Genomic DNA, 56402 nt, shown 5'->3' on the forward strand with positions numbered 1-56402 from the left:
GCCATGCATTTGGCCAGCGGCATATCGGCCTCGGTCGGCTGATGGGCGCGGCTGATCATGTAGGGGACGTATTTTTCGTCCATCCCCTGAATCTGCTGCGGGTGATACATCTCGCGCCAGCGGTCCAGAGGCGGCTGGACCATGGCTTTCCAGCGGTCTTTTTCCTGCCCCCGGATGAAATCGAAGCTAGAGTATTGCGTGTGATACGTAGCCCCGCCCTCCATCCAGTAATGGGCGTGATCGGTGATCATATGGGTCCAGATGCCCGAGGATTTCAGCTCGCGGATCATCGAATTGTCAAAAGGCTCTAGCGGTCCCCAACTGCGATGCATAAAGTTCAGCCGCCCCGTGTGCAGGTCGCGGCGTGCGGGCATGCAGGGCATCGAGCCGACATAGTGATTGTCAAACCGCACCGATTTTGCCGCGAAGCGGTCGAAATTAGGCGTGGCCATGCGGGTGCCGCCATAGGCCCCCAGCGCATTGCGGTTCAGACTGTCGAACAGGACAAAGAGAACTTTCATAGGACCCTCACTGTTATTTCAGACTGCCAGACAGCAGGCCGCGGATGATGTATTTCTGACCGACCAGAACAAAGACCAGCGCCGGAATGACCGAAAGGACTGAACCCGCCGCCATTTCGCCAAACCGGATGTCATATTCCTGCGCATAGCTTGAGATGGTGACGGGGATGGTTTGCGTTGCGCTTGAGGTAAGGTTCACGGCGACGATGAAATCGTTCCAGATGAAGATGAACACCAGCACCCCGGCCGCAATCATCGCCGGGCGCAACAGCGGCAGCACGATCTGGCGGAACAGGTCCGCATCGCGACACCCGTCCAGACGACCGGATTCCAGCAGTTCCTCGGGTACTTCGTGGATGAAGCTGAACATCAGCCACAGCGCCAGCGGCAGGTGCAGCACGGTTTCAGCCAGGATCAGCCCGGTCAGCGTGTCCAGCAGGCCCACGGACAGAAGCTGCACGAACCAGATGCCAATAAAGGTGATGGGCGGCAGGATGTGAAAGATCATCGCCCAGGTGAACAGGGCAAACCGCACCCAGCGCCCGACCTTCAGACGGAACAGTGTGAACACCGCCATGGTCGAGATCGCCAGCACAAGGGCGGTCGAGATCACCGACACGATGATCGAGTTCTTCAGGCTCGACAAGTATTGCGAGGATTTTCCAAACAGCAATTCATCGAAATTGGTCCAAACCGGGGTAAAGAAAACCTGCCCCAACAGGATCGAGATCTGCGTTTTGAACGCAATGGTGACGATCCAGACAAACGGGATCAGCACCAGAATTCCGTAGATCACCACAAGGGCGAGTGCGGGCAGGCCAGAGGATCGGTGCGATTGCGGCATGGCTCAACCCTCGGTCTTTTGCACGAAACGACGCTGCAGCCACAGCGTTACCAGCGCCAGCGATGCAACGACGACCAGCGTGCACAGCGACATGACCGAGCCCAGCCCGATATCGTCCTGCGTGAAATAGGCGCGCTGGATCGACAGGCTGACCACCTCGGTCGAGGTCCCGGGCCCGCCGGAAGTCAGCAGGTAAATCTCGTCAAACACTTTGAACGACAGGATCATGCGCAGGATCAGAGTTGAAATGATCACCGGCATCATCAGCGGCAGCGTGATATAGCGCAGCACCTGCCAGCGGCTGCGGGCGTCCAGTTCGGCGGCCTCGTAGACCTCTTCGGGCAAGCCCTCGCGCCCGGTCAGCATCAGCAGGAACACAAAAGGTGTCCAATGCCAAATGTCGACGATGATCACCGCCCAGAGCGCCGCCGATTGGCTGGCCAGCCAGTTCTGTTTCGGCAGCCCCAGCGTGGTCAGCGCCAGGTTGATCGCCCCGAAATCGGCATTATAGATCAGGTTCCAGACCGCGCCGATTACGATGGGCGGCGTCACAACCGGCAGCAGCATCACAAAGATCGCCGCGACCCGCACCCAGCCCTTCATCCCCGACACCGCAAGCGCCAGCGACAAGCCGATGGCAAACTGGATCACCACAGCGAAAAAGGCGAAATACAGCGTGTTCCACAGGCCGGGCCAATAGAACAGATCGGCCTGAAACCGGCGAATATTGTCGAGGCCAACAAAGGTGGTCACGGCCTCGCCATCGACCCATTCAAGCTGATGAAACACCATCCAGACGATCTGCAGGATCGGCAGCATGGTAAACACCACCAGCAAGGTTGCCAACGGGCCCAGAGACAGCAGTTTCCAGCTTCGGTCGCCGATCATTTGATCCGTCCTTCAAGGGCATGACCCCGGCACGTGCGCGCCGGGGCCGCGCAGCTTACTGCAGGTCCGGTAGCTTGCCTGTGGCGTAGCCTTCCCGCTCCATCACCGCGTGGATTTCCGCTGCGGCCTTGTTCAGCGCCTCGGCTGCCGTCATGTCGCCGATCACTGCAAGGTTCAGATGCAGGTCGATGATCGAGTTGATCTCGTTCCGTTCGGGCACTGCGGCATAGAACAGCGCGTTACCCGCGTTCTGCGCAGTGGCGTCCAGGAACCGGTACTTCTCGGGGTCATCGAAATCTGCGGCCCCCAACCCGATGGAGACCGGAACCGAGCCGTTCTCGATCATGGCGCGCTGCCCTTCGGGCGTGTTGAGCCACTTCATGAACGCAAGCGCGGCCTGTTTCTTGTCATCGGGAATATTCTTGGGAATGCCGCCAATGAAATGGCCGGTGGAACTATAGTTATCGCCACCTTCGATTGATGGAATCTCGGCCACGCCGACCTTGCCCGCAACGATGGATTTGGCCGGGTCCTCCAACCCTGCCCAGGCCGCGTTGACCATGATCGTATGGGCGGAACGTCCGGTGGCCATGAACTGTATCATCTCGGCCTGACCGGTCGCACCCGGATCGTCGGGGCCCACGTCATGCGCAAAACTCAGAAAGGTTTCCAACGCGGCCAGCGCCTCGGGGCTGTTGAAGGTGACCGAGTAATCGCCACCGGCTTCATCGGCAAAAATCGTGCCGCCGTGGCTGTAGATATAGGGCATCGCGTTCCAGCCCACATTCTGACGCGAACCACGCACGGTGAATCCAACGCGCTCGGGCGGATTGTGCAGCGCCTTGGCATTGGCCATTAGGTCTGCCCAAGTGGTCGGAACCTCCAGCCCGGCTTCCTCATAGAGGTCGGCGCGGTAATAGAGCAGTTGGATCACCCCAGCCATGGGCAGGGCCATCAGCTTGCCGCTGCCAATGGATTTGTTGGCCTCGTCCCAATAGACCGAGCCACCGAAATCCGAGATATCGTCACGCAGCTTGTAATCGGGGTCGATATCCGACACCGCCTCAAGGAACCCACCCTCGTACATTTCGATGATGCCGAGCGCGTTGATGGTCAGCAGATCATAGATACCGTCATCCGCACGAACCGAGTTGCGGGATTTTTCCAGCAGCACCGGGAACGGCACCGCTTCGATATTTACCGTATTGCCGGAGGCTTCTTCATAAGCTTCGACCGTGGCTTCAAAGCCGGGGTACCAAGGTGACTGGTTGATAATCATCTGGATGTCGGCCTCGGCCCATGCCCCTGCGGGCAGCCCGGTCAGAAGCGCGGCGGCAGCCGTGTTTCTTAGTGTCTTCAGCATTGTCATCTCCTCCGCTGTCAGCCGTTCAGGCGCTGTCCTGTCTTGGCGCTGAACAGATGGAATTGCCCCGGTCGGGGCGTAATGGTGACGGGTGTATCCAGTGTCAGCGCCGCGTCTTGCGCGCGGTCGATCAAGGCGGCCACCCGCCCCAAAGCCCCATCACAATGAATGATCGTCTGATGCCCCAGCGACTCGGTCGCCACGACGGTCTCAGATCCGTCGCCGCCGGGCGCAATATCCAGATGCTCGGGGCGGAATCCGCAAATCACGGGGTCCCGGGTCGGCGCGTCCAACGGGCCAAGCGCAACCTGACCGCCATGTTCAGGTTGCAGCATCAGACCTTCAGGCGTTTGCACCAACAGGCCTGGCACAAGGTTCATCTGAGGCGCACCGATGAATTCGGCTACAAACAAGTTCTCGGGTCGGTCATACAGGTCGGTCGGTTTGCCGACCTGCTGGATTATGCCGTCATTCATCAACACGATCCGGTCCGCCATCGTCATCGCTTCAACCTGATCATGGGTGACAAAGACCGAGGTCGCACCAAGGCGGCGGTGCAATTGCTCGATCTCCACCCGCATCCTGGCGCGCAGTTTGGCATCGAGGTTCGACAGCGGCTCATCGAACAGAAAGACTTTGGGATCACGCACAATCGCGCGCCCCATCGCCACGCGTTGCCGCTGACCGCCAGACAATGCGCGGGGTTTTCGCGCGAGCAGATCTTGCAGCCCCAGAATTTCTGCGGCCTCATCCACGCGCCGCGCAATCTCGGCCGCGTCGGTGTCGCGCATCTTCAGGGCAAAGCCCATATTCTCGGCCACACTCATATGCGGGTAGAGAGCATAGTTCTGAAACACCATCGCCACATCCCGGTCCCTCGCCGGGATATCGTTAACCACCGCACCGCCGATCAAGATGTCACCGCCCGAGATTTCTTCGAGTCCGGCAATCATCCGCAGCAACGTGGACTTCCCGCAGCCTGACGGGCCTACTAGCACGATGAATTCACCATCGCGGATTGCCAGCGACAGGTCCGAGATCACTTCGACCGCGCCATAACGTTTCTCGATACTTCTGAATTCCACCGAATTCACTGGGTTGGTCCTGACGTTGTTGGTCTTCCCATCTTGTTTTGTCCCCTGTCTCGCAGCTAGAATCAAATTCATAAAATTCAGCAGGGGATGAATATGAGGAATACACCTGACCTCCTGCCGCGCAAGCTGCGCGTCTTTGCTGCCGTCTACGACACAGCCAGCACCACTGCTGCCGCCGAAGCGATTGGCATCACTCAATCAGCCGTGTCCAAGAGCATTGCGCAGCTCGAGGCGGATTTCGGCGTGCAACTGTTCGACCGAACGCCGCAGGGCCTGCGCCCAATGCCAACTGCTGATGCACTGCGTAAACGCACCCGATGGCTGACCCGCGAAGTTGATTTTGCGAACTCCGAAATCCAGAACACGGCCTCGCTGGCGGATGTCGAGCTGCGCATCGGTTCAGGGCCAGTCTGGAACGTGAAGCTGCTGCCCGAGATTCTACCGGGCTTCTGCGCCGATCATCCACAAATCCGTCTGGATATTGCTACAGGGTCAGGGGACTATCTGGTGCCGCGGATGATCGACGGTCACTTTGACATTTACTTCGGCGTTTTGTCCGAGGATTTCGACGGACCAGGCGTTCACTGCGAACCCCTACTTGAAATGGAGCTGCAAGTCTTTGTACGGCAGGGGCATCCTTTGCTTTCGGCGGGCACACCCCAAGCTGAGCTGTTGGCCGACTATCCCTGGATCGGTTTTTCCAGTGACGATCAACTTGAAGGGAACGTTCAAAACTGGGCGCGGCGCATGGCTGTTCCCTCACGGCAATTCTCGCTCCGGATCATGTCGCTCACGGCGATGATGGCCGTTGCCCGCGCCAGCGACCATGTCGTCTTCGCCGTTGATGCGCTTGACCAGGAGCTTTCGAGAAACGGCCTGATCAAACTGCATTTCTCCAAAAGGCCTGGACGTGTCATCAGCGGATATGCCGTCCGATCAAGTATATTGGAGCTTCCACCAATCAGGGACTTGATCTCACGCGCGCGTTCTTGCTGCGCGGATAAGTAGCTGCGGGTGTGATCCGCCCAACCTTGTTGGTCCAGCTTGAATGCTAGGGTCAGGCTTCGCAAACAGTAGTTGACGGTTGCCGCGAGAGCGATTGCCGAGAAGAAAACCTTTGGGCATCTGTCGAAACATGTCGCCAAATGCCTCCAATCCTTCAGCCGGCCAAACATGATCTCGATGTGATTTCACCGCTTGTATCTTGGCTTGCCGAAGTTGACCCGCGTCTTGCGCTGGTCGGGTTCTACCGCAAAGTCTTAGGTGGCGGAAGAAAACACACCGGACTGATGGGTTAAGAAGCCAGTTCCGCGGATTGGTGAAACGGGCAGAGTCTTGGCCGAGCAAATGCCGGAACTGGCTGTCCCTTCAATCTGAACCCACAGGCAGCGACTTAGCGGCAAGCCGCATCAAGGATGCGGCTCAAATCTGTTTTCTCGTTCGCCTCAAGTAAATCGGTATCTCCTACACACTAAGCGGGCATTCGAAACACGAAATTCTCTTACCGACCCTCGGCTCGGGAAACCGGGGACAAGAAAGCCGGCACCTCAACGCCCCTGTCAATTGCTCAAAGTCTGAGCGACTTCGCCCGACCCGTTCCGACAAAACATGAGTCTCAGGTTCGAAACTATTGACTCGTTGAGTCAAGTTATACATTCTCTATATCAATACAAATGTGCTGATATACAGAACAACAGTGGAGTTGGAAAAATGCAAATCAAAGGTTTGGCGGCAGGTTTGGCTGTGGTGGCAGGGATGGCGCTTCCCGACCTGGCGCTGGCGGAAAGCCCGACGATCAAGGCAATCCAGGAGCGTGGCACCATGTTGTGCTCGGGCCATAACGGGTCGTATTTCGGTTTTGTCGAAGTGAACGACAAAAACGAGTGGAAGGGTCTGGATATCGACCTCTGCCGCGCGATGACCACCGCGCTGCTTGGCGATCCAAGCAAAGCCCAGATTGTTCCTCTAAGCTGGGCGCAGCGGTTCCCGGCGCTGCAATCGGGCGATGTCGATGTAATCATCAAGGCGACCGGCTGGACCATGGGCCGCGACACCGAACTGGGTCTGCAGTTCTCGATCCCCTACTTCTTCGGAGGCGCACAGTTCATGGCGCATGGCGATCTGGGCATCACCGAAGCGAAAGATCTGGAAGGCGGCACCATCTGCGTCGAGGCAGGTACGACTATTGAACGGATTGCCGCGAACTATCTGCAGAGCATTGCCGTCGAACACACCATGGTCAGCTATGAAAAGGCATCCGAACTGCGTGCCGCCTATCTGGCCAACCGGTGTGACAGCTTTGTGGCATGGGGCCCGTTCCTGGCCGTTCTGCGAGCCACTGAAATGGAAAACCCGGAAGCGCATGTCATCCTGAACGACCAACTGTCGAACGAACCGATCTCGGCTGCAATGCGTCAGGGGGATGAGGGCTTTGTCGACTTCACCAACTGGATGCTGGCCGCGCTGCTGATTGCCGAAGAAGAGGGTATCACGTCCGAGAATGTGGAAGACATGGCAGCCAACCCGCCCAACCCGAAAATCGCACGTCTGCTGGGTGCCGAACCCGGCATGGGCGAACGTCTGGGTCTGCGCGACACATGGGCGAAAGAGATGATCGCGGCCATGGGCAACTACGGTGAGATTTACCACCGCAATCTGGGCGACAATAGCCCGTACAAACTGGAACGCGGTTTGAACAACCTCTGGAGCCACGGCGGTGTTCTGTACGCTCCGCAGCTTGACTAAGAGCTAACCTGGACGCGGGGCCGTGTGTTAATGCGGCTCCGCATTCTCCCCGAAAATCAGAAGATTAAAAGCCATGGACGCATCCGAATTGAAGGCGCGCGCCAACAGGCGCAAATTGATCATCCAAAGCGCGCTGATCGTTTTTTCCGCGTTGATCATTATTGGTGCCATCCAAAGTGCCAGGGTCAACCTGAGTGCTTTGGGTCTTGCCAGCGGCTTTGGGTTCCTCGAACGGTCTACCGGCTGGTCCTACTCTTTCTCGCTGATCGACCGGGATATCAACGACAGCTATGCCCGGACCCTGACAATCGGGTTCATGAACACCGTTTTTCTGGGCTTCCTGACCATCGTGCTGTCCACTGTTTTCGGCTTTCTCATCGGGACGTTCCGTGACGCGCGCAACCCGGCTCTGAAAACCGCAGCCACCGTCTATATCCAGACGTTTCGGAACATTCCGCTGATCCTTCAGGGCATCTTCTGGTACGCCATCGTGATCCACCTGCCAGGACCCAGACAGGCGATGTCACTGGGTGAGGCGATCTTTCTTTCCAATCGCGGGCTGATGATCCCGTTGCTGAACGTATCACTGACGGTAGCGCTTATCATGGTGCTGGCCCTGATCGCTGCGGCGTTTTTCATGGTGCGGATGAAAATCAGCGTTTTCAGGATTGCGCTTGCCCTGATCGGTCTGGGGTTCTTCATGGTCCTGATCGCAACCGGCCTGTCGGTTCCCGCGGGCGAGGGCGCGATCTCGTGGCCCGAACTCAAAGGGCTGCGCTTTGTCGGTGGTTTGACCATTTCTCCTGAACTGCTGGTCATGATCATTGCCATCACGCTGTACGGCTCGGCCTATATCGCTGAGGTTGTGCGCGGTGGCCTTGCCGAAGTGCCCAAGGGGCTGATCGAGGCTGGCGAGGCGCTTGGGCTGACCCGGCGCGCGATCTGGGCGCGGATCAAGATGCCAATGGCACTGCGAACGATCATTCCGCCGCTTGGCAACCAGTGGATTTTCATCATGAAAGCCACAACCATCGGCGTCGCCATCGGGTTTTCGGACCTGTTCTACATCGTCTCAACCTCGATCACGCAATCCGGGCAGACGCTGGAGCTGATCGCCATCCTTATGGGCGCGTTTCTACTGGTCAACTTCTCGATTGCTCAATTCGTCAACTGGCTGAACGAAAGCCTCAAACTGAAGGCGCATTGATATGGCTGACGCGGTCCTCTCCGGGAAATTCGACTGGCAGCAATTCCGCCGCCGGTCTTTTGCCACGCCAATGGACTCGGCTATCACCGTTGTCGTCTTTGCCGGTCTCGCATGGTTGGTCTGGCAGGCGTTGAACTGGGGCATCCTCAACGCGGTGTGGAGTGCTGATGACGTAGAGCAATGTGGCCATGGCGGAGCCTGCTGGTCCGTTATCGACGCACGACACCGTCTGATCCTGTTCGGCCTTTACCCTTATGAAGAACACTGGCGATCCACGCTGGCATGCCTGTCGATCATAGGCACCGTAGTGATTTCCTGTTTTCCGTGGACATGGACTGCTAAACGTCTGTCGACCATCTGGATCGCCGGTTTCGCCATCTACTACCTTCTGATGGAAGGCAGCCTGCTGGGTCTGCCGCAGGTCACGACCGACCAGTGGGGCGGGCTGGCGCTGACGCTGTTTTTGTTTTCCAGCGTGGTGCTGATCGGGATGCCGATGGGGCTGGGTCTGGCATTGATGCGCCGCTCGGAAATGCCGGTGGTGCGTGGCTTCGCCTCGCTGGTGATCGACCTGATCCGGTCTTTGCCGCTGCTGACAACCCTGTTCACGGCTGCTGTTGTGATTCCGATTCTGCTGCCCAGCTGGCTGGAAGGGGACAAGATATGGCGGGTGATCATCGCCTTCGGTCTGTTCTTTGCCTGCTATCAGGCCGAGGTTCTGCGCGGCGGGTTTCAGGCCATCCCCAAGGGCCAGTTCGAAGCGGGCAAGGCGCTGGGGCTGACCTATTGGCAAATCCTTGGGCGCATCGTGCTGCCGCAAGTGTTCCGCCACGCGCTACCAGCGACGGTCAACAACGTGGTTGTGACCTTCAAGGAAACCGCCATCGTCATCATCATCGGGTTCTTCGATATCCTCGCCTCGGCTAATGCGGCCTTCGGCACGGGCGAATGGGCACCTTATTACATCGAGGTTCTGGCCTTTGTCGCGGCGATCTACTGGGTCTTCCTGTTCGGGCTTGGCCAGTATGGTGAATACCTCAAACGGCGCATGAAAGTTGCAGAGCGGTAGGCCCCCCACCTTCTCTGGGGGCCCTGCGCAAGCAACCGCGCCGCCAGCAGAGGCGGTGTCGCGCTTGACATAAGTGATCGATTTGGACGCCCGGCCATCCGGCTTTGGGCTCAGGGCGACCGAAGGGACCGGCATGCGGCCCACCTGGTTTAATCCAGCGTTACAGTCCCGCTCGGGCTTTCCAGAACAAATGACAGCGCGACCGGACCCTCGGATATGTCGGCCAGATGCGAGATCTGCAGCTTCGCAAACAGGTCCTTCATGCGGTCGGTATCCGGTGTCTGAATCTGAACTTTGGCCAAAGTGACACCCAGATTCTGCTGACCCGTGGACGGGTGCGGACCCGGAGACCATTCAATGAACGCCGGAAGCAACCCGTTTTCCGGCAGATGCCCGTCTTCGGGAACGGTCAGACGCCAGGTACGATCGCCGCGCTGGAAATTGACGACCTCGCCCAGATCGACAGGGCTTGCTGCAATAACGCCGTCCAGATCATCGGTATTCACAACCCAGCACAAGGCACGCGGGCGGTCGCTCAGGCGGGCCTGTGTGGCAGGATCGTCCAGAGTAAACCACCGGACTCGGCCCGGATCAGGGGCCGTAGGGTCGATTGCGATCAGTTCGAAAAAGCTCTCGTTCCCGGCTTGCATGACACAGTTATGCGTACCCATAGCGCCGTGTTTTGAGCCTTGAGGCACGTCAACGCCCAGGGCCTGCTTCATCGCTGCGACGCCTTGTTCAAGTGTGTCCGCACCGATGGCGAAATGGTCAATTTTGTTGAGCATTCTGGTTCCTTATTCGTCAAGCAAAGGAAGCGCCCGGGCGAGGTCCGATTTCAGGCTCTCAAGGTCCTCAAGACCGATATTGAAGCGGACAAGCTGGCCGGTTTCCGACCAGTCTGTTGCCGTGCGCACGGGCGTCACGGGCAAGGCAAGGCTTTCATATCCTCCCCAGCTGACGCCAATTCCGAAATGGTGCAGTGCATCAACAAAGGCGTGTACGGCGGTTTCGCTGGTTGTGTGGAAGATGACGCCGAACAGACCCGCCGCCCCGGTAAAGTCACGCGCCCAGTTCTCGTGACCCGGGCAGGAGGGCAGCGCGGGGTGCAGAACTGTTTTGACCTGCGGCTGCGCAGCAAACCAAAGCGCCATCTCGCGCCCGGCCTTGTCGAAATACTCTATTCGCAGCTTCAGGGTTCTGAGCCCACGCAGAGCCAGCAGGATCTCCTGGCCCCCGGTTTTGTCACCGATCTGCATTACCGTTTTTCGAATAACCTTCGCATATGCTGCGTTGCTTGCCGTGATCCCCAGCATGCAATCGGAATGGCCCGAGATGTATTTGCTGCCGGAATACACCACAATATCGACACCCCAAGACAGGGGCTGGCTGAAAACAGGCGTCCCCCATGTGTTATCGAGGATGGTCGGCACCTTTGCCGATTTTGCAGCAGCCGCGATGCCCCGGATGTCGGGCATCTCGAACGTTCCCGAGCCGGGGCTTTCAAACATGATTGCCGCAGTTTCCGAACGAATCAGATCGCCGATCTTGCTGCCAATCAGAGGATCGAAGTATTCGACCATTACCCCCTGTTGTGTCAGCAACCCGTCACAAAAGGCCCGTGTATTGCCATATACGTTGTCGGCGACCAGAACATGGCTGCCGGGCCGGGTCAGGGCCATCAGTGCGGTTGTGATAGCCGCCACGCCCGAAGAGGTCAGAGTGATCGCCTCCGCACCTTCCAGCTTTGCCAGCATCAACTCCAGCTTGTGTGTTGCCGCGTTGCCGTAACGCCCATAATAGAGCGTACCGCTCTCGTATCGGGCGTCGCGGGCGGCATCGAACGCTTCAAAGGTGTCAAACACCATTGTTGAGCCAAGCTCGATTGGCATATTCACGTGCCGGCCCTCTTCGCGATCGGGTCGACCATCCTGCACCAGGCAGTCTGCTAAACTGAATGGGGTGTCCTGCACTTTTGCGCCCTCTGAAGCCGTTCGGAATGATGACAGCCCGCTAAATTTGTGTCAATATTCAGAAAGACAGTTTATTATATCGGAACAACAGCGTGACCGAAGAAACCTCCCGGACCCTGACAGGTAACCACTGGGGTGCGGGTATATCTGAAACCAGAGATGGCAAACTGGTGGCGGTGCATGCGCACCCGGATGATCCGAATCCCTCTGAGATCAACCGCAATATCGCTTCGAGTCTGAATGGCAAAGCGCGCGTTCTGCGCCCCGCGGTTCGCCGCGGCTGGCTGGAAGCGAAGGGCGTGCGAGGACGCGACAGCTTTGTCGAAGTCAGTTGGGACGATGCGCTGGATCTGGTTGCCAGCGACCTGAACCGGGTGCGCAGCGAGCATGGCAATCAGGCGATTTTTGCCGGGTCCTATGGCTGGTCAAGCGCGGGGCGGTTTCACCATGCCCAAAGCCAGCTCAAGCGTTTCCTGAACGGGCAGGGCGGCTTTGTTCGCTCTGAGGGCAATTACAGCTACAACGCGGCCCTTGTGCTGATGCCTTATATTGTTGGCCCGTTCAGAGCGCATGTTGCGCAGGCTACCCGATGGCCGGTGATTGCCAAACACTCTGATCTGGTGGTGATGTTTGGCGGTATGGCCACACGCAACACACAGGTCAGCGATGGCGGAGTGGCGCGCCACAGAATGGTGGACAACCTGAAAGCCTGCGCTGCATCCGGCGTGAAATTCGTAAACTTCAGCCCGTTGAAAACGGACGCCGATGCCAAGATCGGGGCAGAGTGGGTGCCGCCCAAGCCCGGCACCGATACCGCCGTTATGATGGGGCTGGCGCACACACTTCTGACAGAAGGTCTGCACGATGCGGAATTCCTTGACCGGTTTACGGTCGGATTCGACAAGTTCGCCGCCTACCTTCTGGGCGATTCCGATGGCATCGCCAAATCCGCCCGGTGGGCGGCGTCGGTCTCGGATGTTCCTGCGGATCGCATCGTTTCGCTGGCGCGGGAAATGGCGGCAGGCCGTACAATGATCACCTGCGCCGCAGCACTTCAGCGGGCCGACTATGGCGAGCAGCCGTTGTGGATGACGGTTACGCTGGCGGCGATGCTTGGACAAATCGGGTTGCCCGGTGGCGGTTACACGATCGGCTACGGTGTAAACGCCAATATCGGCAATATTGAGCGACCGTTCCGCTGGGGGACATTGCCGCAGGGCAAAAACCCGGTATCTGACTTCATCCCGGTGGCAATGATATCGGACATGCTTCTCAACCCCGGCGGCACCTACACGTACAAGGGCGAGGATCGGATTTTCCCGGATATTCGCCTGATCTGGTGGGCCGGAGGGAATCCGTTCCACCATCATCAGGACCTGCGGCGCCTGCACGCGGCTTTTCAGCACCCGGAAACCATCATCGTGAACGAATTGAACTGGACCGCGACGGCGCGTCACGCCGATATCGTTCTGCCTGTTGCAGCCCCGCAAGAACGGACGGATTTTGGTGGGGGCAAGTCGGATAACGCTCTGGTCCCGATGCCCGCCAGCGCCGAACCGCGCGCAGAGGCTCGGATTGAATTTGACATCTACACCGAGCTTACCAAGCGCTTGGGCAACGCCGAGATGTTCTCGGACGGGCTGGACTGCGACGGCTGGTTGCGTCGGATCTGGGCCCAAACGCAGGAATCGGCCTTGGCAAGCGGTGAAAGCTTGCCTGACTGGGATACCTTCATTCAGGGCGACATTGTCGAACTGCGCGATCCGTCTCCGGCGCAGGTGTTCATGGCAGAGTTCCGCCACGACCCCGACGCCCATCCATTGCCGACGCCAAGCGGGCGCATTGAAATTTTCTCGGATCAGATATCGGGGTTTCAGTTGGAGGATTTCCCCGGCCATCCGACATGGTTTGAGCCTCGCGATGCCGCAGCAGGCACACGGCCGTTTTATCTGCTTTCAGGTCAACCGGGCACACGTCTGCATTCGCAACTGGACAATGGCGACTATAGCCTTAGCCACAAAGTGCAGGGGCGGGAACCAGTTCTGATCCACCCCGACGACGCGGCGGCCAAAGGGATCGCGGACGGCGATGTCGTAGAGCTTCTTAGCGATCGCGGGCGGTGTCTGGCCGGGGCCCGTGTGACGCCGGACATTCTGAAAGGCTGCGTCTTCCTGTGGACCGGTGCCTGGTACGACCCAGACTATGATGCCCCCCAGGAACGGGATAGGCACGGCAATCCCAATGCCCTGACTCATGATCTGCGCACATCGAGCCTGACCCAAAGCCCGGCGTCACATTCGACCATGGTGGACATACGCCGTTTCGAAGGGGAAGTGCCTGACCTGACGGTTCATGATCAACCATCATTTGAAGCCGTTTCCCGTTCTGCTATACAGAACAGACTGCGCAGAAAGGACGAACAGTGAGTGAAGTACACAAAGCCCCAAAGGTGGATTCGACCCTATCCAAAGGCCTTGCGATTCTGGAGAATCTCGCCGCGCATCAAGGCAGCAAAGGAGTGACCGAGCTGTCGCGCGAACTGGAATTGACGAAATCGAACACGTTCCGGCTGTTGCAGACCCTGATCACGCTTGGCTATGTGAAACACCTCGATGACAAGACTTATGCCGCCACGCTGAAGACATGGCAGGTCGGGCGCAGTTCGGTCGAAAACCTCAACCTGCGAGCTGCCGCAGCGCCTGAGATGGCCTATCTGAGTCAGGAAACCGGTGAGGCCATTTATCTGGCGGTGCCGGAAGGATTAAGTGTCATCTATATAGACAAGGTTGAAAGCCTGAAGCCGATCAGGTCCTGGAATCCCGTCGGTGGCAGCGCCCCAATTCACTGCGTAGGAACGGGCAAGGCCATTCTGTCGCGAAATTTTGATCAATTGCGCGACAAGCTCGACGGCCAGTTGGCGCGGTATACAGACAAAACCATGACGACACTGGAGCAAGTCGCCGAGGACATGCAGGAAACGCTAAAACGCGGTTATGCGTTTGACCGCGGAGAGTTCCGCGACCGCATCCTGAGCTTCGGAGCCCCCATCCTGTTGCCCGATGGCGAGGCAATCGCCGCGCTTGGCATCTCACTGCCTGATATAAACATGAGCGACGGCGGCGAGGACCGGTTGGGGATGTTGGTGCATCATGCTGCAGAAGGCGTGACCCAGAAACTGCGCCAACTCTGAGGCGCAGCTTCCGATTGGGTTCAATCGGCTTTCTCGATGGGGCCGCCGGATTTTTCCCAGGAACCAAATCCTTCCTTCAAGTGTGCTGCTTCAAAGCCCATGTCTTGCAGGGTTGCGACCGTCAGGGCCGACCTCCAGCCCGAAGCACAGTGAAAGACATACTTTTTGCCTTCCTGCGCAAAAACATCCTTGTGATACGGGCTATCAGGATCGATCCAGAATTCGATCATGCCACGCGGCGCATGGAAGCTGCCCGGGATGAACCCGGTGCGCTGACGCTCGCGCACATCGCGGATGTCAACAATCACCACATTGGGATCATCGACCGCTTTGATCAGGTCTGCTGTCTCGATCTCTTCGATGCGATCGCGCGAGTCCTGCACCATCTGGGCTGCTGTTTTCTTGAGTCTAGTCATAGCTATTGTTCCGATATATAAAACACGTTTTTCATATATTGACACAATGACAAGATCGTTGCAACGTAAGTTAACAGGAATCGCCCGACTGCCCAGCATGATCATAGAAAAATAAAGAGGGTCCGCTCGCATGAATACAGACAGCCCGATCTCTCTTTGGGATATGTCGGCGGAGGAGCCGGATTTTCGCAATCCGTTGGCTGGCGATGCGGAAGCGGATGTCGCAATTGTCGGCGGGGGGTTCACCGGGCTTTCAACGGCGCTTTATTGTGCAGAGCGGGGGCTGAGCGCGCATGTGCTTGAGGCCAGGCATATTGGGTTTGGTGGCTCGGGCCGCAATGTGGGACTGGTCAACGCCGGTGTCTGGCATCCGCCCGCCGCCGTTCGGAAAAAGCTGGGTGAAACCTATGGGCCGCGTTTTGTAAAGCGGTTTGGTGAAGGTCCTTCGCAGGTTTTCGACCTGATCGAAAAACATCAGATCCGTTGTGAAGTTACCAAAACGGGAACCATTCACGCCGCCCACGCTCCTTCAGGTTTCGAGGATCTAAAGGCGCGCCATGCAGAGTGGACACGCCTGGGCGAACCGGTCGATCTTCTGTCGGCCGAAGAAATGGTGGAAAAAACCGGAACAGGCGCTTTTCACGGGGGCTTGTTGGATCACCGGGCCGGAACCATCAATCCGATGGGCTATTGCCGGGGTCTGGCGCGCGCAGCAAGGGGGGCAGGTGCCGAGATCAGCACGGGTGTGTGCGCAACCAATCTGCGGCGCGACGCCGGGAAATGGGTCGTGGAAACCGACAAGGGTACGGTCCGGGCCAAGTATGTTGTGCTGGGCACAAATGCCTACAGCGACACCCTGTGGCCAAACCTGAACCGCGTGTTCACCATGATCAACTACTTCCAGCTGGCCACACAGCCGCTACAGGCAGACATGTCGCATATTCTTCCGGGCCGCCAGGGTATCTGGGACACGGGGCAGATCATGTTCAGCATCCGGCGCGATGCCCATGATCGCCTTGTAATCGGCTCTATGGGAACAGTTGTCGGGTCCGTCGGTCGCGGGTTGTCGCATCGTTGGGCTAGGAAACAGCTTGCCCGGCTCTATCCGGAACTTGGTCCGGTTGAATTCGAAGAGGCATGGCATGGTCAAATTGCCATGACACCGGACCATCTGCCGCGCATCTACCAATTGGCCCCCAATCTGCTGACCCCGATCGGCTATAACGGGCGCGGCATCACAACCGGCACGATCTTTGGCGAGTGCATGGCCCAACTGATCTCAGGCATGGATCCGGCTGATCTGCCGTTGCCAATGACTGAACTGTCAACTGTCCCGTCGGCCCCGATAATGTCCCGCTTGTATCAGACGGCCTTCACCGCCAACCAAGTCCTCAGGAGCCTTTGATATCCTCATGAGCAAGATTGATGTTCGCGTCGGCGTCGATATCGGTGGAACCTTTACGGATGTGGCGTTGCAGCACCCGGGCGGCTTGTCCACCTGCAAGGTACTGACCAACTATAGCCAGCCGGAACAGGCCATTCTGGACGGAATAACCAAAGCCGCAGAACAGGCCGGGCTTGCCTTGGGCGATATTGGTCAGGTCATTCATGGCACGACGCTGGTCACCAACGCGCTGATCGAACGTCGCGGTGCAAGGATCGCCTTCATCACCACCGAAGGGTTTCGGGACGTGATCGAGATGCGCTCGGAAAACCGGTTTGAGCAGTACGATCTGAACCTGAACTTGCCCAAGCCGTTGGTGCCGCGTCAGGACCGGTTCACCCTGAACGAACGCATGGGCCCTGACGGAGAGGTCCTGCTGGCGCTGGACCTGTCCGAGGTCAACGCGATGGTGGACACGATCAAGGCGGGCGGGTTCGAGGCCGTTGCCATCGGTCTGATGCACGCCTATGCCAATGACGCGCATGAGGTCGCGATGGGCGAGGCGTTGCGCAAGGCAATGCCGGAACTGTCGATTTCGCTGTCTTCGGTAATCTCGCCGCAGATGCGTGAACTGCCCCGTTTTAACACCGTGATCGCCAACGCTTATGTCCAGCCGCAAGTCGCCGACTACCTTGGCCGTTTGGTGGGTCGCCTGCGTGAGATGGGAGTGGCCGCGCCGGTTTTCATGTTGCATTCCGGCGGCGGTCTGATTTCGGTTGAAACTGCGGCAGAACAGCCGGTGCGTCTGCTGGAATCCGGTCCGGCCGGTGGCGCGATTTTTGCAGCTGATTTTGCACGGGCATATGGGCTGGACAAAGTGCTCAGCTTTGACATGGGCGGAACCACCGCCAAGATTTGCCTGATTGAAGACGGCGCGCCGAAGACGGCCAACACCTTCGAGGTTGCCCGGACTTATCGGTTCAAAAAAGGCTCGGGCATGACCGTGTCGACGCCCGTTGTCGAGATGGTTGAGATCGGAGCAGGGGGCGGTTCGATTGCCTCGGTCGATAGTATGGGACGGCTTCAGGTCGGGCCACGGTCGGCGGCATCGGAACCCGGACCTGCCTGCTACGGGCGAGGCGGCACCGAGCCAACCGTGACCGATGCCAACCTGTTGCTGGGGCGTCTTGACCCTGACAATTTCGCTGGCGGTGCGATCCCGCTGCATACGGCAGAATCCGAAAAAGCGGTAACCAGGCTGAACCTGTCTGCCGGCGATGCCGCCTTTGGCATCACCGAACTGGTGGATGAGAATATGGCGAATGCGGCGCGGGTGCATACGGTCGAGAACGGGCGCGATATCGAACATTTCACCATGATCGCCTTTGGCGGGGGTGCGCCGCTGCACGCCTGTCGTCAGTGCGAAAAGCTTGGCATCAAGGCGCTGATCATTCCACCGGGTGCAGGTGTCGGTTCGGCCATCGGCTTCCTCAAGGCGCCGTTCAGCTTTGAAGCCACGCGAGGGCTGTTCCAGCGCATGGACGATTTTGATGCCGGGGCCGTGAATGCTGCCCTGATCGACATGGAGGCCGAGGCCCGCGCCTTTGTCGAAGAAGGGGCCAAAGGGGCAGATACCGAGATTCGCCTGACCGCGCAGATGCGCTATTCTGGGCAGGGTTGGGAAATCCCGGTGTCGCTGCCGCACAAACAGTTTGAGGACTGCGATGTGTCGCTGATCCTCACAGCGTTTGAACAGGCCTATCGCACGCTGTTTGGCCGGGTGATCGACGGGTTGGCCGTTGAGATCACGAACTGGCTTCTGACCGTATCGACCGTGCTGCCGGACACCGATCCGGTGATCGGTCATAGCAGCGGCACGGACGCGACCGTCGCGCGGACGCGGCGGTTTTTCGATGCCGCGCTGCGCAAATCGGTCGAAGCGCATGAGGTTGAACGGTCCGGCATGACCCCCGGCAAGGCCGTCGAAGGCCCTGCGATCATCGTGGAATCCGAGACCTCGACCGTCGTTACCTCGGGCTATCGCGCGGTGGGGCAGGGCGATGGAAGTTTGCTGTTGCTGGCGAAGGAGGCATAGGCCATGGCCACGTCAGATATTGATCATCAGATCATGTGGAACCGCCTGATCGCGGTTGTCGAGGAACAGGCCACGACGCTGATCCGCACGGCCTTTTCAACCTCGGTCCGCGAAGCGGGCGACCTGTCGGCGGGTCTTTTTGACCGCGAGGGGCGGATGATCGCCCAAGCCGTGACCGGCACCCCGGGTCACGTCAACGCGATGGCCGAAAGCGTCACCCATTTCGCCGCCCAGATCGGGCCGCAGAACACGTTCGACGGAGATGTGTTCATCACCAACGATCCCTGGCTGGGCACAGGGCACCTGCACGACATCACCGTCGTCACGCCCGTGTTCCGCAAGGGCGCGCATATCGGCTATTTCGCCTGCACCGCGCATGTGGTGGATATCGGCGGGCGCGGCTTTGGCCCGGATGGCAATGAGGTTTACGAAGAGGGTCTGCTGATCCCCATCACCAAATTCGCTGAGCGCGGTCAGGTACAGCCCCTGCTGATCCAGATGATCCGCGCCAATGTACGGACCCCGGATCAGACTGTGGGCGACATGTACTCGCTGGCCGCCTGTAACGAGGCGGGCAACCGTCGCCTTCAGGCGATGATGGATGAATTCGGCATCGACGACCTGCAATCCCTGTCGGATTTCGTCATCGAGACCAGCCGCAAGGCGACGTTGGAGGCCATCGCCAAAATGCCCTCGGGCACCTATCACGAGACCATGCAGGTCGACGGCTATGACGCCCCTGTGCACATGGAGGTGACCCTAAGCGTCGATGGCGATCAACTGCTGGCGGATTTCGCGGGCACATCCGGTATGAGCCGGTTCGGCGTGAACTGCCCCGAGGTCTATACGCGCGCCTATGCCTGCTATGCGCTGAAATGCGCGATTGCGCCGGACGTCCCAAACAACACCGGATCGCTTGAACCGTTCCGGATCACCGCGCCCGAGGGCTGCATCCTCGCGGCCAAACGCCCGGCACCGGTGTCGGTGCGCCATGTGATGGGTCATTTGGTGCCAGACGTGGTGCTGGGTGCGCTGCACAAGGCGTTGCCGGATACTGTTCCGGCCGAGGGGGCAAGTGCGCTCTGGAACATTCAGATTTCAGCGCGGGCATCCGACCCCGAAAGCGGCCTGCCGAACCGTGAGGTGTTGATGTTCAACTCGGGCGGCACCGGTGCGCGCCCCGCCTTCGACGGGCTAAGCGCCACGGCCTTCCCCTCGGGCGTGTCGACCATGAGCGTTGAGGCGACCGAGCATGTCGGGCCAATCACCGTCTGGCGCAAGGACCTGCGCGAAGGCTCTGGCGGGGCTGGTGCCCTGCGGGGCGGTCTGGGCCAGACCATCGAGATCGAACCGCGTGCGGGATATGATTTCTACTTCAACGCCATGTTCGACCGGGTGGAAAACCCCGCGCGCGGGCGCAATGGCGGGCTGGCCGGTGGCGCGGGTGCTGTCGAGTTGTCTGACGGGACAAAACTTCGCGCCAAGGGTCGCCAACTGGTCAGGAACGGCCAGCGGCTGAGGCTCAGCCTGCCGGGCGGCGGTGGTTATGGCGCGCCGGAACACAGGGATCGTGACGCCGTGGCCGGTGATCTGGCCGCCGGGTTCATCACCGCCGAACAGGCAAAGCAAGATTATGGGTTCGAAGGGTAAACGCAGATGGCTGACACTCCGATTGCAGTTGTGACAGGTGCTGCGCAGGGCATTGGACTGGCCTGCGCCGAGGCGCTGAGCGAGGATGGCTACAAGGTCATTCTGGTCGACATTCAAGACAGCGTGCACAAGGCCGCCGCCACCGTTGGGGGGGTCGGAATGGTTTGTGACATGGGCGACGTGGATGCCATTGGCGCGATGTTTGATAGCATTGAGGCTGATCACGGCCCGGTCTCGGCATTGGTAAACAATGCGGGCGTCGCGATGCCGGGAAACTTTCTGGACTATGATCTCGCCGCCTTTGACCGTGTCATGGACATCAATCTGCGGGGTGTCTTTGTGGCAATGCAGCGGGTGGCGGCCAGCATGGTCGACAACGGCATCGAAGGCGCGATCGTAAACATGTCTTCGGTTAACGCGCAGGTCGCAATCCCAGCGATCCCGGCTTATTGCGCCTCGAAAGGTGGGGTCATGCAACTGACCAAGGTTGCGGCACTGGCGCTGGCTCCAAAAAACATCCGTGTGAACGCGGTCGGCCCCGGCTCGATTGATACCGAGATGATGGCTGGTGTGAATGCCAACCCCGAAGCCTACAAGATGGCGATGTCACGCACTCCGATGGGCCGCGCAGGCACCGCGCGGGAAATCGGGGACGTGGTGGCGTTCCTGTGCTCGAAAAAGGCCAGCTATGTCACCGGTGAAACGATCTATGTCGATGGCGGCCGCCTTGGCCTGAACTACGTGATGTCATGAGCTACGCAGAGGCATATGAAAGCTGGCAAGCGGAGCCCGAGGCGTTCTGGGGCAAGGCCGCTGAACAGATAGACTGGTTCAAACCAGCCGATAAGGTGTTCGATCCCGACATGGGCGTTTATGGCCGCTGGTTCGCGGGCGCGACATGCAACACCTGCTGGAACTGCGTCGATCGCCATGTCGAGGCCGGGCATGGCGACCGCACCGCGCTGATCTATGACAGCCCGGTCACCGAAACGGCCCAGACCTTCAGCTTTGCAGAGTTACAGGCCGAAGTCGGCGCGCTTGCATCCGTCATGCGCGCGCATGGCGTTGGCAAGGGCGACCGCGTTGTCATCTACATGCCAATGGTGCCACAGGCGGTGTTCGCGATGCTGGCCTGCGCTCGTCTGGGGGCGATCCATTCGGTTGTGTTTGGCGGTTTTGCACCACATGAATTGGCAACTCGGATCAATGATGCCGAACCCCGGATGATCATCTCGGCCTCCTGCGGGATCGAACCGGCACGGATCGTGCATTACAAACCCCTGTTGGACGCTGCCATCGAGGAAGCCACGTCCAAGCCCGAGCATTGCCTGATCCTGCAGCGCGACATGGAACTGGCCGAACTGATCCCGGGCCGCGATCTGGACTATGCCGAACTGATCGGTGCGGCAAAGGCGGCAGGAGAGACGACAGACTGCGTGCCGGTTGCGGCGACCGATCCGCTCTATATCCTCTACACCTCGGGCACCACCGGCCAGCCGAAAGGTGTTGTGCGCGACAATGGCGGGCACATGGTGGCGCTGAAATGGACGATGGAACACCATTACGGAATGAACCCCGGTGAGGTGTTCTGGGCCGCCTCCGATGTGGGCTGGGTCGTCGGGCATTCCTACATCTGCTACGGGCCGCTGCTGCACGGTTGCGCCACCTTGGTCTACGAGGGGAAACCGGTGGGCACCCCCGATGCAGGCGCTTTCTGGCGGGTTATTCAGGACCATCAGGTCGCGGCTTTGTTCACGGCCCCCACGGCGTTTCGCGCGATCAAGAAAGAAGACCCCAAAGGCCGATTGATCGAACAGTATGACCTGTCGAAATTCCGCACGCTGTTTCTGGCCGGCGAACGCTCGGACCCGGCAACGATCCAATGGGCTGAGGAAAAGCTGCAGCGCCCGGTGATCGACCACTGGTGGCAAACCGAAACCGGTTGGGCCATGTCCGGCAACCCGGTCGGGCTGGGACAGTTCCCGGTCAAATACGGCTCGCCGGGCAAACCGATGCCGGGATACGACATCCGCGTGTTGGACGACGAAGGGCATGAGGTTGAACCCGGCACGCTGGGCAACATCGTTTGCAAGCTTCCGCTGCCACCCTCGGGTTTCCCGACGCTCTGGAACGCGCCAGAGCGGTTCCTGACCTCTTATATGAATGAATTCCCCGGCTACTACGCCACCTCGGATGCCGGGATCATTGATGAGGACGGCTATGTCTTCATCATGGCCCGCACGGATGACATTATCAACGTGGCCGGTCACCGCCTGTCCACCGGCGCGATGGAGGAGGTGATCGGGGCGCATCCCGACATCGCCGAATGTGCCGTGGTCGGCGCGGCGGATGCGGTGAAAGGTCAAATGCCGCTGGGGTTTTACGTGACCAACGATGGTGCGAACCGCGAGGCGTCAGAGCTGGAAAAAGAGCTTGTCGCGCTGATGCGAGAGCAAATCGGAGCCGTAGCCGCGTTCAAAACAGCCATCCCGGTCAAACGCCTGCCCAAGACACGTTCGGGCAAGGTACTGCGCGGCACGATGCAGAAGATCGCCGATCGCGCCGAATTCAAGATGCCCGCTGCCATCGACGATCCGGCCATTTTGGACGAGATATACGATGCGCTGAAGGGCAGGGGGCTCCTGTCATGATCGAACGCCTGCATACCGGCGCAAGGATGTCGAAGATCGTCAAACATAACGGTGTTGTTTACCTGTGTGGTCAGGTCGGAGCCGGGGACAGCGTCACCGCGCAGACGCAAGACTGTCTGTCGCGCATTGATGCCCTGCTGACCGAGGCGGGTTCTGACCGTGAGCATATTTTGCAAGCCATTGTCTGGCTGCGCGATATGGCGGATTTCGCCGAAATGAACGCCGTCTGGGATGCCTGGGTCCCCGAGGGCCACGCACCCGCCCGCGCCTGTGGCGAAGCCCGGTTGGCGCGGGATGTACTGAAAGTCGAGATCATCGTAACAGCCGCCATAAAAACCTGAAGGGGAGATCGCCCATGTCCGAAGTTCCGGCCGTCAGACTCAGCCACGTGGAAAAATACTACGGCAGTTTTCACGCTCTCAAGAACGTCAATCTGACCGTAGGCAAGGGTGAAAAGATCGTTGTCTGCGGCCCTTCGGGCTCTGGCAAGTCGACCATGATCCGCACGATCAACCAGCTCGAGGAACATCAATCCGGTCTGATTGAGATCAATGGCCACGCCATCAGCGCCGACGATCCCAATATCGACAAGCTGCGGCAGGATGTTGGCATGGTGTTTCAGCACTTCAATCTGTTTCCCCACATGACGATCCTTGAGAACTGCACCCTGGCCCCGATGCTGGCGCGCAAAATCTCTCAGGCTGAGGCGGAAGAGACCGCGATGACGTATCTGGAAAAGGTGCAGATCGCCAATCAGGCGCCGAAATACCCCGGTCAGCTTTCAGGCGGTCAACAACAGCGTGTCGCCATCGCGCGGGCGCTGTGCATGAAGCCCGATATTCTGCTGTTCGACGAGCCGACCTCGGCGCTGGACCCCGAAATGATCGGCGAGGTTCTGGACGTTATGGTGACGCTGGCCGAGGAAGGCATGACCATGATTTGCGTCACCCATGAGATGGGATTTGCCCGCAAAGTGGCGGATCGGGTGATCTTCATGGACGCTGGTGAGATCATCGAAGAGGATGACCCGGAAAGCTTCTTTGACAGCCCCAAGAGTGAGCGGACGCGGAATTTCCTGGAACAGGTTCTAACGCACTGAAAAGATTGGCCACCGCATGTTTGCCCCAAAGAAGTGAGAGAAACGTGCCCAGAACTTTTGAGAACCTTTTTTCAAAAGGAAGGCCACTCTCGGCGAACAAGTCCGGGCTTTCCAAACATAGATGTTGCGGGCGGCCCACGATAGTCGTCTGGATTAGAAATGGTTGCTTCTTATTCAACCACTGCAGGGCTTCTTATTCCGTCTTACAGCGTGATGGATTTGGTCCCTTTTGTTTACAAACTGAGTCCTCGCCGCATGTGAATTGCTTGTAAATTTCGGATCAGTTTGTGTCGTTTGCCGCAGTCGGTAGGTCTGACAGTCTATAGGTTCTGGCGTGAATTTTTCTGCCGGTAACATCATTGGAGTGGGTTGGCCGTTTTGTCCCGCCAGTCAGCCGAACGGTTGAAACGGCAAGGGTCCAAGCGTGAATTGGCCTTTGCTGATCACGAAGGCTTCTGAAAATCTACTCGGCTCCATTGAACTTTGATGCAAACCCAAAATGGCAGATCGAAGCACGCGCAGGCGTCTGCACCCTCAGAACCGATTGTGTCGTTGGCTGCGGCGCGGAGGGCCGGAAGCGTCCATTCCGCTTCGAAGAAACTGCGGCGGGCCCCCAAAAGAACCGCCGCAACGTTGTCGGTTACATGCGCTGACGCAGAGTAGCGCCCAGATAAGCGCCGTTGAATTCCTTTGCCTTGGACAGGAACGCGTCATAGCTTTCGCGCACTGTCGCAAAATCAGGGTTCGCCGCTGCGTTTTCGTCCATGACCTCGACGGCGGCAACTTTCAGGGCCTGGACTATGTCATCGGGATACTCTGCAAAGATCACGCCATCGGCTTTCAGTTTTTCAAAGGCCTGAGAGTCGAAATAGTTGAACTGGCTTACCGTCTCGACCGACACTGCCTCGGCTGCGTTGGCGATGATCGCTTGCAGGTCCGCAGGTAGTTCGGCCCAGGCGTCTTTGTTCACCACGATTTCGAGCCCTGCGCTGGGTTCCTGGAACGAGGGGAAATAGCAGTAGTTTGCAACCTTGCTCAGTCCAAAGCCCTGATCCAGAAACGGGCCGACCCATTCCGCTGCGTCCAATGCGCCCGAGTTGAAGGCCGGGAAGATTTCGGGCGGTGGCATCAGTACGGCGTTCACGCCCAGTTTACGCATCACCTCGCCGCCCATACCGCCGATGCGGAAGTTCAGGCCCGACAGGTCTTCGATGGACGTGACCGGCTTTTTGAACCAACCCGCGGACTGAACCCCCGAATTGCCCGAGAAGAAGGGCACCAGATTGCGTTGCCCATAAAGGTCATTCCAAAGTTCCTGACCGCCGCCATAGCGGAGCCAGGCCGTAAGTTCGGTGCCGATCATGCCAAAGGGAATGGCCCCGAAAAAATGGTTGGCCGAGTTTTTGGAGGCAGCATAAAACGGGGTCGAGTGGCCAATTTCTGCCGTTCCCTGCTGCACCGCGTCTTCGACGCCAAACGGGGGGACAAGTTCGCCGCTTGAGAAGATTTTGAACGTAAGCCGCCCCCCGGACATATCCGCGACCCGTTGTGCAAACGAGGCTGAATTGGTGCCGACGCCGGGCGCCTTGGCAGGAAACGAGGTTGGCAGTTTCCATTCGATATTCCCCTGAGCCACCGCTGGCGCGGCAAGTGCCGTGGCGGGCGCAGCAATGGCTGCCGCTTTGATAAAGCTCCGTCTTTTCATGGTGTTCTCCCTGTCGAGTGGTGGTTCTAGTTAAACAGCAATGTCGGCAACCAGGTTGCGATGCCCGGAACCGCGATGACGATCCCGATTGCGATAAGCTGTAGCAGCACAAACGGGGCCACTGAAAGATAGATGTCTGTGGTTGTGATACTGGGCGGCGCGACCGAGCGGAAGTAGAACAGCGAAAATCCAAATGGCGGCGTCAGGAACGATGTCTGGATGTTCAGCGCAATCAGGATCGCAAACCACACCGGGTTGATGTCGGACTGAAACAGGATCGGCCCCACGATGGGGATAACGATAAAGATGATCTCGACGAATTCCAGAACAAAGCCCAGCAGGAAAATCACCAGCATGGTCACGGCCAGCATCGTCCAGACCCCGCCCGGCAGATCGGTGAAGAAGGAATGAACATAGTCATCCCCTTCGAACCCCCGAAAGACCAGGGACAACATGCTGGCCGCGATGATGATTCCAAAGACCATCGCGCTGACTTCTACGGTTTTGCTCAGCGCCACACGCCCGATGCCGGACCTAAACAGCCAGTAGCAGAAATAGATCAGGCACAGGCAGACCACCGCCAATATGGCCGCAGCGATTAGTGAACCGGTATCGAACACCAGCTCTCCGCTGGTGAAGTCGATCCGCGTCAGCCCGGCGCGCTGCATCAGGAAGAGGGCAAAGACCAAAACGACCGTAAGCAGACAAAGCGGGGACAGATGGCGCGGTGCGTTTTCAAGGCTGCTGGCTGCAATCAGAATGGTCCCGGCAACACCGATTGCCGCAGATTCCGTGGGCGTGGCGACCCCAAACAGGATCGAGCCCAAAACGGCCACGATCAAAAGCAACGGTGGCAGGGTGTTCACCAGCAATTCGGTGACGGACCCCTCGGCCTTAGGGGTCGGCGAGGCTGCAGGCACCTCGCTCGGGGATGCCGTGACATAAAGGACAACCAGCATGTAAAGGCCGTACAGGCCGACCAGCAACAGACCCGGCAACAACGCTCCGGCAAACAGATGGCCGACGCTGACCGGGTCCGGGGCAAAGTTGCCTATGGTTTGCTGGGCTTCGATATAGGCGTTGGAAATCTGATCGCCCAGCAGGATCAAAACGATCGAAGGCGGGATGATCTGCCCCAGTGTGCCGGCAGCACATAGAAGGCCGCTGGTCACGCGTTTCGACACACCGGCATTCAGCAAGGCGGGCAGGCTGATCAGACCCAGCATCACAATCGTCGCGCCAATGATCCCGGTCGAGGCGGCCACCAAGGTGCTGACAAAAAGAACCGCCAGAACCAGGCTCGATTTGGTTTGCCCAAACAGCGCCGAGATATTCATCAGCATTTTTTCAGCCTGGCGCGATTGTTCGAGCAATATGCCCATCAAAACAAACAGAGGGATGGCGATCAGCAGGCTGTTGTTCATGATGCCGAACACACGCTGTGGGAACGCCGCGATAAACCCCAGATCGAAATGCCCGAACAGCGCGGCGATCAGCGCCACGCACAGCGGAACCCCGGCCAGCACCCAGACAACGGCGATGCCCGACAAGATGCCCGCCATCAGACCGGCAACCATCACCAAAAGCCAAATTTGCGATACGTCCATCTAGTCGCTCTCTTTGCCGTGGATCAGCGTTCCATCCAGCAAAAGCGCCACACTCTGGACCATTAGCAGCACGCATACAACCGGAAGGCCCGTCATGATCAGGAAGTATCCGCCCAGCCCGCCGGTTTCACGCGCGCCCTCTTTGATCGACCAGGAATAGCTCACCAGTGGCGCAGCGTAGTAGAGCGTCGCGATACAAAGCGGCAAAACCAGAACGACGAACGCGACCTGATCAATACGCCGCGCCAGTCGCGTGTCTCCGGTTCTGCGGAAAATGTCGACGCGCACATGCTTGTCCAGCCTCAACGCGACCGGGAGGCCAAAGATCGACAGCCAGGCGAAACAATATAGCACGAAGTCCTGAAGCTCGATAAAGCCAACGGCAAACAGATACCGCAGCACGACAACCGCCAGCTGGGTTGCAAACAAAACCGCCAGAAGCCCGATGCACAGCCAAAGAGACACCCGGTGAAGACGATCCGCCACGTGCAGGAAAACAGATGTGTAAGTGGCGATCGTCATGAGTGTTTTTGCTGGGCTCGTTTTGGCTATTTAAGCGAGGCCGAACCGGCTGAACAAGCCAATTTGTCACCGCAGCCCAACAGGACGGGCCGTTTTTGACATTCGCCCGATCATCACGGCAAGTGCGGCGGATATAACCAGGTATTGATTGGTGTTACACCGCACGATCCCGCATTGTAACGCGAATTGCCGGGCATGATCCGGCAGCGGGCGCGGCAAGTGAAGGTGAATGTGTGACACCGCTCAGAGTATCAATTTTGGGATTTTGGCTGGCCGCTGTTTCAGTGTTGAACGCTCAGCCTGCAGCGACACAGCCCGATGTTTTGATCTTGGGGGATAGCCAGATTTCCTTCGGTGCAGGCAAAGAATACCTGCGGTTCTTTGGTGAACTGGCCGAGCGGTGCAAGATGACGCCCCAACGCAAAAAGGCACTGGGCAAGCTGGGCAGCCGCGAGACTGCCGCAATCGGCGTCCGCTCGACCTCGTTGCAATCCTGGACAACACCAAATGGGGCCGCAAAAGGCGCGATTTGCGATGTCGACAAGAAATTCGGGGTCAATGCCGGGGCCTACGGAATTGATGGCAACCCCGACCGAGTGTTCATACAGATCGGCAAGGGCAACGCCTATCAGTTCTGCAAACCCAAACAGACCGCGTTTGAGGCGATGTTTGAAGGCGGGTATTACAGCCCCGAATTGCTGGTCCTGACCTTTCTGGGCAATTCAGCCGACCGCTGGGCCAATTCGCCCGAATTGGCCCAACAGGATGCCCGCCGCACGCTGGACCAGATCCCGGAAGATATTCCGTGCGTCTTCATCTCAAGCGTGCCGGTCTATCTGAAAAAGACCAACGACAAACGGATGAAGGCTCAGACCGCAATCGCCAGCGCCTTGCGGCAGGCGGGCACGCAATGTGCCGTGGTCGAAGGGTTCAACCGCAAGACACGCGCCGCGATCGAAGGCAAACCTGCCTATTTCCGGCGCAACGATGCGGGCAAGGTCAAGGACCCGCATCATCCAAGCCGGGCTGCGGTTCGGGAATTCCTTGACATCAACACGGCCGAAATCTGCGACGCGGTATTTTCGGCTCTGAAGTAGACGCAATAACTGCAGGGGGGATATGCAGGTGTTCAAAAAGATGGTCGCAACTGTGTGCGCCTTGGCCTTCACCACTCCGGGGGCCAGCGCAGAGGAATTTACCTCGCCCGAGATTCTGATTATCGGGGACAGCCAGATATCCTTTGGGTCGGGCCCGGCTTTTCTGGAATTCTTCAGCGATATCAAGGAACACTGCCGCCCCGACGCGCGACAGAAAAAGCACCTTCAACGGCTTGGGGAAATGCGGGTCGGGGTCATTGGTGTCCGGTCCAGTTCTATTGACTCGTGGACCGCGCGGTCCGGGCGGTCAAAGGACACGATCTGCAAGGTGGACCCGAAATGGAACGTGAACGCGGGCACGTATGGGTTCGTGAACACGACCGGCAACAAGTATGTGCAGATCGGCAAGGGGAAGGAATATCAGTTCTGCGCGGCCAAAACCTCACCACTCGAAGAAATGCTGAGGGACGGGTACTATGATCCCAAACTGATCTTGATGTCCTTTCTTGGAAATTCGGCCAAGCGGTGGGCCAACAACCCCGAAGCCGCTATCCGGGATGTTGAGCGCTTGCAGGCGCAACTGCCCCCCGATCTGCCCTGCATTTTCATGACCACCGCGCCTGCCTACAAGAAGAAGATCGTCGATCTGCGTCTGCGGGCGCAAAAGAACCTGATGGATGCGTTCAAGGTCACAGGATTGCGGTGCACGTTCGTCCCCGGTGCCACGCCCGAGACAGTTGCAGCCAACCAGGGCAACAAGCATTACTTCCGTGTGAACAAGAAGGGCATGGTCAAGGACCCCTACCATCCGAACGAGGCGGCTGCCAAAAACTTCTTTGCGCTGGAAATGGACCAGATATGTTCGGCCATTTTCGACCAGATCGAACCGACCGAGGAACAGAGCTAGCCCCCTGATCAACCCACGCGCCTACGCGGCAGGACGGCTGCCAGAATGACCGCCCACCCAAGGATGCCCTGCCCATGGGCGCTCAGGTTCTGTTCATACGAGAAAAACAGCATCTCCAGTGGTCTAAGAGGGTCGCGGGGCGGCCAGATCACCCATTGCAGAGGCAGATCCGGAATGACCATCCGGTAGTACATGTAATAGATTTGCGGCGATAGCCACACAAACAGCCAGAATAGCGCCAGCGCCCCTGAAAACCGCACCCAGACCGGGAAACGGCGCAAGGCGCGCCGTGCCAGAAGTACCATCAGCAGACACAGGACGGCGCTCAGCAACGCCAGCCCGACCTGTCCCCAACCTGACAAATCAAAGAAGGAATCCTGACGGTACAAATCTGCCCTCCTCAGGTGCCGGGAAAAACGACAAAAACCGCCCACATCAGCGGGCGGTTTTCCAAAGTGTGTAAGCGGGCGCTTAACTCAGCGGGGCCACCGCCAGGATCACGGTGAACTTTTCGCAGTAGATATAAAGCTCGTTGTACTTGCTTGTGTCGATCCCGGCTGGGATTTTGAACGAGGCTTCGCCCTTCTTGACGGTCAGCTTGTCATGAATCTTCGAGCCCTTGGCATAGGTCTCACCATTGCCGAAACCGATCTTGATGTCCGGCGGGTTCTTGCCCGGATCAAAGACGTAGTCGCTTTTGAGTGTGACGGTATCGCCAGTGACCGAGACCGTTCCCTTCACGTTATAACCGCGACGCCCGGACAGACTGCCGGTGCGTGCCTTGTCCCCGGCAAATGCAGCGGGTGCTCCGACCGAGAGTGCGGCTGCCGAAGCAAGCCCCAGCTTTACGAATTGGCGGCGTTTGATCATCATGGCGAATGTCCTATCCAAATCTGAGATGGAAAGATGCTGAACAGACTATGGGCGCGCTGCCAACTCACATCGCGTCGAGGGAATTTGAGAGTCTGAAACAAATGGGTTCTGTTACAAACTCTTCCACTATCCGTCGGGTGGACCATGGCTCTTGTAGCTGCACGCGGGCCGATCTCGGTCGAATGCTCGCATTTCCCTAATGAAGTGATCCCGTAGGCGGTCGGTTTCTACCTGCGGTATGGTGTTTCCCACTGGTATCGGGAAGAAGTCATGATCGGGCGTGGCGTTGCCGTGGATCACGCGATATTGAACCGCTGGCTAAGCTGGTTTTGCGGCTGAAGCTGCGATGCCGCAGATCGCCGGTGGCGCAGGGACGAGTCCGATGTGAGAGGGAAGGGGTTTAGCTTCAACGCACCATGGGTCGCGAGGTGTTTCAGTTCAGTTGGAGACGCTCAATCCCCTCTACTTCAAAACTCTGGATCACTCGGGGACATCGCTGCAAGAGCGTCCAGAAGTGCGACACCGGTTGTGATCCTGCCTAGGAAGCGAACCGGTTACCTGTCCGCAAGAACCAGATCGCTGGCCTTTTCTCCGATCATGATGGCGGGTGCGTTGGTGTTGCCGCTGACGATCTCGGGCATGATCGAGCAATCGGCGACCCGCAGGCCTGCGATGCCTCTGACCTTCAGCTGGGGGTCGACAACAGCGCTGTCCGCGTTCCCCATCGCACAGGTCCCGGTCGGGTGGTAGATCGACACAGAGTTCGACCGGGCCCAGTCCAATGTTCCGGCGTAGTCGTCCGGTGACAGGGTCGCGTCTGGCCGGAACTCCTCGGATATTTTGGACGCCAAAGGGTTATGGCGGGCGATTTTGCGCGCGATGTTCACGCCGTCGACAAGGGTTCTGCAGTCGGTTTCTGTCGACAGGTAATTTGGCACGATGCTGACATACTGCGCCGGATCGGGGCCGTTCAGGCGCAGCTCGCCGCGGCTTTCGGGGCGCAACTGGCAGACCGACATGGTGAACGCGGAAAACGGGTGCACCCCCTCGCCGGGACTGTCGGCTGACCATGGTTGAACGTGGAACTGGATGTCGGGGGTCTGAACCTCGGGGCGGGTTTTCAGGAAACCGGTCGCAAGGCTGGCGGCCATTGTCATGGGACCCGCGCGGAACAGGGCGTATTTCAGCGCGATGCGCGCCTGATTGAACAGGCTGCGCACCTCGTCATTCAGGGTTGGTTCGTTGCATTTGAAGACCAGTCTGGCCTGCAGATGGTCCTGCAGCCCCTTGCCGACACCCAGCAGAGCATGCAGGGGCGCAATGCCGTTTTCCGTCAGGTGATCGGGGTCGCCAATGCCCGACAGCATCAAAATCTGCGGCGAGTTGATCGCGCCACCCGACAGAATGACCTCCCGCCGCACCCGGATCGTTTTCAGAGTGCCGGACCGGTCGCGGTATTCCAGCCCTGTCGCTTTCTTCCTGTCCAAAGTGACGCGCGTCACCAGCGCGTGGGTGATGATGTTCAGATTGTTACGGTTGCGAATGGGCTTGAGATAGGCAACAGCCGCGCTGCAGCGGCGGCCATTTCGGGTGGTGAGTTGGAAATACCCCACGCCCTCCTGATCGGCCCCGTTATAGTCGGGGTTGAACGGATAGCCCGCAGCCTGCGCGGCGGCGACCCAGGCGTCGCAGATCGGGCGCTGGATGCGCATGTTGGACACGGACAGAGGGCCGCCGGTGCCGTGGAATGCGTCCTCACCCCGCTCCTGATCCTCGCTGCGCTTGAATAGCGGCAGCACATCGTCCCAGCCCCAGCCGACATTGCCCATCTGACGCCAGCGGTCGTAATCCTCTTTCTGGCCGCGCACGTATAAAAGACCGTTCAGCGAGGATGACCCGCCCAGCACCTTGCCGCGCGGCCAGTCGATCGACCGCCCGTTCAACCCCGGATCGGGCTCGGTCCGATAGCACCAGTCGACGGATGGGTTGTGCATGGTCTTGAAATACCCGACGGGGATGTGAATCCACGGATTAGTGTCCGGTCCCCCGGCTTCAAGAAGTGCGACTTTGGTGTTGGGATCAGCGCTTAGCCGATTGGCGATGACACAGCCCGAGGAACCTGCTCCGACGACCGCATAATCAACTTCCATAATCGCCTCCTCCCAAGGTCGCTGAAAAAAACTCTATGCAAGATGCAGGAATTAAGCTAGCATTTTTTGATACAAAATGTCTCAATAATTGCGATATGGGAGGATGGCAATGGAGATCGGTCGGAAGTTAAGCGGCATTTCGCGGAGGGATTTCTTCCGCGTGGCCGGACGGTATGGCATGAGTTCCACTCTGCTGGCTGCAGGAGGTTTTGGCGGTGCGATGAGCCTTGCCAACCTCGCGCAAGCGGCGGAATCAACGTATGAAAAACGGTTTTCGAAAGAACCGAAGCACACGCTGAAATTCGGTGCGTCGGGATTCAACACCCGCAACCTGTTGATCGAACGCGCAGGTGCGATTGAATTCGCAAGGGATCTTGAAGAACGCACCGACGGAGAGATTCGTATCGAGTTCATCGGGGACAATCAGATTTGCGGTCAGCTGAGCTGTGTCGAGAAGACTCAGCAGGGAATCGTCGACATTTACGCCGCCTCGACCCAGAACTCGGCCGGTGGCGCGCCTTATCTGAACGTGCTGGACTATGCCTATATGTTCCCAAGCCGGGCAGCGCAGTATCATTTCTTTTACAGCCCGGCGAGCCAGCGCATTCTGCGCGAGCCGCTGGAAAAACGGCACGGGCTGAAATTCCTGTTCACCCATTGCGAATTGCGCGGGCTGCAGATGGGCTCGACCTTTGCAGACAAGCCGACCGTCACCAAGCTGGAGGAGCTGTTTGGCACCAAAAACCGTGTGACGGGCACCCAACTAGGCAGGATCGCGATGCAATTGCTGAACCTGAACCCGGTGCCGGTGGCATGGGAAGAGACACTGGATGCGCTGAAAACCGGGCTGATTGACGGGGCCGAAACCTGGGCCTCGGCCGTGGCCTATGCCAATATGGCGCCGGTGGTATCGCAGTCGGTGAACCTGAAGTTCTTCTGCGGAACCGAGCATACCTCGATGTCGGCCAAGGTCTTTGACGAGCTTGGTGGCGAACTGCAGGATGCGGTGATGGAATCGTCCTATTTCACGCAGGCACTGATCCAGGGTGCAAATGAAGCGGCGCTTCTGAACACGGTCGGCTTCTCGGAGCCGCAACTGCCCGATACGATCTTTGCCGAAAACGGCGTGCGCCCGGCGTTCCTGCCTGACGATCAGATCAAGCTGGCGGAAGAGATGTGTGCCCCCAACTACAACCCAGAACCCTGGGCGCAGTGGCGCGAGCGGCTGAACAAATGGGCCGGTGGCATCGACACCTATCAGGAGATCTACGACATCGCGCGCGAGATCCCGGCAGACACCCTGCCCGAGAATGTCGAACCCCGCCGCTGGTGGATGGGCACCGCCTGACAAAGTCTTGAGCCGGCCCGATCATCGGGCCGGTTCCCTAATCACCGACTGGGAGGACGGGGTTCATGTCATTTTGGGCAGACATCGGCGCGATCTTCAGCGCGCTCGCCAGCCAGGATTCGTTCGAGATTCAATCGGCATTGCGATCCGACGCCGCTTGGACGGTCGGCGCGGTTGCCGCAGCACTTGGCGGGCTTTTGATCATGTTCATCTACCGCAAGGTGCCCTTTGTCGAACGTCACCTCGAACGGTCGGTGATGGTCTATTCCTATCTCGCGATTGCGCTGATCATCTTCTGGGGCGTCATTGACCGTTTCGTGTTCAACGACCAAGAGCCGTGGTCAACCACCATCCCCCCGCTTCTGTTCATGGTGATGGCGTGGTTCGGCGCGTCCTACAATGTCCGCCTGCGCACGCATCTGAGTTTCAGCGAGTTCCGCAGCGCGATGCCGCGGGGCGGGCAACTGGCCTGTCTGATACTGGATGCCGTGCTGTGGTTCATCTTCGCGGTGATCGTCATCGTGACAACCTCCCGTCTGGTGGCCCTGTCCGCGTCGAACTTTCAGATCGTGCTGGGTACGGACAACATCATGCAATGGTGGTTCCTTCTGGCCGCGCCGCTGTCATTCTTCCTCATGGTCGGGCGGGTGTTTCAAAACCTGGCCGATGATTTTCACAACTGGAAAACAGGGCAGCCGCTATTGCAGCAGGCTGTGATCGGGTCGGACTGATGGCGGACGGAACATGGGTCACACTGATCTCGCTCGGGGTCACGTTTCTGTTCATGCTGGGCGTGCCGGTTCTGCTGGTGATCAGCTATTGGGTCATCGGCTGCTCGTTTGTGCTGGGGCTGACGCTGGACAATATGGGGGCCGAGCTTCTGAACGTCTTCAACAAGGGGTTCGCGCTGCTGGCGATGCCGCTGTTCATCCTGACCGGAGACCTGATCAACAAATCCGGCATCGCGCGACGCCTCAGCGATTTCGCCTATGCCTGTCTGGGCTGGATACGGGGCGGGCTGGCCATGGCCTCGCTGGGGGCCTGCGGGCTGTTCGCGGCGATCTCGGGGTCGAACTCGGCCACCACGGCGACGATCGGGTCCATGCTGCACCCCGAGATGGTCAAGGGCGGCTATGACGAACGGTTCAGCGCCGCCACCGCCGCGGCGGGTGGTACGGTCGGGATCATCATCCCGCCCTCGATCATCTTCATCGTCTACGGGTTCCTGATGAACCTGCCCATTTCCGAGCTGTTCGTGGCCGGTATTCTGCCCGGCGCGCTGATGGTTATGGGTATGCAACTGGCCTGCTGGATCATCTGCCGCCTCAATGGCTGGGGCTATCTGATCCCGCTGCAACTGAACCGCATCCTGAAAACCGCCTTTGGCGCATGGCTGGGGTTCTTTGCCATCGGCCTTGTCCTGTGGGGGATCTACACCGGCAAGTTTTCCCCGACCGAGGCGGCGGGCGTCACCGTTGGCTTCTGCGTGATCGCCGGGCTGGTCAGCTATCCGATCAACCGCATAATGGGCGCCCGCAACAACATCCCGCCGACCGAAAAAACCTATGCCGAGATGCTGGTGGTTCAGGGGTTCACGATCCCGGAAATCCCCTCGATCGTGATCCGGTCGGCGCAGATCACCGGCATTCTGGCCCCCTTGATCGCGGTGTCGGTGGTGATGCAGCAAATCCTGTCTCTGTTGGGCGCGCAACAGACCATCGGTGATTTCGTGACGTCCATGGGTGGGTATTATGCGGTGCTGTTCACCTCGATGGTGATCGTGTTCTTTTCCGGCATGGTGCTGGAAAGCCTGCCGGTCACGATCATCCTTGCGCCGATTCTGGCCCCCATTGCGGCTTCAGTCGGAGTTGATCCGATCCACTTTTCGGTGATCTTTCTGGTGGGCGCGTCTATCGGGTTCATCACCCCACCTTACGGGTTGAACCTTTATGTGGCTTCCGGCGTGACCGGCGTGCCCTATTTCCGGTTGCTGCGCTACACGGTGCCGTATCTGGCGGCGCTGCTGTCGGTGTGGATATTGGTGTCGCTGGTGCCTGATCTGGCCTTGATCCTGCTGCCAAACAACTAGAATGTAGCGGGATGGCCGACACAGATGCACCAGAAAGAGACACCCAGATACCGACAAACCTGCGCCTGCTGCTGATCCTGGAAGAGGTCGCCCGGCGCGGGGTCGCGGTAAAACCGTCGGATCTGATCGACACGCTGGGTCTGGCGAAACCCACGATCCACCGCCTGCTGCAAACCGCCGAGGCCGAGGGATTCCTGCAACGCGATCTGGATGGCCGCTCGTTCGGCCCCGGCCCGCGACTGCGTCAGCTGTCGGTCAATACGATGTCCTCGGAACATCTGCGCACCGCCCGTCTGGCGATTTTGCGCGGGGTTGCGGATGAAATCGGCGAAACCTGCAACCTCGCCGTGCCGGACCGCGAAGGGATGATCTATCTCGACCGGATCGAAACCAAATGGCCGCTGCGTATTCAGTTGCCAATCGGAACTCAGGTTCCGTTTCATTGCACCGCAAGCGGCAAGATGTATCTGTCCACGCTGCGCAGGAACACCCTGGATGGGTTTCTTACCGCCCGGAGCCTGAGCCAAAACACCGAAAAAACAATAGTAGACCCCGACGCGCTGCGCGATGAGATCAAACGCATTTCCCACGACGGATACTCGACGGATAATGAAGAGTTCATGCCGGGTATGGTTGCCGTCGCCGTTCCTGTCCTGGACGAAAATGCAAGACTCGTTGCGACTTTGTCCGTTCACGCCCCGTCTCAGCGGCATGATTTGGACAGCTTAACGCAGTTTCTGACCTTGCTTATGGCGGGATCGGGCAAACTTTCGAGCTTGCTTTCGTCTTGACCTCAGCAACGGTGAGCCTCGGTCAGCCAACCGAAACTTTGGCACGGAACCCTGCACAGACAATCACACACTGTGCGACTGAACTCTGGGCAACCAGTCACCGAGTTCTTTTTCCGCTGCGGCTATCGCTTCGATATTCAAAATCTGCGCGCGTATGGCCTTGGACACTGCCCTGACACGCTTGTTGATTGTAACATCGGTTCCCGCCAGCGGCAGATCGTTTACATCCAGCTTCTCGTAGATCGACAACAATCGGTTCTGCACAGTGCGCAATGCCAGTTTCCGCCGTTGCGCGATGGTTTTGTCCGACAATCCCAAAGCCAGATCGGACAGGATGGCAAGTTCGACCTCGGTCAGGGCCTCGCCCGCGCGGTTCTGATCGCGCTGGATCTGATGTATTTCGCGGTCGACGACGATCTGGGCCTCGACCAAAACGGCGCGCAGGGCCAGATGCATGCGGGACGGGCTGGCGGTTTTTAGGACGTAGCCATAGGCGGCCTCTTTCGGGACGATCCGGGTGATGCCGCGCAGATAAGCCTCGTCGGAATAGTTGGACCAGAACAGAATGCGCGTCGCGGGCCGTTCCGCCCAGATCGTTCTGGCGGCCTCGATCCCATTGCGCTCTTTCATGCGCAGGTCCATGACAACCGCTTCAACCGCGTGCTGGCGGGCCTTCACCTCGCCATCGCGCCCGTTGGTCGCCACGCTGACTTCGGTGGCTTCCGGCAGGGCTTCGGACACGATCTCTTTCAGGTAGGTCGCGTGCATGGCGTCATCTTCGACCAACAGAACTTTCATTCCACACCCTCAGAGTTTGCACATTCGGACACCGGCAGGCTGACTGCAATTTCGGTGCCGCTGGATTGGTCTATTGAAAACTGCGCCCCGATCAACTGGGCCCGCGTCCGCATATGGGTCAGGCCGCCAGACACCCTTTGATCAATATCTCGGGTCGCACCGATTCCGTCATCCCTGATGCGCAGATACAGGCCGCCGTTGCACTGGATTTCAACCGTGATCTCGCTCGCTTGCGCATGGCGGACGGCGTTGTTTATGGCCTCTTGCGTGATGCGGAACAGTGCAATGCGCCTGGCCTCGGACAGTCTATCTACCAGACCGTCGGACAAATCCCGCACATCGATCTCGATCTGCTGGTCCGCGCCGACAGCGCGTTCTAAATGTGTCCGGACCGCGTGTTGAAACCCGAACAGTTCAAGCAGAGACGGAATCGACATGTCGATGATGCCACGCAGATCCTGAATGCAGCTTTGCATGCTGGCCTGCAGGGCGTCGATATCCTGATGCGACTTGCAGCGTTCCAGATCGCGGCTGATCCGGGTCAGATCGGCCAGCGTCTGATCGTGCAGGTCCATTCCGATACGTTGACGTTCCAGTTCCAGAGCGTCCGTCAGGCTGGATGCGCCCTGCCGCAATCCCTCCTCGCGGGCCTGCACCTCGGCGCGCATGATGGCCTCGCGTTTGGCCTGTTCTGTCGCGCGCAACGCATAGAAATAGGGGGCCAGGATATCTGCGATGTTGCGCACCTGTTCGACGGCATGCTCGTCATAGAAATCAGGCTTCTTGGACGAACAGTTCAGCGCGCCGATTGTGCGCCCCAGCACTTTCATCGCCACATTGACCCGGCTGCGCATCTTGTGGCGAATGATCGGCCCGGCATCGGCCCCTTCGAACACGTATCTTGGGTCTTCCAACGCATTCCCGGTTAGCAGGCTGTCGCATTTTCCCAGCAGAATGTCCCGCACCGGAGATACTGCAGCCGGGGCGCGGGTGCGGCTCCAGCTTGTGTGCAAGCCGACCTCGTAACTGGTGTTCAGGGCCCCGTTTTCGTCGATCAGGCAGACATCCAGATGATCCACTTCCAGAATTCGGTCGATCTCGGATTTGACCGAGCGCAGCGCGGATTTGATGTCCAGATTACCTGCCAGATGATTGGAAATCCGCAGGTAATAAGCAAGGTCTGCCATGTGCGCGCCCTTCTTGAAACCGGCCTCAGGCGTCCGGCACACGTGACTATATCGCCTGCCCGGGAACATGTCATGCGGACTTCCGCCGCGAATTTGCGGGAACCCGCAAGCTTTGCGCGTGTCTTACTCTTACGCAATCGGCGCGGGCGGTGAATCCTTTTGCTGCCGGCTGGAGGAGGCGGGCACAGTTTGCGCGGCGGTTGGGCCGCTCAGGGAGGATAAGATGACACTGAAGGCCATATTGCTCGGCGCGGTTGCCGGGACCACCTTAGTTGCTGCTGCATCCAGCGTTGCGGCGGATACGTCTGACAAACGCATTGCACTGTCGAACAACTATGCCGGAAACTCGTGGCGTCAGGCGATGCTGGAAAGCTGGAAAAAGAACGGGGACGCCGCGGTTGCCGAAGGCATTGTCGCTGCAGCTGATGCGTTCACAACCTCGGAAAACCAGGCCACCGAGCAGGCGGCGCAGATTCAGAACATGATCCTGCAGGGCTATGACGCCATCGTCATCAACGCAGCCTCACCCACCGCGATCAACGGGGCGGTCAAGGCGGCCTGTGACGCGGGGATCACCGTTGTGTCCTTTGACGGCATCGTGCAGGAACCCTGCGCATGGCGCATCGCCGTCGACTTTCAGCAGATGGGCCGCGAACAGGTGAAGTACCTCGCGGAACGTTATCCTGATGGCGGCAACCTGCTGGAAATTCGTGGTCTGGCCGGTGTGTTCGTCGATGACGAGATCAGCGCTGGCATTCATGATGAGGTCAAGAACTCCAATTTCGAAATCGTCGGTTCGGTGCATGGCGATTGGGCGCAGGATGTGGCGCAAAAAGCCGTTGCCGGTGTCCTTCCCAGCCTGCCCGAGATCGTGGGTGTCGTGACCCAGGGCGGTGATGGCTATGGCGCGGCGCAGGCGATTGGGGCCACGGATCGCCCGATGCCGACCATCGTCATGGGCAACCGCCAGGACGAGATGCAGTGGTGGGCCGATGAAAAGGCGGCCAATGGATACGAGACAACCTCGCTGTCAATCGCGCCCGGTGTCAGCACGCTGGCCTTCTGGGTTGCGCAGCAGGTTCTGGATGGGGCGGATGTGCCCAAGGACCTGACCGTGCCCTTCCTGACCATCACACAGGACGATTTGGAAGAAGCCCTGAAAACCACGCCCAAGGGCTCGGTCGCCAATGTTGAATATACATTGGATGAGGCTAAGGCTGTCATCGCCGACTCCAAGTAATCCATGACGGAAACCCAAAAAAGACCCGGCGCATCCGATGCGCCGGTTGTCACGCTGGACGGGGCCGATATGTCCTTTGGCCCGGTCCACGCGCTGCGCTCCGCGTCGATCACCATCGGCGCGGGCGAATGCGTTGGGTTGGTGGGACATAACGGGGCCGGAAAGTCGACACTAGCGAATGTGATCAACGGACGGCTCACCCAGACTGGTGGGACCGTTCTGTATCGTGGCGGAGATGCGGCGCTGAGAAACAGCCAGAACGCGCAAAACGCCGGGGTGCGCAGCGTGTTTCAGGAACTGTCGCTATGTCCGAACCTGACCGTTCTTGAGAATCTGCGCATCCCCTACCGCAACATGCCCCGCAGGGGCTGGCGTCGTCTGGCGCAGCAGAAGATCACCGACGCGCTGGACCTTGTCTTTCCCGGCCATGGCATCCGCGCGCATGCGACCGTGGGCGATCTGACCATTGCCGAGCGTCAGATGGTTGAGATTGCGATTGCCTTTGCCGAGCGCGACCGTGTGGCCCGTCTTGTTATTCTGGATGAACCGACATCTTCGCTGGATGCAGCCATCGCCCAGCAATTGTTGGATCATATCAAACGGTTCTGCGCCTCTGGCGGGGCGGTTCTATTCATCTCGCACATGATGGGTGAGGTGTTCGAGGTCGCAACCCGAATCGTCATCATGAAAGACGGCCAGATTGTCGATGACCAACCGGCTGGGGCCTTTACCCGCAGCAGTATCGTCGATGCCATGGGTCACGTCGCCCCCGATCATGACGACGCGGAGGAGGCCGGTTCAACCCGCGACCTTGGGCCCGAGGTGATCCAGTCCGAGAACGGCCTGAATGCGCGAAAAGGCGAGATCGTGGGTCTGGCCGGTTTGGCCGGGCACGGGCAAGCCGAGGCTTTGGCGCAAATCTTCTTCGACCATTCCTCGGTCTGGAAAACCCAGAAACGGCCCGAAGTGGTCTTCGTGGCCGGGGATCGGTCGCGCGACGGAGTGATGCCGCTTTGGTCGATCCTGCGCAACCTGTCCCTGACCACGCTGCCCGAGTTCAGCCGTAGGATCATGGTGGATCGCGGCAATGAGGCCGGGCTGGCGCAAAACTGGAAAGAGCGGATCGGAATTCGCACCGCCAACCTGCTGAACCCGATCCTGTCCCTATCGGGCGGAAACCAGCAGAAGGTTCTGTTTGCCCGTGCGCTGGCCTCGGGCGCGCCGATTGTGGTGATGGATGACCCCATGCGCGGCGTGGATGTGGGGACCAAGAAAGAAGTTTACCAGATGATTCAGGATGAGGCCGCCAAGGGCCGCAGCTTTCTGTGGTATTCGACCGAGACGGATGAAATTCTGGAATGCGACCGGGTCTTTGTGTTCCGCGCAGGCGCAATTGCTGCGGAACTGAGCGGCGACGACATTTCCGAGGAAAACATCCTGCGCGCCTCGTTCGAAATGCAGGAGGCCGCGGAATGACCGCCGACCGCATGCGTCTTTTGCTGCCGGTTTTGTCACTGGCTGTTTTGCTTGGGGCGGTATTCTACCTGCAGCCCCGCGCGATGAGCTATTTCGGCCTGAACCTGCTGTTCAATCTGGCAATCCCGGTGGCGCTGGCGACGATTGCGCAGATGATGATCATCATGGTCAACGATATCGACCTGTCGATCGGTACCTTCGTCAGCTTCTGCGCCTGCGTGACGGCGACTTTCGTGCATGACACGCCGCTGCTGGGATATGCCATTCTGGCTGCCGCCATTCTGGCCTATGCGGCACTGGGTGCCCTGATCCAGCTGCGTGGCTTGCCTGCCATTGTTGTGACGCTGGGCATGTCTTTCGTTTGGGGCGGGCTCGCGGTTTTGATCCTGCCGTCACCCGGCGGTGCCGCGCCCCAGTGGCTAAAAACGCTGATGAGCCTTAAGACGCCGCTGGTGCCCATTGCCGTGATTGCGCCGCTGGTCATTGCCTTTGCGGTTCATCTGCTGATCAAGCGGTCGTGGGTCGGTGTGATCCTGCAAGGCGTTGGCGGAAATGAACGCGCGATGGAGCGGGCAGGGTGGTCCGTGGTCAAGCTGCGTGCCGGGGCTTACGGGCTGGCCGGGCTGTTCGGCGTTCTGGCCGGGATGTGTCTGGTCGGGTTGACGACCGCTGCGGATGCCAATATCGCGCTGCGTTACACGCTGTTGTCGATTGCCGGAGTGATCCTTGGCGGCGGCGAGTTCGTGGGTGGCCGCATCTCCCCCTTCGGCGCGGTAATCGGAGCGCTGACGCTGACGCTGGCCGCCAGCTTCCTGTCCTTTCTGCGACTGTCCCCGGATTGGCAGATCGGCGCGCAGGGCGCGATCCTGATCCTGGTACTGGCCGTGCGGCTGCTGTTCGTGCGCAGGGGGGCGACCGCATGACGGATGAGGCAACACCGATGGCCGCGCCCCGCGGCCCTTTGCGCAATCTGCTGCGTAAACCCTGGCTCTGGGCTTATGTGGCGGCTGCGCTGACCTTTGGCGCGACCAGCATGATTGCCGGATCGGGGGCGGGGTCGTTGCTGTATGCGGCGCTGACCTTTGCCTCATTCTCGGCGATTGTCGGGATCGGGCAGATGTTGGTGATCACGCTGGGGCCGGGAAATGTCGATCTGTCGATACCAGCCTCGATGACATTGGCTGCTACGCTTGCGCTCAAGTTCATGGACACGCAGACCGGGCTGATCTTGCCCGGATTGCTGGTCGCTATCGGCGTCGGCATCGGCTGCGGGGTTCTGAACTTCACGCTGATCCTGCTGCTGCGCATTCCGCCGATCATTGCGACCCTGTCGGCGTCTTTCCTCTATCAATCACTGGCGATCTGGTCGAACCGGGGCCTGCGGATCAAACCGCCCGAGCCCCTGGCCGATTTCGCCACCGGTGGAACGCTGGGCGTGCCCAACGTGGCGCTTGTGGGGATCGGGTTGGCGGTGCTGGCTTGGCTTTTGCTAGAACGCGCCATCGTCGGGCGCTGGATTTCCGCCATCGGCCAGAACCTGCGCGCTGCTCGGCTAAGTGGCGTTCCCGTAAACGCGGTGCGGTTCGCCGTCTATGTGAACTCGGCTGTCTGTGCCGCACTGGCCGGGTTTCTGTTGGCCAGCTTCTCGGGAGGCGCGAACCTGAACATGGGCACAGAATACATGCTGATGTCCATCGCCGTGGTCGTGATCGGAGGGTCCTCGATCGGCGGGGGCAATTCCAACGTGCCGGGCATCTGGGGGGCTGCACTGTTCATGTTCCTCATCGTTTCGATGCTGAACTCTTATGGGTTGGGCGCCGGTATTCGGCTTGTTTTGACCGGTCTGGTGATCGTCGGCGTCGTCACTCTGGCCAATCGGAAAGGATATAACGCATGACCAGCACACAGCTATACGATGTCGTCCGTCCCGAGTTTAGCGATCTGATCCATGCCAATCTGGCGCTGTCGCGCATATCCACCGGGCATACCTGGACCGAAGGACCGGTCTGGTTTCCCGCGCATAATACGCTGCTGTTCTCGGATATTCCCAATGAACGCATCCTGCGCTGGACGCCGGATGCGGGCACAAGCGTTTTTCGCACCGCATCCAACTATGCCAATGGCAACACCCGCGACCCACAGGGCCGTCTGGTGACCTGCCAACACGGGACCCGATCTGTCGTGCGGACCGAGCATGACGGCAGCCGGACCGTTCTGGCCGATGCATATCAGGGCAAACGTCTGAATTCACCAAATGACGTGGTGGTGCACTCGGACGGGTCCATCTGGTTTTCCGATCCAACCTACGGAATCCTGTCCGATCTGGAAGGACACAAGGCCGATCCCGAACAGGATGGAAATTATGTGTACCGGGTGGACCCCGAGGATTTCTCGCTAACGCCCGTCGCGGATGGATTTGTTCAACCCAACGGGCTGGCCTTTTCCAAGGATGAAACGCGGCTATACGTTGCCGAGTCTGGCAGCAGCCACGATGCCTCGGTCCCGTCGATCCTGAAAGCCTTTGATGTCTTGCCAGACGGCACCCTGACCAACGGACGCCGCTTTGCCGAGATCGACAACGGTCTGCCTGATGGACTGCGGGTGGATCGCCATGACAACGTCTGGTGCTCTGCCGGGGATGGCGTGCATGTGTTTTCCCCGTCCGGAGACCTGCTGGGCAAGATTCTGGTGCCCGAACGGGTCGCCAACCTGACCTTTGGCGGTGAGCGCGGCAATGTGCTGTTCATCACCGCGACCACCTCGGTCTATTCGGTTTTTGTGAATACGGCGGAACGCTAGGGTTATTTGCCCCTGTCCAGACCGTTCATCTGCGCGATGAAATCCGCCAGCATCGGCAGGTACCGCTCACCCTGACCTGCGGCGTCCATCGCTGCGAACGCGTTCCGCACATCCGCCTGCACCGGGTTGAGGGCCCCAACGCTGTTGGCCAGGTTGGTCAGATACCGCATGTCCTTATGGGCATTGGTGACAGAAAACCGATGCGCGTTTTCGTCCCGCTCCAACGTCCATTTCATGAAGGTCTCATAGAACCCGTTCGACAGACGGCCTGGTCGGATAATGGAATCCACTTGCTCAACAGTCAGGCCTGATTTCTCGGCAATCGCCAGCGCCTCGGAATAAAGCGCTGCATAGCCAAGTGAGATGAAGTTGTTGATCAGCTTCATCTTGTGCCCAAGACCAACCTCGCCCAGATGCACGGCCAATCCGGACCAGCAATCCAGAACCGGTTTGATCTTTTCAAACGTCTCGGGCGTCGCGCCGACCATCGTGTCCAGCGTGCCCGCTTCGGCCTCGACCGGAGTTTTGGCCAGGGGTGCGTCGGCCAGATCCATGCCCGCCGCGCGCAGTTCGGTCGCCAGTTGCAGGGTTGAGACCGGATCAGAGGTCGAGCAATCGACAACGATCAGACCCTTTTTGCCCGAGGCCAAAATCCCCTCGGGGCCGCGCACGATCTGCTCCACTTGCGGGCTGCCGGAGACGCACAGGTGGATGATATCGCACTTGGCGGCCATGTCTTTTGCGGTTTTGACCTCGGTCGCGCCCCGATGCAGCAGATCATCGACGGGCGCACGGTTGCGGTGGCCCTTCACGACCAGCGGGTAGCCTTTCTCGACAATATTCTTGGCCATGCCGTGCCCCATCAGGCCGACGCCGATAAAACCAATAACAGGTTTGTTCATACTTAGTTCCTTGTTCAAATCGGATTAAGCGTTAGAGGACTGCGACCACAGGTTGACCTCGCCATTGGCGGCATAGAGGTCAATCTCGGCCAGTTCATCGGATGTAAACTCGATGTTTTTCAGGGCCCCGACGCAATCGGTGATCTGCTCTGATCTGGATGCGCCGATCAGCGCCGTTGTGATCCCGCCATCGCGCAGCACCCAGGCCAGTGCCATCTGCGCCAGCGTCTGCCCCCGGCGTTTGGCGATGGCATCCAGGTTGCGTAGGTTTTCGATAGTCTTTTCAGTCAGCAGGCCGGGATTCAGCGATTTGTAATCCGCCGCCCGGCTGTCTTGCGGAACGCCGCTCAGGTATTTCCCGGTCAGCATCCCCTGCGCCAGCGGCGTGAAAGCGATGGATCCGATACCCAATTCCTTAAGCGTGTCTTTCAACCCATCCGTTTCGACCCAGCGGTTGATCATGTTGTAGCTGGGCTGATGGATGATGCAGGGCGTGCCCAGATCTTTCAGGATGGCAGCAGCCTCGCGCGTGCGCTGCGAGTTGTAGGATGATATCCCGACATAGAGCGCCTTACCGGACCGCACGATCTGATCCAACGCGCCCATGGTTTCTTCCAGCGGGGTATTGGGATCGAACCGGTGCGAATAGAAGATATCGACATAGTCCAGCCCCATGCGTTTGAGGCTTTGATCACAGGACGCGATCAGATACTTGCGGCTGCCCCATTCGCCATAAGGACCGGGCCACATGTCGTAGCCGGCCTTGGATGAGATGACCAACTCATCCCGATACCCGGCAAAATCCGTTTTCAGGATTTGCCCAAAGGCTTCTTCGGCACTGCCCGGAGGGGGGCCGTAATTGTTGGCCGGATCAAAATGTGTGATGCCAAGGTCAAAAGCCGTCCGGCACAAGGCTTGTTTAAGGCTATGTGGTCTGTCCGCACCGAAATTGTGCCAAAGCCCCAGTGAAATTGCGGGCAGTTTCAAGCCGCTGTGCCCGCAGTGATTATAGATCATATCGTCGTATCGGCCCGCGCGGGGCACGTAGGAACTTCCTGCCATGGTATGCTGTCCTTTAAGATGAGCTGGCGAGGCATTGGCGAACCCCTGAATGGTGGGGCATGTCCCGCGTTGCCTGAAATCTATACTGCACTGGGGTGTCAAATTAACATCTTTCCCCGGTCGGATAACGATGTCTTGAACACCCGTCGACACCCGAATGCCGCACTTGACCCATCGGCCAATTTGGCACCTGTAATTTTGTCGCGGTGCTGACCTCTGGGAACTATTCGGCTACCGCACAAATGACCGCTTCTGAAGCCACAGATGAAGAATTGTCCGCATTTGAAAAAGTCGATGGGGTCGCCCCGGGGCAGCGCAGTAAATCTGAAGCGCAGGGTTTGGGCGGTCATGTCCTCTGTTCCCCGTGCTCGCGCGGTTTTCTACAAAGAACGCGCATAGGGGTAATCCAGACCTGCGTTTTCCTGTTTGAACCGCTCAAGTCGTTCCTGTGTCTTTTGCGATGAGCTCTCCAGATGCCGGACCAGTGCTGACCGGGCCCCCTGCAGGTTCCCCGCAAGGGCTGCGGTAAACACCTCGGTATGTTCGTCCGCAAACAGGTGGCGCGAACTGTAGCGGGGGAAATAGAAGCTGTTGAAGACATGCACCAACCGGCTGCGCCGCAAGACCGCCATCAGGAAGTCGTTGCCACAATAAGACAGCAGGTGATCGTGCAGATCAGCCTCGAGCTGTTCCAGCCGTTGTGACGTCAGCGAAGCGCTTTGCTGGTTCGCGGATTCCAGGCGGGCAATGCAATCCTTTAGAAATCCCTGATCGATCCGGTCGAAGCCTTCGCTCAGCGCATGTGGTTCGAGTAGGATTCTGACCTGAAATTGCTCTGCGATGGCGCGCGCGTCAAAGCGGTTCAGCACCCATTTCTGCCCGTCCAGGCGCATAATGTTATCCTCGACCAGTCGCACCTGAATGTCGCGCAATACGGTGCGGCTGATGTCATGGCATTCGGCCAGCTTAGACGGAACGATCCGGCGCTCTCCGGCGCTGGCAAGGGCCAGAAGTTCGAATTTGATGGCGTCGTAACGTTCGATCCATTTGATCGTAGGCGGTAGCTTTTCAATTCCCGCCAGTGGGTTACCGGCCCGGTCGGGGCTGTTAGGCGGCGTGTCCAGCGGCGCGGCGACGGTAAAGCCGCGTTTGCCTGCCCGGGCAATGATTTGCCCGTTTCCCTGCAACGTTTGCAACGCGTTGCGGGCGGTCTGACGGCTGACCTCGAAGTGATCGGCAATGATGGATTCCGTCAGCACGGTGCCATCCGGCACAAGGCCGGTGCGGATCGCATCGCCAAGCCGATCGCTGATTTGCGCATACATCGGATGGGTGCGCCCGTCGCTCACTCCGCTGTCTCCTGTTCCGGTCGGTTGCCGCGTTGAATTCCGGTCTTCAATCACACATCACGTCAAACTTGAAGAAACTACTTTTGTGTGCAAAAGTCAAAAAGCATTGGACATCGGTTGCCAAAACCGAGGCAGACCCAGGAGGTAAAAGATGAAACACACCGATATGAAGCGCATGATGGCCGCCGCCGCACTGAGCATTGGCATCGCAAGCCCCGCATTTGCCGAAGACATGACGATCATGTCCTCGATGCCGTCGCTGCAATTCCCGTTCTTTGTCCACATGCAAAGCAGCATCAATGACGAGGCCGAGAAGATCGGGAGCATCTCGGTGATCGAGGCGGATGGCCGCAATGAATCTCCCAAGCAGGTGGCCGATGTTGAAAATGCCATCGTGCAGGGTGTCGATGGCATCATCATCAGCCCCAATGACGTGAACGCGCTGGCGGGTGCGATCGAGGATGCGGTGAACGAAGGGATCCCGGTTGTGACCATCGACCGCCGTGTCGATGGTGTGGATGGATTGCTAGCGCATGTCGGTGCCGATAACGTCGCCGGGGGCGAGGCGCAGGGGCAATGGGTGGTCGAGCAGTTCCCGGATGGCGCAAGGGTCGTGAACCTTCAGGGTCAGCCCGGAGCCAGCCCCGCCATCGACCGCAATCAGGGCCTGCACAATGTGCTCGACCCGCTGAGCGACAAGTACGAAATCGTGGCCGAGCAGACCGCGAACTGGAGTCGCGATCAGGGGTTGAGCGTGACCAACGCCATCCTGACTGGCCTCTCTGAGATGCCCGACGTGATCGTCGCCGCCAATGACGAAATGGGTCTGGGCGCGCTCGAGGCACTTCGGTCGCTGGGGGCCGAGGATCAGGTCAAGATCATCGCCTTTGACGCAGGCCCCGAGGCGCTGTTGGCTGTGCGCGAAGGTGGTCTGGCAGGCGCGGTCGATCAGTTTCCGGGCCTGCAATCGCGCACCGCGGTGCAGATCGTCAACGCCTTTGTCACCAGCGGCGAACGGCCCAAGGAGGTTGTGAACCTGATCATCCCGCGCATGATCAGCGCTGACAATCTGGAAGAGGCTGAACGGTTCGGTGAAATCAAGTAAGATCGCGCCGGGGTGCGGGCGTTTTGCCCGCATCGTCCCGTAAGCCATCCGGGGGCCGCACCGTGCACACGACTGCTTCACAGCCACTTCTGAGGGTCCAAGGGTTGACCAAGACCTTTCCCGGCGTGGTTGCTCTGGACAAGGTCGATTTTGAGGTCGGCCCAGCAGAAGTCCACGCGCTGCTTGGTGAAAACGGGGCGGGAAAATCAACGCTTCTGAAAATCCTCAGCGGTGCGCAGCCTGCAGATCGGGGCACGATGTCCCTGAACGGCATGCCGCTGAACGCTTCTACACCGCTTGAGGCGCGGGAGGCGGGAGTTGTCACGATTTATCAGGAATTTAGCCTGATCCCGCCGCTTTCGGTGGCCGAGAATATCTTTCTGGGCCGAGAACCACGCGGCATGCTGGGAATCCGCCACAAGCAGATGCATCGCGAAGCCCGTGTCGCGCTTGATAGGATCGGTCTAGACATCTCGCCCACACGGCTGGTCAGCAGCCTGAGCGTCGCCGAACAGCAAATGGTCGAAATCGCACGGGCGCTGTCGATTGATTCCAAGCTGATCATCATGGACGAACCCACCGCCGCGCTCAGCGGGTCCGAGGTGGACCGGCTGCTCGAGATCGTACGGGAGCTGAAACGGCAAGGCCTCAGCGTTGTCTATGTCACCCATCGCCTGCAAGAGGTGTTCCGCGTCTGCGACCGCTACTCGGTGCTGCGTGATGGCTGCATGGTGGCGTCGGGCGCAGTTGCGGATACCGACGAAGATGGCCTGATACATGCGATGGTCGGGCGCGAGTTTTCCCATATCTTCGCCCGGCGGGACACCGCCCAAACCGGTAAAACCGCGCTGGAAATTCGCGATTTTTGCAGCGTGCCCAACCTGCGCGATCCCAACGCCACAACCGTCCATAACGTGTCTTTCAAGGCCCAATTCGGAGAGGTTCTGGGCATTGCCGGTCTGGTCGGGGCCGGGCGGACGGAAACGGTGCGCATGATTTTCGGAGCTGATGACAGGCTGACCGGAGAGATTTTGATCGAAGGCAGACCCGCGCAAATCACCTCGCCCCGGCAGGCGATCAAGGCGGGCATCGGTTTGGTGACGGAAGATCGAAAGAAACAGGGTTGCTTTCTGGATTTGCCGGTCAACCAGAACATCTCGATGGCCTCGCTCGAACAATTGTCGGGCCGTCTGGGCATATTGGATCTGGGGGCCGAGGCCCGCCTGTTCGAGGACAGCCGCGACAAGCTGGATATCAAGGTAGCCGGCGCGCGACAGGCCATTGGTAAGCTGTCGGGTGGCAATCAGCAAAAGGCGCTGATTGCGCGCTGGCTGGCGAAAGCGCCGAAAATCCTGATCGTGGATGAACCGACGCGCGGGATCGATGTCCGATCTAAGGCGCAGGTCCATGACATTCTGTTCAGCCTTGCCGATCACGGCGCAGCGGTCATCGTGATCTCATCTGAACTGCCCGAAATCCTGACCGTCTCGGACCGCATCCTGACCATGTCCGAGGGCCGGATCACCGGCGAATTCACCCGAAAAATCGCATCCGAGGAATCTCTGATGCAAAGCATGACACCCGCCCAGACACAGGCAAGCCCCGCACCCGGCCTTGCAGAGGAACAGATATGAGCAGCGATGGAAAAAGTCCGGCCCGTGCAAGACCCCAAGGCAAGGACAGCCCCACAGGCCAGAGCTTTGACTGGGCCGGGATGCTGGCCAAGCTGGCCCCGTTGATCTTTCTGGTGCTGCTGGTGGTGGTCTTCACCTCGTATAACGAACGGTTCCTGTCGACCCGCAACATCTTCAACATCCTGACCGAAGTGTCGATCTTTGGCCTTTTGGCCATAGGCATGACCTTCGTGATCCTGACTGCCGGGATCGACCTGTCTGTCGGCTCGACCCTGGCGGCGGCGGGTATTGTCGGGGCGGCGATTGTGACCGGAGGGCAGACCGAGTCCTTCTCGCTGGGCGGCGGAGACAAGGAAACCGTCTGGTGGTTCTGGGCGCTTGTGGCCTCGATCACCGTCGGGACGCTTGCCGGGGCTTTGCAGGGCGTGACCACAACCGTGTTCAAGGTGCCGCCCTTTGTGGTGACGCTGGGCGGGATGTCGCTGTTCCGCGGCATCACCTTGCTGGTTGGTGATGGCGGCCCGATCAGCGGCTTTGACGCGGGCTACCGCTGGTGGGGCAGGGGCGACATTGCGGGCATTCCAGTACCAGTCTTCCTGTTCGTCACCGGCACTGCGCTGGCGTGGTATGTGCTGAACTACACCCGCTATGGCCGCAGTGTCTATGCCGTTGGCGCCAATCCTGAAGCAGCGCGCCTGTCGGGGATCAATGTCGGCTTTGTCGTCGCCAGCGTCTATACGATCACCGGTTTCTGCGCTGGCCTGGCGGGTTTTGTCCTGTCGGCGCGGTTGAACTCGGCCGAGGCGGTGGCCGGGGTCGGGTTCGAGCTGCGTGTAATCGCATCCGTTGTCATCGGTGGTACCAGCCTGTTCGGCGGCATCGGCTCGGTTCTGGGCACCGCGGCTGGCGCGCTGTTGATCGGGGTTCTGCTAAACGGTCTGGTCATGCTGAACGTCAAGCCGTTCTGGCAGCAGATCGTGATCGGCATCATCATCGTCGCAGCTGTGGCCTTCGACACCTACATCAAATCGCGCAGCCGCAGCACGTGATCTGCTCTGCCCGGATCGGAGGCTGACATGAAATACAAGACCGACCTCGTGGGCGTTATCGGCCAGCCGGTCTGGGACAACCCCAGCGAGCCGATGGTGCAGGCCGCCTTTGACCATCACAACCTGCGCTGGCGCTATCTGACGCTAGAGGTCACGCCCGAAGGTCTGGAGGACGCAGTTCTAGGCCTGCGCGCGCTGGGATTCGCCGGTTTCAACTGCACGATGCCGCACAAGATCAACGTCATGCAGTACCTGGACGAAATCGCCCCGTCAGCGGCCCTGATCGGCGCGGTAAACTGCGTTGTGCGGCGCGGCACCCAAATGATCGGAGAAAACACCGACGGGCGGGGTCTGGTCCGGGCGCTGCAGGATGTCACTTCGCCCGAGGGTCAGTGCGTTGTTCTTCTGGGCGCAGGTGGCGCTGCACGCGCGATTGCTGTTGAACTGGCTTTGGCCGGCGTCCGCGAGATCACCGTGGTCAACCGGGACAAAAGCCGAGGCGAAGATCTGGTCGCGACCCTGCTGTCGGATGCGGTTCAGCAGCAGGCGGGCGGGCTGACGGCGCGCTTCATGCCGCTGGACGGGCAGGTTCGGTTGCCCGAGGGCACTGACATATTCATCAATGCGACCTCCATCGGTATGTACCCGGATGCAGACGCGATGGTGCCGCTGGATACCGGCACGTTGACCACGTCAACCCTTGTGATCGATGTGATCCCCAATCCGCCGCTGACGCCGTTGCTGCAGCAGGCGCAAGGCATCGGCTGCCAGATTATCGACGGGCTTGACATGCTGATCGAACAGGGCCGGATCGGGGTCGAGCTTTGGACCGGGCAGAACCCGGACAAACACGCTATGCGCCGAGCACTGGAACGGGGTTTTCTGGATTAGGCCTTCGAAAGCCAACGTCAGGCAATGTCGCCTTGCTTCAGTATGATCGCCGTAAAGCCGCCAATCTCTGGTTTGGACACCGGTACAGGCGGAGCTGTGGGTCTTTTGGCCGTTGGCTTCAAACGTTCAGGCGCAGGGCGTCAATTGTCAAAAACTTGCAACTGAACCTTCCGCAATTTTCAGACCGCCATGCTGGGCCAACAAGCTGACAATCGCATCAATGCCTTTTCGGTGGCGTAGGGCCGAAAACACGAACGGGCGGCCCTTTCGCATCCGTGTGGCGTCGCGCTCCATCACGTCGAGCGATGCGCCGACATGGGGGGCGAGGTCGGTTTTGTTAATGATCAGGATGTCCGATTTCGTGATCGCCGGGCCGCCCTTGCGCGGGATTTCCTCGCCCGCGGCGACGTCGATGACATATATCGTCAGGTCCGCCAGCTCGGGGCTGAACGTGGCCGACAGGTTGTCGCCGCCGCTTTCGATCAGCACCACATCCAGATCGGGGTGGCGGGCCTGCATCTCTGCCACGGCGGCCAGATTGATCGAGGCATCCTCGCGGATCGCCGTGTGCGGGCAGCCGCCGGTTTCGACGCCGATGATCCGATCCTGCGGTAGGATCTGCATCCGCATCAGCGCCTCGGCATCCTCTTGCGTGTAGATATCGTTGGTGATGACGCCCACGGAACAGACGTCACGCAGCGCTTCCGAGAGGGCGGCGGTGAGGGTGGTCTTGCCCGCTCCGACCGGGCCGCCGATGCCCACGCGCAGGGGGCCGTTCATACTGCTCATGTTCGAAAGATCCTTGAATATTGTGTTTCATGCTTCATTGCAGCGATATCAGACAGGAAGGCGGTCGAGCTCAGGTCGTCCAGACCCGCCTGCTGCGCTGTTTCGGCGATCTGGGCGCAGAACGGCGTCAGGTCGCGGATCAACCGCTGCGCCTCGGTCTGACCCAGCGGCACAAGGCGGGTGGCGCAGGCGACCAGATTGCTGGTGAAGGCCTGCAGGAACATCTGTGTCACCAGCAAGCGCGGCAGGTTCTGCATCCGCGCGGCGCGGCCCACCGCGACCGGGTAGGTGAGGCGTTGCAGGTCCAGCCCCCAGATATCTCCGGTCACGGACCAGAAGGCCTGACCCAGAAGGTCAGTTTCCATCAGCCGTTCGGACCCGGCGCAAAAGGCGCGGGCGGTGGCATCGATCCGGGTCAAAGCAGCCCTGTCAGCGGCATCATAGGCGGCCACAAGAAACAGCGCGTCATTCCAACCCGAGCCATGTTGCAGCACGGTTGTGACCCAGTCGCCTGTCTGGTCTGCGCCGGCGACCCGGCCCTGTTCGATCGCGGCCTCCAGCCCATGGGAATAGGCGAAGCCGCCCACCGGATAGGCCGGGGACAACCACTGCGTCAGCGTCAGGATGTCAGCGTTAGTGGGTGTGTCCATGGGTCCTGCCATGACCATATGCGCCGCCTTCGGGGGTAAAGGGTTCGACGACCTCGCGGATGTTGGCCCCCAGCTTCGTCAGCATGTCGCGGATGACGTGATCGCGCTGGATCAGCAGCCTGCCCGCTTCGATCTGGCATGGCGTGTGCCGGTTGCCGATATGCCATGCCAGTCGCAGCAGATGGTCGCCGGTGATTTCCAGCAGGTCTTCGGGGGCGGCGATGATCTCGATCTCGCGCCCGTCTTCAAGCACCAGAACCCCGCCATGATCCAGCGATTTGGTCTGGGCCAGATCGACCAGAAAAGCCTCACCCTCATCGGTTGCCAGCATCTTGCGGCGCAGGAAGCGCCCGTCATAGTCCAGCGACACCTGCGCATAGGCCGGGGTGTGGGGATGGTCGTGATAGATGCGGGCGGTCTTGATCGCGGTGGTCATCGTGGCCTTCTTCCTGTCTCAGAACATGAAATAGCGTTGCGCCATGGGCAGTACTTCGGCGGGTTGGCAGGTGAGCAATTCGCCGTCGGCGCGCACCTCATAGGTTTCGGGGTCGACGTCGATTTGCGGCGTTGCATCGTTCAGCAGCAAATCCTGTTTGCCGATGTCGCGGGTATTGCGCACCGCGACGGTCTGTTTCGCCAGCCCGAGCGTATCGCCGATCCCATCGGCCTGCGCGGCGGCCGAGACAAAGGTGATCGCCGAGTGTTCGACCGACCGCCCATAGGCCCCGAACATCGGCCGGCTATAGACCGGCTGCGGTGTCGGGATCGAGGCATTCGGATCGCCCATCTGCGCACAGGCAATCGTGCCGCCCAGCAGGACCATCTCGGGTTTGACGCCAAAGAACGCCGGGTTCCACAGCACCAGATCGGCGCGTTTGCCTTCTTCGATGCTGCCAATCTCATGGCTCAGGCCGTGGGCGATGGCCGGGTTGATGGTGTATTTGGCGATATAGCGGCGGACGCGCAGGTTGTCGTTGTCGCCGGTTTCCTCGGGCAGGCGGCCGCGTTGTTTCTTCATCTTGTCAGCGGTTTGCCAAGTGCGGATCAGTACCTCTCCGACCCGGCCCATGGCCTGACTGTCGGACGCGATGATGCTGAACGCGCCCATGTCGTGCAGAATATCTTCGGCGGCGATGGTCTCGCGCCGGATGCGGCTTTCGGCAAAGGCCACATCCTCGGGGATGGATTTGTCGAGGTGATGGCAGACCATCAGCATGTCCAGATGCTCTTCGACCGTGTTTACGGTGAAGGGGCGCGTGGGGTTGGTCGAGGACGGCAGAACGTGGTTCTCGCCACAGATCTTGATGATGTCCGGCGCATGACCGCCGCCTGCGCCCTCGGTGTGGAAGGCATGGATCGTCCGGCCTTTCATGGCGGCCACGGTGTTTTCGACGAAACCGGATTCGTTCAACGTGTCGGTGTGGATCATTACTTGTACGTCCATTGCGTCGGCCACCGAGAGGCAGCAGTCGATAGCCGCGGGCGTGGTGCCCCAGTCCTCATGCAGTTTCAACGCGCAGGCACCGGCCTTGACCTGTTCCTCAAGTGCAGCGGGAAGCGAGGCGTTGCCCTTACCGGCAAAGGCAAGGTTCATTGGAAATGCATCCGCTGCCTGCAACATCCGTCCGATATGCCAAGGGCCGGGGGTGCAGGTTGTGGCCAGCGTCCCGTGCGCGGGACCGGTGCCGCCGCCCAGCATGGTGGTCAGGCCGGAATGCAGCGCGTCCTCGATCTGTTGCGGGCAGATGAAGTGGATATGGCTGTCAAATCCTCCAGCCGTCAGGATGCGCCCTTCGCCCGCGATGGCCTCGGTGCCGGGGCCGATGATGATGTCGACGCCGGGCTGCGTGTCGGGGTTTCCGGCCTTGCCGATCTTGGCGATGCGCCCGTCCGTCAGGCCCACATCGGCCTTGTAGATACCCGAATGGTCCACGATCAGCGCATTGGTGATGACCGTATCCACGGCCCCCTCGGCGCGCGTGGCCTGCGATTGCCCCATCCCGTCGCGGATGACCTTGCCGCCGCCGAACTTGACCTCTTCACCGTAAAGCAGCGCATTGTCTCCGGTCCCGCCTGTCGCTGCGGCCCCGGCGCGTTCGGCTGTCAGGTCGCGTTCCACCTCGATCACCAGATCGGTATCGGCCAGCCGCAACTTGTCGCCGGTGGTGGGGCCGAACATGGCGGCGTAATCAGAAC

At 59.4% G+C, this 56402-nt stretch carries 51 protein-coding genes and 1 pseudogene (2 of these 52 only partly in view); 28 read left to right on the plus strand and 24 right to left on the minus strand.

Annotated elements, in window-relative coordinates:
• The 5 genes in view from ACR0JN_RS16180 to ACR0JN_RS16200 are tightly spaced (at most 55 nt apart) and all read right to left on the minus strand, a layout consistent with a single transcriptional unit that may run on beyond the window.
• A protein-coding gene (locus ACR0JN_RS16180) for a sulfatase (protein ID WP_480887114.1) crosses the window boundary here: on the minus strand, nucleotides 1-521 show its 5' end (the start). Its footprint begins 1003 nt before the window's first position; only the first 521 of its 1524 coding nucleotides appear in the window; its start codon is at nucleotides 519-521; the stop codon falls past the left edge of the window.
• 13 nt (nucleotides 522-534) lie between these two features.
• Complete coding sequence (locus tag ACR0JN_RS16185) at nucleotides 535-1365, minus strand: carbohydrate ABC transporter permease (protein ID WP_480887117.1); 831 nt, start codon at nucleotides 1363-1365, stop codon at nucleotides 535-537.
• Between the two features lie 3 nt (nucleotides 1366-1368).
• Nucleotides 1369-2253, minus strand: coding sequence for a carbohydrate ABC transporter permease (locus tag ACR0JN_RS16190; protein ID WP_480887120.1), 885 nt, complete (start codon nucleotides 2251-2253; stop codon nucleotides 1369-1371).
• 55 nt (nucleotides 2254-2308) lie between these two features.
• Nucleotides 2309-3616, minus strand: a complete 1308-nt coding sequence (locus tag ACR0JN_RS16195; RefSeq protein WP_480816359.1) for an ABC transporter substrate-binding protein — start codon at nucleotides 3614-3616, stop codon at nucleotides 2309-2311.
• A 17-nt stretch (nucleotides 3617-3633) separates the two neighbouring features.
• Nucleotides 3634-4710: an ABC transporter ATP-binding protein gene (locus ACR0JN_RS16200; RefSeq protein WP_480887122.1), complete on the minus strand. Its 1077-nt coding sequence runs from the start codon at nucleotides 4708-4710 to the stop codon at nucleotides 3634-3636.
• Nucleotides 4711-4803: 93 nt separating this feature from the next.
• On the opposite strand from ACR0JN_RS16200, the gene ACR0JN_RS16205 reads away from it, so the two are divergent.
• Complete coding sequence (locus ACR0JN_RS16205) at nucleotides 4804-5718, plus strand: LysR family transcriptional regulator (protein WP_480887124.1); 915 nt, start codon at nucleotides 4804-4806, stop codon at nucleotides 5716-5718.
• Between the two features lie 59 nt (nucleotides 5719-5777).
• Here ACR0JN_RS16205 and ACR0JN_RS16210 read toward each other — a convergent pair.
• Nucleotides 5778-5945, minus strand: a pseudogene (locus tag ACR0JN_RS16210) (IS5/IS1182 family transposase); the annotation flags it as partial.
• Nucleotides 5946-6420: 475 nt separating this feature from the next.
• On the opposite strand from ACR0JN_RS16210, the gene ACR0JN_RS16215 reads away from it, so the two are divergent.
• The 3 genes from ACR0JN_RS16215 (at nucleotide 6421) to ACR0JN_RS16225 (ending at nucleotide 9731) form a co-directional block, all read left to right on the plus strand.
• The gene (locus ACR0JN_RS16215) at nucleotides 6421-7455 is read left to right on the plus strand and encodes a transporter substrate-binding domain-containing protein (protein WP_480887127.1); all 1035 of its coding nucleotides are present in this window, start codon (nucleotides 6421-6423) and stop codon (nucleotides 7453-7455) included.
• A gap of 73 nt (nucleotides 7456-7528) precedes the next feature.
• Nucleotides 7529-8662 (plus strand): ABC transporter permease subunit, encoded by a 1134-nt coding sequence (locus ACR0JN_RS16220; RefSeq protein ID WP_480887129.1) that lies wholly within the window; start codon nucleotides 7529-7531, stop codon nucleotides 8660-8662.
• A gap of 1 nt (nucleotide 8663) precedes the next feature.
• Complete coding sequence (locus ACR0JN_RS16225) at nucleotides 8664-9731, plus strand: amino acid ABC transporter permease (RefSeq protein ID WP_480887131.1); 1068 nt, start codon at nucleotides 8664-8666, stop codon at nucleotides 9729-9731.
• A 149-nt stretch (nucleotides 9732-9880) separates the two neighbouring features.
• On the opposite strand, the gene ACR0JN_RS16230 is transcribed toward ACR0JN_RS16225, so the two are convergent.
• Together ACR0JN_RS16230 and metC are read right to left on the minus strand one after the other, a co-directional pair.
• A complete protein-coding gene (locus ACR0JN_RS16230; RefSeq protein WP_480887134.1) occupies nucleotides 9881-10516 on the minus strand; it encodes a VOC family protein in 636 nt (211 codons plus the stop codon).
• A 9-nt stretch (nucleotides 10517-10525) separates the two neighbouring features.
• Entirely contained in the window at nucleotides 10526-11701 is a 1176-nt protein-coding gene (gene metC, locus ACR0JN_RS16235) for a cystathionine beta-lyase (protein WP_480887136.1), read from the minus strand.
• Nucleotides 11702-11793: 92 nt separating this feature from the next.
• On the opposite strand from metC, the gene ACR0JN_RS16240 reads away from it, so the two are divergent.
• Complete coding sequence (locus ACR0JN_RS16240) at nucleotides 11794-14127, plus strand: molybdopterin-dependent oxidoreductase (RefSeq protein WP_480887138.1); 2334 nt, start codon at nucleotides 11794-11796, stop codon at nucleotides 14125-14127.
• Nucleotides 14124-14891 (plus strand): IclR family transcriptional regulator, encoded by a 768-nt coding sequence (locus tag ACR0JN_RS16245; protein ID WP_480887140.1) that lies wholly within the window; start codon nucleotides 14124-14126, stop codon nucleotides 14889-14891. The genes ACR0JN_RS16240 and ACR0JN_RS16245 overlap by 4 nt, the downstream gene beginning before the upstream one ends.
• Before the next feature lie 20 nt (nucleotides 14892-14911).
• Here ACR0JN_RS16245 and ACR0JN_RS16250 read toward each other — a convergent pair whose 3' ends face one another.
• Complete coding sequence (locus tag ACR0JN_RS16250; RefSeq protein WP_480887410.1) at nucleotides 14912-15307, minus strand: rhodanese-like domain-containing protein; 396 nt, start codon at nucleotides 15305-15307, stop codon at nucleotides 14912-14914.
• A 130-nt stretch (nucleotides 15308-15437) separates the two neighbouring features.
• On the opposite strand from ACR0JN_RS16250, the gene ACR0JN_RS16255 reads away from it, so the two are divergent.
• From ACR0JN_RS16255 to ACR0JN_RS16285, 7 genes are read left to right on the plus strand one after another with little or no spacing between them, the layout of a single operon-like run.
• Nucleotides 15438-16712, plus strand: coding sequence for an NAD(P)/FAD-dependent oxidoreductase (locus ACR0JN_RS16255; RefSeq protein ID WP_480887143.1), 1275 nt, complete (start codon nucleotides 15438-15440; stop codon nucleotides 16710-16712).
• A 7-nt stretch (nucleotides 16713-16719) separates the two neighbouring features.
• Complete coding sequence (locus ACR0JN_RS16260) at nucleotides 16720-18786, plus strand: hydantoinase/oxoprolinase family protein (protein WP_480887146.1); 2067 nt, start codon at nucleotides 16720-16722, stop codon at nucleotides 18784-18786.
• A 3-nt stretch (nucleotides 18787-18789) separates the two neighbouring features.
• On the plus strand, nucleotides 18790-20436 hold the full coding sequence (locus tag ACR0JN_RS16265) for a hydantoinase B/oxoprolinase family protein (RefSeq protein ID WP_480887148.1): 1647 nt from the start codon (nucleotides 18790-18792) through the stop codon (nucleotides 20434-20436).
• A 6-nt stretch (nucleotides 20437-20442) separates the two neighbouring features.
• A complete protein-coding gene (locus ACR0JN_RS16270) occupies nucleotides 20443-21189 on the plus strand; it encodes an SDR family NAD(P)-dependent oxidoreductase (RefSeq protein ID WP_480887151.1) in 747 nt (248 codons plus the stop codon).
• A complete protein-coding gene (locus ACR0JN_RS16275; RefSeq protein ID WP_480887153.1) occupies nucleotides 21186-23087 on the plus strand; it encodes a propionyl-CoA synthetase in 1902 nt (633 codons plus the stop codon). The genes ACR0JN_RS16270 and ACR0JN_RS16275 overlap by 4 nt, the downstream gene beginning before the upstream one ends.
• Complete coding sequence (locus ACR0JN_RS16280) at nucleotides 23084-23428, plus strand: RidA family protein (protein WP_480887155.1); 345 nt, start codon at nucleotides 23084-23086, stop codon at nucleotides 23426-23428. Before ACR0JN_RS16275 ends, ACR0JN_RS16280 begins: the two co-directional genes overlap by 4 nt.
• A 14-nt stretch (nucleotides 23429-23442) precedes the next feature.
• Nucleotides 23443-24186 (plus strand): amino acid ABC transporter ATP-binding protein, encoded by a 744-nt coding sequence (locus ACR0JN_RS16285; protein ID WP_480887156.1) that lies wholly within the window; start codon nucleotides 23443-23445, stop codon nucleotides 24184-24186.
• A gap of 640 nt (nucleotides 24187-24826) precedes the next feature.
• On the opposite strand, the gene ACR0JN_RS16290 is transcribed toward ACR0JN_RS16285, so the two are convergent.
• The 3 genes from ACR0JN_RS16290 to ACR0JN_RS16300 are packed head-to-tail and all read right to left on the minus strand — an operon-like array spanning nucleotide 24827 to nucleotide 28020.
• On the minus strand, nucleotides 24827-25891 hold the full coding sequence (locus ACR0JN_RS16290) for a TRAP transporter substrate-binding protein (protein WP_480816377.1): 1065 nt from the start codon (nucleotides 25889-25891) through the stop codon (nucleotides 24827-24829).
• 26 nt (nucleotides 25892-25917) lie between these two features.
• Entirely contained in the window at nucleotides 25918-27498 is a 1581-nt protein-coding gene (locus tag ACR0JN_RS16295) for a TRAP transporter large permease (RefSeq protein WP_480887158.1), read from the minus strand.
• The gene (locus tag ACR0JN_RS16300; RefSeq protein ID WP_480887160.1) at nucleotides 27499-28020 is read right to left on the minus strand and encodes a TRAP transporter small permease subunit; all 522 of its coding nucleotides are present in this window, start codon (nucleotides 28018-28020) and stop codon (nucleotides 27499-27501) included.
• A gap of 257 nt (nucleotides 28021-28277) precedes the next feature.
• Here ACR0JN_RS16300 and ACR0JN_RS16305 point away from each other — a divergent pair, with 257 nt between their 5' ends.
• Together ACR0JN_RS16305 and ACR0JN_RS16310 are read left to right on the plus strand one after the other, a co-directional pair.
• A complete protein-coding gene (locus ACR0JN_RS16305) occupies nucleotides 28278-29117 on the plus strand; it encodes an SGNH/GDSL hydrolase family protein (RefSeq protein ID WP_480887163.1) in 840 nt (279 codons plus the stop codon).
• Nucleotides 29118-29139: 22 nt separating this feature from the next.
• Nucleotides 29140-30024: an SGNH/GDSL hydrolase family protein gene (locus ACR0JN_RS16310; RefSeq protein ID WP_480887167.1), complete on the plus strand. Its 885-nt coding sequence runs from the start codon at nucleotides 29140-29142 to the stop codon at nucleotides 30022-30024.
• 8 nt (nucleotides 30025-30032) lie between these two features.
• Here the strand turns inward: ACR0JN_RS16310 and ACR0JN_RS16315 are convergent, their stop codons facing one another.
• The 3 genes from ACR0JN_RS16315 to ACR0JN_RS16325 form a co-directional block, all read right to left on the minus strand.
• A complete protein-coding gene (locus ACR0JN_RS16315; RefSeq protein ID WP_480887170.1) occupies nucleotides 30033-30413 on the minus strand; it encodes a hypothetical protein in 381 nt (126 codons plus the stop codon).
• An 82-nt stretch (nucleotides 30414-30495) separates the two neighbouring features.
• Nucleotides 30496-30897, minus strand: a complete 402-nt coding sequence (locus ACR0JN_RS16320) for a DM13 domain-containing protein (protein WP_480887173.1) — start codon at nucleotides 30895-30897, stop codon at nucleotides 30496-30498.
• A 554-nt stretch (nucleotides 30898-31451) separates the two neighbouring features.
• Nucleotides 31452-33047, minus strand: a complete 1596-nt coding sequence (locus ACR0JN_RS16325) for a GMC family oxidoreductase (protein ID WP_480887175.1) — start codon at nucleotides 33045-33047, stop codon at nucleotides 31452-31454.
• A 109-nt stretch (nucleotides 33048-33156) separates the two neighbouring features.
• Here ACR0JN_RS16325 and ACR0JN_RS16330 point away from each other — a divergent pair, with 109 nt between their 5' ends.
• The 4 genes from ACR0JN_RS16330 (at nucleotide 33157) to ACR0JN_RS16345 (ending at nucleotide 37275) form a co-directional block, all read left to right on the plus strand.
• The gene (locus tag ACR0JN_RS16330; RefSeq protein ID WP_480887176.1) at nucleotides 33157-34395 is read left to right on the plus strand and encodes a TRAP transporter substrate-binding protein; all 1239 of its coding nucleotides are present in this window, start codon (nucleotides 33157-33159) and stop codon (nucleotides 34393-34395) included.
• A gap of 65 nt (nucleotides 34396-34460) precedes the next feature.
• Entirely contained in the window at nucleotides 34461-35126 is a 666-nt protein-coding gene (locus ACR0JN_RS16335; protein WP_480816386.1) for a TRAP transporter small permease, read from the plus strand.
• Entirely contained in the window at nucleotides 35126-36484 is a 1359-nt protein-coding gene (locus tag ACR0JN_RS16340; RefSeq protein WP_480887178.1) for a TRAP transporter large permease, read from the plus strand. Before ACR0JN_RS16335 ends, ACR0JN_RS16340 begins: the two co-directional genes overlap by 1 nt.
• Before the next feature lie 11 nt (nucleotides 36485-36495).
• Nucleotides 36496-37275 carry an IclR family transcriptional regulator gene (locus ACR0JN_RS16345; protein WP_480887181.1) on the plus strand — a complete coding sequence of 260 codons (780 nt, stop codon included), beginning with the start codon at nucleotides 36496-36498 and terminating at the stop codon, nucleotides 37273-37275.
• A 63-nt stretch (nucleotides 37276-37338) separates the two neighbouring features.
• On the opposite strand, the gene ACR0JN_RS16350 is transcribed toward ACR0JN_RS16345, so the two are convergent.
• Together ACR0JN_RS16350 and ACR0JN_RS16355 are read right to left on the minus strand one after the other, a co-directional pair.
• The gene (locus ACR0JN_RS16350) at nucleotides 37339-38073 is read right to left on the minus strand and encodes a response regulator transcription factor (RefSeq protein ID WP_480887182.1); all 735 of its coding nucleotides are present in this window, start codon (nucleotides 38071-38073) and stop codon (nucleotides 37339-37341) included.
• On the minus strand, nucleotides 38070-39260 hold the full coding sequence (locus ACR0JN_RS16355; protein WP_480887185.1) for a GAF domain-containing sensor histidine kinase: 1191 nt from the start codon (nucleotides 39258-39260) through the stop codon (nucleotides 38070-38072). Before ACR0JN_RS16355 ends, ACR0JN_RS16350 begins: the two co-directional genes overlap by 4 nt.
• 223 nt (nucleotides 39261-39483) lie before the next feature.
• Here ACR0JN_RS16355 and ACR0JN_RS16360 point away from each other — a divergent pair, with 223 nt between their 5' ends.
• From ACR0JN_RS16360 to ACR0JN_RS16380, 5 genes are read left to right on the plus strand one after another with little or no spacing between them, the layout of a single operon-like run.
• The gene (locus ACR0JN_RS16360; protein ID WP_480887186.1) at nucleotides 39484-40500 is read left to right on the plus strand and encodes a substrate-binding domain-containing protein; all 1017 of its coding nucleotides are present in this window, start codon (nucleotides 39484-39486) and stop codon (nucleotides 40498-40500) included.
• Nucleotides 40501-40503: 3 nt separating this feature from the next.
• Nucleotides 40504-41976 carry a sugar ABC transporter ATP-binding protein gene (locus ACR0JN_RS16365; RefSeq protein WP_480887189.1) on the plus strand — a complete coding sequence of 491 codons (1473 nt, stop codon included), beginning with the start codon at nucleotides 40504-40506 and terminating at the stop codon, nucleotides 41974-41976.
• The gene (locus ACR0JN_RS16370) at nucleotides 41973-42899 is read left to right on the plus strand and encodes an ABC transporter permease (RefSeq protein WP_480887190.1); all 927 of its coding nucleotides are present in this window, start codon (nucleotides 41973-41975) and stop codon (nucleotides 42897-42899) included. Before ACR0JN_RS16365 ends, ACR0JN_RS16370 begins: the two co-directional genes overlap by 4 nt.
• On the plus strand, nucleotides 42896-43873 hold the full coding sequence (locus tag ACR0JN_RS16375) for an ABC transporter permease (RefSeq protein WP_480887192.1): 978 nt from the start codon (nucleotides 42896-42898) through the stop codon (nucleotides 43871-43873). Before ACR0JN_RS16370 ends, ACR0JN_RS16375 begins: the two co-directional genes overlap by 4 nt.
• Nucleotides 43870-44775: an SMP-30/gluconolactonase/LRE family protein gene (locus tag ACR0JN_RS16380; RefSeq protein ID WP_480887195.1), complete on the plus strand. Its 906-nt coding sequence runs from the start codon at nucleotides 43870-43872 to the stop codon at nucleotides 44773-44775. The genes ACR0JN_RS16375 and ACR0JN_RS16380 overlap by 4 nt, the downstream gene beginning before the upstream one ends.
• A 2-nt stretch (nucleotides 44776-44777) precedes the next feature.
• Here the strand turns inward: ACR0JN_RS16380 and ACR0JN_RS16385 are convergent, their stop codons facing one another.
• The 3 genes from ACR0JN_RS16385 to ACR0JN_RS16395 form a co-directional block, all read right to left on the minus strand.
• Entirely contained in the window at nucleotides 44778-45677 is a 900-nt protein-coding gene (locus tag ACR0JN_RS16385) for an NAD(P)-dependent oxidoreductase (protein WP_480887197.1), read from the minus strand.
• Between the two features lie 24 nt (nucleotides 45678-45701).
• Complete coding sequence (mgrA, locus tag ACR0JN_RS16390) at nucleotides 45702-46739, minus strand: L-glyceraldehyde 3-phosphate reductase (RefSeq protein WP_480887199.1); 1038 nt, start codon at nucleotides 46737-46739, stop codon at nucleotides 45702-45704.
• Nucleotides 46740-47119: 380 nt separating this feature from the next.
• A complete protein-coding gene (locus tag ACR0JN_RS16395) occupies nucleotides 47120-48088 on the minus strand; it encodes a GntR family transcriptional regulator (protein WP_480887201.1) in 969 nt (322 codons plus the stop codon).
• Nucleotides 48089-48239: 151 nt separating this feature from the next.
• On the opposite strand from ACR0JN_RS16395, the gene ACR0JN_RS16400 reads away from it, so the two are divergent.
• From ACR0JN_RS16400 to aroE, 4 genes are all read left to right on the plus strand, one after another.
• Nucleotides 48240-49193 (plus strand): substrate-binding domain-containing protein, encoded by a 954-nt coding sequence (locus tag ACR0JN_RS16400; protein ID WP_480887204.1) that lies wholly within the window; start codon nucleotides 48240-48242, stop codon nucleotides 49191-49193.
• Between the two features lie 104 nt (nucleotides 49194-49297).
• Nucleotides 49298-50827, plus strand: coding sequence for a sugar ABC transporter ATP-binding protein (locus ACR0JN_RS16405; protein ID WP_480887205.1), 1530 nt, complete (start codon nucleotides 49298-49300; stop codon nucleotides 50825-50827).
• Nucleotides 50824-51876: an ABC transporter permease gene (locus ACR0JN_RS16410; protein ID WP_480887207.1), complete on the plus strand. Its 1053-nt coding sequence runs from the start codon at nucleotides 50824-50826 to the stop codon at nucleotides 51874-51876. The genes ACR0JN_RS16405 and ACR0JN_RS16410 overlap by 4 nt, the downstream gene beginning before the upstream one ends.
• A gap of 27 nt (nucleotides 51877-51903) precedes the next feature.
• The gene (gene aroE / locus ACR0JN_RS16415) at nucleotides 51904-52767 is read left to right on the plus strand and encodes a shikimate dehydrogenase (RefSeq protein ID WP_480887210.1); all 864 of its coding nucleotides are present in this window, start codon (nucleotides 51904-51906) and stop codon (nucleotides 52765-52767) included.
• A gap of 147 nt (nucleotides 52768-52914) precedes the next feature.
• On the opposite strand, the gene ureG is transcribed toward aroE, so the two are convergent.
• The 4 genes in view from ureG to ureC are tightly spaced (at most 18 nt apart) and all read right to left on the minus strand, a layout consistent with a single transcriptional unit that may run on beyond the window.
• Nucleotides 52915-53556, minus strand: coding sequence for an urease accessory protein UreG (gene ureG, locus ACR0JN_RS16420; RefSeq protein ID WP_480887213.1), 642 nt, complete (start codon nucleotides 53554-53556; stop codon nucleotides 52915-52917).
• Nucleotides 53553-54206 carry an urease accessory protein UreF gene (locus ACR0JN_RS16425; protein WP_480887215.1) on the minus strand — a complete coding sequence of 218 codons (654 nt, stop codon included), beginning with the start codon at nucleotides 54204-54206 and terminating at the stop codon, nucleotides 53553-53555. Before ACR0JN_RS16425 ends, ureG begins: the two co-directional genes overlap by 4 nt.
• Nucleotides 54190-54642, minus strand: a complete 453-nt coding sequence (gene ureE / locus ACR0JN_RS16430) for an urease accessory protein UreE (protein ID WP_480887217.1) — start codon at nucleotides 54640-54642, stop codon at nucleotides 54190-54192. Before ureE ends, ACR0JN_RS16425 begins: the two co-directional genes overlap by 17 nt.
• Before the next feature lie 18 nt (nucleotides 54643-54660).
• On the minus strand, nucleotides 54661-56402 hold the 3' portion of the coding sequence (gene ureC, locus ACR0JN_RS16435; protein ID WP_480887218.1) for an urease subunit alpha. The gene runs 19 nt beyond the window's last position; 1742 of the gene's 1761 nt are visible here — the last part of the coding sequence; its start codon lies beyond the right edge, outside the window; its stop codon occupies nucleotides 54661-54663.

This window comes from Ruegeria sp. G12, assembly GCF_056533565.1.

Coding starts and splice junctions, on each gene's coding strand:
- ureE (WP_480887217.1), bottom strand. CDS start 54,642: ATGACCACCGCGATCAAGACCGCCCGCATCTATCACGACCATCCCCAC.
- ACR0JN_RS16190 (WP_480887120.1), bottom strand. CDS start 2,253: ATGATCGGCGACCGAAGCTGGAAACTGCTGTCTCTGGGCCCGTTGGCA.
- ACR0JN_RS16320 (WP_480887173.1), bottom strand. CDS start 30,897: ATGATGATCAAACGCCGCCAATTCGTAAAGCTGGGGCTTGCTTCGGCA.
- ACR0JN_RS16400 (WP_480887204.1), top strand. CDS start 48,240: ATGAAACACACCGATATGAAGCGCATGATGGCCGCCGCCGCACTGAGC.
- ACR0JN_RS16330 (WP_480887176.1), top strand. CDS start 33,157: ATGGAGATCGGTCGGAAGTTAAGCGGCATTTCGCGGAGGGATTTCTTC.
- ACR0JN_RS16375 (WP_480887192.1), top strand. CDS start 42,896: ATGACGGATGAGGCAACACCGATGGCCGCGCCCCGCGGCCCTTTGCGC.
- ACR0JN_RS16285 (WP_480887156.1), top strand. CDS start 23,443: ATGTCCGAAGTTCCGGCCGTCAGACTCAGCCACGTGGAAAAATACTAC.
- ACR0JN_RS16355 (WP_480887185.1), bottom strand. CDS start 39,260: ATGGCAGACCTTGCTTATTACCTGCGGATTTCCAATCATCTGGCAGGT.
- ACR0JN_RS16370 (WP_480887190.1), top strand. CDS start 41,973: ATGACCGCCGACCGCATGCGTCTTTTGCTGCCGGTTTTGTCACTGGCT.
- ACR0JN_RS16185 (WP_480887117.1), bottom strand. CDS start 1,365: ATGCCGCAATCGCACCGATCCTCTGGCCTGCCCGCACTCGCCCTTGTG.
- ACR0JN_RS16225 (WP_480887131.1), top strand. CDS start 8,664: ATGGCTGACGCGGTCCTCTCCGGGAAATTCGACTGGCAGCAATTCCGC.
- ACR0JN_RS16280 (WP_480887155.1), top strand. CDS start 23,084: ATGATCGAACGCCTGCATACCGGCGCAAGGATGTCGAAGATCGTCAAA.
- ACR0JN_RS16360 (WP_480887186.1), top strand. CDS start 39,484: ATGACACTGAAGGCCATATTGCTCGGCGCGGTTGCCGGGACCACCTTA.
- aroE (WP_480887210.1), top strand. CDS start 51,904: ATGAAATACAAGACCGACCTCGTGGGCGTTATCGGCCAGCCGGTCTGG.
- ACR0JN_RS16260 (WP_480887146.1), top strand. CDS start 16,720: ATGAGCAAGATTGATGTTCGCGTCGGCGTCGATATCGGTGGAACCTTT.
- ACR0JN_RS16325 (WP_480887175.1), bottom strand. CDS start 33,047: ATGGAAGTTGATTATGCGGTCGTCGGAGCAGGTTCCTCGGGCTGTGTC.
- ACR0JN_RS16250 (WP_480887410.1), bottom strand. CDS start 15,307: ATGACTAGACTCAAGAAAACAGCAGCCCAGATGGTGCAGGACTCGCGC.
- ACR0JN_RS16345 (WP_480887181.1), top strand. CDS start 36,496: ATGGCCGACACAGATGCACCAGAAAGAGACACCCAGATACCGACAAAC.
- ACR0JN_RS16385 (WP_480887197.1), bottom strand. CDS start 45,677: ATGAACAAACCTGTTATTGGTTTTATCGGCGTCGGCCTGATGGGGCAC.
- ACR0JN_RS16275 (WP_480887153.1), top strand. CDS start 21,186: ATGAGCTACGCAGAGGCATATGAAAGCTGGCAAGCGGAGCCCGAGGCG.
- ACR0JN_RS16380 (WP_480887195.1), top strand. CDS start 43,870: ATGACCAGCACACAGCTATACGATGTCGTCCGTCCCGAGTTTAGCGAT.
- ACR0JN_RS16270 (WP_480887151.1), top strand. CDS start 20,443: ATGGCTGACACTCCGATTGCAGTTGTGACAGGTGCTGCGCAGGGCATT.
- ACR0JN_RS16335 (WP_480816386.1), top strand. CDS start 34,461: ATGTCATTTTGGGCAGACATCGGCGCGATCTTCAGCGCGCTCGCCAGC.
- ACR0JN_RS16350 (WP_480887182.1), bottom strand. CDS start 38,073: ATGAAAGTTCTGTTGGTCGAAGATGACGCCATGCACGCGACCTACCTG.
- ureG (WP_480887213.1), bottom strand. CDS start 53,556: ATGAGCAGTATGAACGGCCCCCTGCGCGTGGGCATCGGCGGCCCGGTC.
- ACR0JN_RS16230 (WP_480887134.1), bottom strand. CDS start 10,516: ATGCTCAACAAAATTGACCATTTCGCCATCGGTGCGGACACACTTGAA.
- ACR0JN_RS16295 (WP_480887158.1), bottom strand. CDS start 27,498: ATGGACGTATCGCAAATTTGGCTTTTGGTGATGGTTGCCGGTCTGATG.
- ACR0JN_RS16205 (WP_480887124.1), top strand. CDS start 4,804: ATGAGGAATACACCTGACCTCCTGCCGCGCAAGCTGCGCGTCTTTGCT.
- ACR0JN_RS16255 (WP_480887143.1), top strand. CDS start 15,438: ATGAATACAGACAGCCCGATCTCTCTTTGGGATATGTCGGCGGAGGAG.
- ACR0JN_RS16425 (WP_480887215.1), bottom strand. CDS start 54,206: ATGGACACACCCACTAACGCTGACATCCTGACGCTGACGCAGTGGTTG.
- ACR0JN_RS16340 (WP_480887178.1), top strand. CDS start 35,126: ATGGCGGACGGAACATGGGTCACACTGATCTCGCTCGGGGTCACGTTT.
- ACR0JN_RS16215 (WP_480887127.1), top strand. CDS start 6,421: ATGCAAATCAAAGGTTTGGCGGCAGGTTTGGCTGTGGTGGCAGGGATG.
- ACR0JN_RS16365 (WP_480887189.1), top strand. CDS start 40,504: ATGACGGAAACCCAAAAAAGACCCGGCGCATCCGATGCGCCGGTTGTC.
- ACR0JN_RS16195 (WP_480816359.1), bottom strand. CDS start 3,616: ATGCTGAAGACACTAAGAAACACGGCTGCCGCCGCGCTTCTGACCGGG.
- ACR0JN_RS16220 (WP_480887129.1), top strand. CDS start 7,529: ATGGACGCATCCGAATTGAAGGCGCGCGCCAACAGGCGCAAATTGATC.
- ACR0JN_RS16290 (WP_480816377.1), bottom strand. CDS start 25,891: ATGAAAAGACGGAGCTTTATCAAAGCGGCAGCCATTGCTGCGCCCGCC.
- mgrA (WP_480887199.1), bottom strand. CDS start 46,739: ATGGCAGGAAGTTCCTACGTGCCCCGCGCGGGCCGATACGACGATATG.
- ACR0JN_RS16410 (WP_480887207.1), top strand. CDS start 50,824: ATGAGCAGCGATGGAAAAAGTCCGGCCCGTGCAAGACCCCAAGGCAAG.
- ACR0JN_RS16300 (WP_480887160.1), bottom strand. CDS start 28,020: ATGACGATCGCCACTTACACATCTGTTTTCCTGCACGTGGCGGATCGT.
- ACR0JN_RS16265 (WP_480887148.1), top strand. CDS start 18,790: ATGGCCACGTCAGATATTGATCATCAGATCATGTGGAACCGCCTGATC.
- ACR0JN_RS16310 (WP_480887167.1), top strand. CDS start 29,140: ATGCAGGTGTTCAAAAAGATGGTCGCAACTGTGTGCGCCTTGGCCTTC.